This is a genomic window from Mesorhizobium sangaii, assembly GCF_014207355.1.
Lineage (GTDB): Bacteria > Pseudomonadota > Alphaproteobacteria > Rhizobiales > Rhizobiaceae > Mesorhizobium > Mesorhizobium sangaii.
Genome location: NZ_JACHEF010000001.1, coordinates 224,249 through 278,763 on the forward strand (window position 1 = coordinate 224,249; position 54,515 = coordinate 278,763).

Sequence of the window (54,515 nt, forward strand, 5' to 3'; positions counted from 1 at the left end):
CGGTGGTCTCGGTGATCCCCGGTGGCCAGCGGCCGAGCGAAGTCGAGAGCAACCGTTCGTTGCTCGATGCGAAACTGCCGGCGGCGCTCTGGGCCGATCTCAAGCAGGAAGGCCTGATGCTTGCCGAGGCCCCGACCGCATAGTTTGCTTCGGACGCACGCCACCGCTGTGTCTCGGGCACAAAAAAAGAAAGCCGGGCAAGCCCGGCTTTTCTGGTCGCGTGTACCGGCGTCGGGCACAAAAAATGAAAAGCCGGGCTAGCCCGGCTTTTCAGGTCTCTGAAAAGAAAAAAGTCGCTTAGTTGACCGCGTCCTTGAGGCCCTTGCCGGCCGAGAACTTCGGCACGGTACGCGCCGGGATCTGGACTTCGGCGCCTGTCTGCGGGTTGCGGCCCGTCGAAGCCGCACGCTTTGACACGGTGAAATTGCCAAAGCCGACAAGCCGGACATCGCCGCCCTTCTTCAGTTCGCCGGTGATCACGGAAAACACCGCGTCGACCGCCGACTGTGCGTCACCCTTCGAAATGCTCGCGGCGTCGGCGACAGCGGACACCAGTTCGTTCTTGTTCATAAAAATTCCCTTCCATGAGAACACCGGAACTTACGACTCATCCGGCAGGAAACGGACTTTAGAAAGAAGCGCTCCCGCAACCAAGTCGAAATGCCCAAGAAAAAGCGGAAAAAGCCCGGAATTCCGGGGTTTTTCACATGAAAAAGCCGGGCGCGAAGCCCGGCTCTCTGTTTGTGCACTGCAACCTTAGCGAAAACTTACGCACGGCCCCGAAAACCGTAGCCGGTTTTCGGGAAGGACCATGCGCAAGTCTTATGCGTCAGAGCGTCCTTTGCGCGTCCAGGTGGCCGCGCGCCGCTCCGCTCTAATGTGCAAGCGTCTTGCCGGCATCGTCCGCGGTGTCGGTCGTCGCCGGCGGATTGACAGGTTCGACCCACTCGATCGGCTCCGGCATCCGCACCAGCGCGTGGCGCAACACCTCACCGACCCGCGAGACCGGAATGATTTCCATGCCGTTCTTCACATTGTCCGGAATCTCCGCCAGGTCCTTGGCGTTGTCTTCCGGGATCAGCACCTTCTTGATGCCGCCGCGCAATGCGGCAAGCAGCTTCTCCTTGAGGCCACCGATCGGCAGCACCCTGCCGCGCAGCGTGATTTCGCCGGTCATCGCCACATCGGCCTTGATCGGAATGCCGGTCAAGACAGAGATGATCGCGGTCGCCATCGCCACGCCGGCCGACGGTCCATCCTTGGGCGTCGCACCTTCCGGCACGTGCACGTGGATGTCGCGCTTGTCGAACAGCGGCGGCTCGATGCCGAAATCGATGGCGCGCGAGCGGACATAGGAGGCCGCCGCTGAAATCGATTCCTTCATCACGTCGCGCAGGTTGCCGGTCACCGTCATGCGGCCCTTGCCGGGCATCATCACGCCTTCGACCGTCAGCAGCTCGCCGCCGACTTCCGTCCAGGCAAGCCCGGTAACGACACCGACCTGATCGTCAGCCTCGACCTGGCCGAAGCGGAAGCGCGGAACACCGAGGTAGTCGGCGAGGTTCGCCGCCGTGATGTTGACCGTCTTCTTCTTCGTCTTCAGGATCTCGGTCACCGCCTTGCGCCCGAGCTTCATCAGCTCGCGCTCCAGACTTCTGACGCCCGCTTCACGGGTGTAGGTCTGGATGATGGCGCGGATCGCGTCCTCGCCGACGGAGAACTCCTTCGGCTGCAGGGCATGGTCGCGCACCACCTTCGGCATCAGGTGCCGCTTGGCGATTTCGATCTTCTCGTCCTCGGTGTAGCCGGCGATACGGATGATCTCCATGCGGTCCATCAAGGGCGCAGGGATGTTCAGCGTGTTCGCCGTCGTCACGAACATCACGCTCGACAGGTCGTATTCGACCTCGAGGTAATGGTCCATGAACGTCGAGTTCTGTTCGGGATCGAGCACCTCGAGCAACGCCGACGACGGATCGCCACGGAAGTCCTGGCCCATCTTGTCGATCTCGTCGAGCAGGAAGAGCGGGTTGGACTTCTTCGCCTTCTTCATCGACTGGATGACCTTGCCGGGCATCGAGCCGATATAGGTGCGCCGATGGCCACGGATCTCGGCCTCGTCACGCACGCCGCCGAGCGCCATGCGGATGAATTCGCGACCGGTCGCCTTGGCGATCGACTTGCCGAGCGAGGTCTTGCCGACGCCGGGAGGGCCGACGAGGCACAGGATCGGCCCCTTCAGCTTCTTCTGGCGGCTTTGCACGGCAAGGTACTCGACGATGCGGTCCTTGACCTTGTCGAGGCCGAAATGATCGGTGTCGAGCACATTCTGCGCGAAAGCCAGGTCCTGCTTGACCTTGGAGTTCTTGCCCCACGGGATCGACAGGATCCAGTCGAGATAGTTGCGCACGACGGTCGATTCCGCCGACATCGGCGACATCGTCCGGAGCTTCTTCAACTCGGCTTCCGCCTTTTCGCGGGCCTCCTTGGAAAGCTTGGTCTTCTTGATGCGCGCCTCGATCTCGGCAGCCTCGTCGCGGCCGTCCTCGCCTTCGCCGAGCTCCTTCTGGATCGCCTTCATCTGCTCGTTGAGGTAGTATTCGCGCTGTGTCTTCTCCATCTGGCGCTTGACGCGCGAACGGATGCGCTTCTCCACCTGCAGGACGGAGATTTCGGCTTCCATGAAGCCCATCGCCTTTTCCAGCCGCTCCTTGACCGAGAGCGTGGCCAGCATTTCCTGCTTTTCAGGAATCTTGATGGCCAGATGCGAAGCGACCGTGTCGGCGAGCTTGGAATAGTCGTCGATCTGGCTGGCGGCACCCACCACTTCTGGCGAGATCTTCTTGTTCAGCTTGACGTAGTTCTCGAAGTCGGTGACCACCGAGCGAGCCAGCGCCTCAACCTCGACCTCTTCCTCTTCCGGCTCGACCAGCGCCGTGGCGCGGGCCTCGTGGAAGTCGGGGCGGTCGGTGAACGAGACGATTTTCGCGCGCGAGGCGCCTTCGACCAGAACCTTGACGGTGCCGTCGGGCAGCTTCAGCAATTGCAGCACATTGGCGAGCGTGCCGATGTCGAAGATGGCATCGGGCTCGGGATCGTCGTCGGCGGCATTCATCTGGGTGGCAAGCAGGATCTGCTTCTCCTGACCCATCACCTCTTCCAGCGCCTTGATCGACTTTTCACGCCCGACGAAGAGCGGAACGATCATGTGCGGGAACACCACGATGTCGCGCAGTGGGAGGACTGCGAAGACGCCGTCGCTGGGAGCCTTGGATATTTTGGCCATTGTCCAACCTTTCATGTCGCGGCCGCCAATCAGCCAACCGCGAATCTCATATTAACGACCGGGGATCGTTCCGCCTACCACCGTTTATGACGGGAGTTTTACAGCACAGAAATCGGGCACCTCGGCCTTCTCCAGTTAGTTGGATGCACGATCCACAAAGATCAAGGGGCCCGCACAAATCCGCTCCTCCAACTTGCCCGCAAGTGACAGATTTGCGACGGCAACACCGGGCGCAGCCGCAAAAACCTGCGTGACAGCAAAACGGCGCCTTGCGGCGCCGTTTCAAAATTCTGCTGTGGGCTCATGTCAGGCGCTGACATTGCCCTTCTTTTCCTTCTGCTCGGAGTAGATATAGAGCGGCCGGGCACTGCCGGTAACCACCTCTTCCGAAATAACTACTTCACGTACGCCTTCGAGCGCGGGAAGTTCGAACATCGTGTCGAGCAGGATCGCTTCCATGATCGAGCGCAGGCCGCGCGCCCCGGTCTTGCGCTCGATGGCGCGCTTGGCGATCGCCGACAGGGCGTTCTCGTGGAAGGTCAGGTCGACATTCTCCATCTCGAACAGCCGCTGATACTGCTTGACCAGCGCGTTCTTCGGCTCGGTCAGGATCTGGATCAGCGCCGGCTCGTCGAGGTCCTCCAAGGTCGCCAGGACCGGCAGACGGCCGACAAATTCGGGGATAAGACCGAATTTCAAGAGATCCTCGGGCTCGACCAGGCGGAAGACATCGCCAGTGCGGCGATCCTCGGGCGAAGCGACGATGGCGCCGAAGCCGATCGAAGTCTTTCTGCCGCGATCCGAGATGATCTTGTCCAGCCCTGCGAAGGCGCCGCCGCAGATGAACAGGATGTTGGCGGTGTCGACCTGCAGGAATTCCTGCTGCGGGTGCTTCCTGCCGCCCTGCGGCGGCACGGAGGCGACGGTGCCTTCCATGATCTTCAGCAGCGCCTGCTGCACGCCCTCGCCCGACACGTCGCGGGTGATGGAGGGATTGTCGGACTTGCGCGAAATCTTGTCGATCTCGTCGATGTAGACGATGCCGCGCTGTGCCCTCTCGACATTGTAGTCGGCCGACTGCAGCAGCTTGAGGATGATGTTTTCGACATCCTCGCCGACATAACCGGCCTCGGTCAGCGTCGTGGCATCAGCCATGGTGAAGGGCACGTCGATGATGCGGGCCAGCGTCTGGGCCAGCAGCGTCTTGCCGCAACCGGTCGGGCCGATCAGCAGGATGTTCGACTTGGCCAGCTCGACATCGTTGTTCTTGCCGGCATGCGCGAGGCGCTTGTAGTGGTTGTGGACCGCCACCGACAGCACGCGCTTGGCGTAGGGCTGGCCGATGACATAGTCGTCGAGAACCTTGAGGATCTCCTGCGGTGTCGGCACGCCCTCGCGCGACTTCACCATCGAGGTCTTGTTCTCCTCGCGGATGATGTCCATGCAGAGCTCGACGCACTCGTCGCAGATGAAGACCGTCGGACCGGCGATCAGCTTGCGCACTTCGTGCTGGCTTTTGCCGCAAAACGAGCAGTAGAGCGTATTCTTGGAATCGCCGCTGTTGTTGCCGACCTTGCTCATTTTCATGTCCTTTCATGGCCGCCCGCCGATGGTCTGGCTGAAAGGGCGCATACTCTCATCTATCGCGGGAATCCGCCGCCGCCAGTGTCCGGCTCTTGCAACGCATTCCGTACGAAACACAAATCAGAAAACGTGGCAATGATTCGCGACAGCCCCGCATAAAGCTAAGCCGCCGAAACTCAACATAGCCTTAACGTAGGCAATCCTGGCCCCCGAGGGAACAGCCAATTGTGGCCGAAATGCCGCAAGATGCGCCAAAAGCGCGTTATGCCGTCATCCAACTGCCAACTAGCCCTTATGCCACAGCGCCTTCGACCGGCTCACGCGACGAAATGACCTTGTCGATGAGGCCGAAATCCCTGGCTTCGTCGGCGGTCATGAAATGGTCGCGGTCGAGCGTCTTTTCGATCTCTTCGTAGCTCTTGCCGGTGTGCTTGACGTAAACCTCATTGAGGCGGCGCTTCAGCTTGATGATGTCCTGGGCATGACGCTCGATGTCGGACGCCTGGCCCTGGAAGCCGCCGGACGGCTGGTGAACCATGATGCGGGCGTTCGGCGTGGCGAAGCGCATGTCCTTGTGGCCGGCGGTCAAAAGCAGCGAACCCATCGAGGCCGCCTGGCCAATGCAGAGCGTCGATACGGCCGGCTTGATGAACTGCATGGTGTCGTAGATCGCCATGCCCGAGGTGACGACGCCGCCCGGCGAATTGATATAGAGGTTGATTTCCTTCTTCGGATTCTCGGCTTCGAGGAACAGGAGCTGCGCGCAGACCAGCGTCGCCATGCCGTCCTCGACCGGACCGGTGATGAAAATGATGCGCTCCTTGAGGAGGCGCGAGAAAATGTCGTAGGCCCGCTCGCCGCGATTGGTCTGTTCGACCACCATCGGAACGAGGTTCATGTAGGTTTCGACGGGGTTCTTCATTCGTTATCTCTTATCTCGCGGTGGGATTCCGGCGCCGGGAAGGCAGGCAGATCGGGCAGAATCGGTTCTGGATCGTCATTCCGTAAATAGGATGCCGGCTCATCCTTGTGCAAGGCCGACCCGTCCTAGCCATCTGGGTAAGTCGAATCAAGGTTATTCACGGGATTCATCGACCCGTGTCGTCATCGTTCGGCGATGTCATCACCATTCGTAGCAATTTCTTAACCGCATTGCTTAACGAAATACGGCAAATCCCCTTTTACCCGACGCCGCTTCCCCTACAATCCAACGTTGAACCGTCATTGTGCGTTCAACAGGGGGAGTGTCATGTTCAGGAAAACCGCATGCTTCGCCATTGCCGGGCTGACCGTGCTCGGCACGATTTCGCAAACGGCGGCCGGCGGCCGAGCCGTCGAATGCTATGAGCCGGTCCGCACGCCTGATGTCTACGACACCGTCTACGAAGACGTGCTGGTCAGCCCGCCCGGCCAGCAGGTCGACTATGTTCCGGCCATCTATGGCACCCGCGAACGCGTGGTAATGACGGTTCCGGCACAAGTGACCTACGAGGTCGTGCCCGCCGTCACCCGCACCGTCTACCATACGGTCCAGGTCGATGATGGCGGCTATTCCTGGGAATGGCGCGTCATCCATGGCCGCAAGGTGCTGTGCAAGGTCTGGCACAAGGCGCGCTACGGGCGTGTCGCCGAGACCGTGGTGATCCAGCCCGAACGCACACGGCGTGTCGTCACCCCGGCGCAGTACGACAGCATCGCCGAGGAGGTGCTGGTGCAGCCGGAGCAAAGGCGCATCATGAATGTTCCCGCCTCCTACCGGACCGTCGCTCGGCGCGTGCTGGTGCGCGAAGGGTCATCCGGCTGGCGACGCGTGCATATTCCCAGGCACTGCCAGGATTAAGGTCAGCCCGGGCTGAGCGCTCAGGCCACCTCCGCCCGCAGCCATGCCTTCAAGCCGGCGATATCGCCATCACCAATGGCGGCGGCAACGCGCCGGCCGACCGCAGCCCCGAATTTGTAGCCATGGCCGGAGCAGGCCGAGACGATCAGGCATCTGCCCTTCTCGTACGCCATGAATTTCTCGTCGGCGGTGAAGGTGTAGGCGCAGGTTACGACCTCAGTCACCTCATACTCATCGATGCGGGCGATCGGCGGCGAAAACAGGTTGCGGATCGCCTCGCCCTCACCCGGCACCGGGTCGCGGTTCCAGTCGGCGTCGCTGGTCGGCACCCTGTGCAGTCCGGAACCGAATTTCATGCCGGCACCACCGGAGGGCGGGATCACGTAGCCGTCGACCGTGCCGCCAATATCGAGGACGACCGGTGCTGCCTGCCAGGCGGCCTTGAGGTCGGCCGGCGGTTCGACATAGGCAAGCGCCGTTCGATAGGTCTTCAACTCGCCGTCCAGTTCCGGAAACAGTTTCAACACCCAGGCGCCGGCGGCGACGACGATGCGATCGGCCTGCATCGTTTCGCCGCTTTCGAGCACGATGTGGCCGGTTTCCTCGTCGATTTCGACGACTTTGCTGTTTTCGTAGACATTGGCGCCATTGGTCCGCAGCCATTTCGCCAGGCCGGAGGCGATCTTGCGGCAGTGCAGCGCGCCGCCTTCGGTCGAAAAATAAGCATAGCGGAACGAGCCAGCCTCAAGAAACGGCCAGCGTTGCGCGGCCGCCTCCGGCTCCAGCAAGTCGAACGGGAAATTCCCCTCCTCCAGGCCCTCGCGGTATTCCTCGGCCTCGTCGCCCGGCTCGCGCGAAATGCAGACAAAGCCGCGCGCATCGAGGTGGCTTTCGCCGAGATCGGCCCACATCTCGTCCCAGGCCTGATAGGCTTCGGTGATCAGCCGGCCATAGCCGGTACCGGCCCGATAGGCGCGGCGGATGATGCGGTGATGGTCGCCTGATGCCGCCAGCGGGTTGGGAATCGGTCCCTGCTCGACGATCGAAACGCTGTGGCCCGCCTTGACCAGCGACCACGCGGTGGAAAGACCCGCAATGCCCGCGCCGACAACGATCACATTCATCAGTTCAGTCTTTCCGCAGCCGTATCGGCTGGCTCAACGCATTGGGCTATCGGGCGCAACATACGGTCTGGAACCGGGCTGGCAAGCCGCGCTATTGGTCTGGCATGACCAAATTGACACCACCGTATCTGGCCTTTGATCCAGCCACTCGCCACCTGCGGCTCGACCCGCACGAGCCGGCTTTTTTTCAAAATCCTTACGAGGCCTATGCCTTTCTGCACGGCGCATCGAATGCATTCTTCTGGGAAGAGTTCGGCTTCTGGTGCTTTGGCGGCTTCGACGACGTCAACCGGCTGTTGCGCGATCGTCGCTTCGGCCGGCAGAACCCGGCCGGCATTCCAGACAGGCGCGGTGTCGGCCAGGACCGCAGCCATCTCAGGGCATTCGACGGCATCGAAGCCAATTCGATGCTGGAGTTGGAGCCACCGGTGCACACGCGGCTGAGAACACTGGTCAACCGGGCCTTCGTCTCGCGCCAGGTCGAACGGCTGCGGCCGCGTGTCGAAGCGCTCGCCAACGAGTTGATCGACCGTTTCGAACCCGACGGAACTGTCGACCTCTTGCCCGCCTTCGCGGCACCGCTGCCGATCACCATCATTGCCGAAATGCTCGGCGTGCCGGTCGAGATGGGGCCACAACTGCTCGACTGGTCGCACCAGATGGTCGCCATGTACATGCATAGCCGCACGCGCGAAACCGAGGAGACGGCCAACCGCGCCGCAGCCGATTTTGCCGATTTCCTGCGCAGCCATGTCACCGAGCGGCGCAAGAACCCCGGTGACGACCTGTTGTCGCTCTTAATCTCGGCGCAGGAGGACGGCCAGAAACTGTCGGAGGACGAGATGGTTTCCTCGGCAATCCTGCTGCTCAATGCCGGCCATGAAGCGACCGTGCATCAGACCGGCAATGCCGTGCGCTCGATCCTGGCGCAAGGCGGCGATCCTCGTCGCTTCTTCGGCTCACCAGAAGCGACCGCGGCGACGGTCGAGGAATGCCTGCGCTTCGACGCGCCACTGCACATGTTCGCGCGCTACGCCTATCAGGAGCTCGAAGTCGCGCCAGGCATCGTCGTACAGCCGGGCCAGACGATCGGGCTGCTGCTTGGCATGGCCAATCATGACCCGCGCGCCTTCGCCGAACCGCCGGCCTTCAGGCCGGATCGTGCGGACCAGAAGAACGTGTCCTTCGGCGCCGGCATCCATTTCTGCATCGGTGCGCCGCTTGCCCGGCTTGAATTGCAGGTGTCGCTGAAAACCTTGTTCGACCGACAGCCAAAGCTGCATCTTGCCGAACAGCCGCGCTTCCGCGACACTTACCATTTCCATGGGCTGGAAAAGCTCGCCGTCGGCTTCTGACGATCGCGGGCCTGGGGCTGCGACATGAGGGTGTTTTCAAGACCGGCGACAGCGTTCGCAATGGCAATGCTGTCTTGCCTCGGTGTGGCGCACGCTCAGCAACAGCCGGAAAACATCCCTTGGGAAAACAGCGTGGCGATCGCCCAGAAAATGGCGGCCGGTCTGCTGGAGCGGCAGACCGGAGCGAAGGATTTTCCGACGCCATCGTTTGCGGTCGAGGTCGATCTCAACCTCGACGGCTTTCCCGAGATCTTCGCCTATCGCTATGCGCCGGACTGCGACGGCACCCATTGCGGCAACTTCCTGTTCGTCCTCGAGGGCGACAGCTATCAGGAGGTCCTCGGCGACATTCCCGGTGCAAGGCTGGTGCCACAGGACAAGATCGGGCTCAGCGCCTTCAAACGAAACGGTTTTCTCGACATGCAGTCCGACCAGATGATGATCGGCTGGGACGGAAAACGCTATGTCGACGCCTCTACGTTTCCTGCCTCGTCGCTCGATGGCGCCGCCTTCATGGCGGCCTGCCAGAAAAGCAGATCCAACGAGCAACCGGCGGGGGGCGAAGCGGAACGCGTGAGCGCCGAATGCCAATGCCGGTTCAGCCGGTTTCAGGTAACCGGATTCACGCAGCCCGATCTCGACAGGTACACCGCATCGCTGGGCGAGAATTTCGAATATCCGACCGGCGCGAAAGAGATTGCCTGGCAGGCGCTTCTGAAAAATGCGGAGGACGTCGGCACCGGCTGCGATGTCGCCAGCGGCAAGAGCCAATGGCCGCCGGCCTATTTCAATCATGGCGACCAGCCGCAGCAGAAGCTCAATTTCGACAGCTTTCTCGATGCCTGTCCGGCACAGGACTTCATCCTCACCAACCACAAGATTGGCTCACCGGACCGAGCGCTCAGCCTTTGCGGCTGCCTTGCGCGCGAAATGCCGACCCAGGGCATCAGCCAGGAGGGCCTCGATCTCGTGGCGCAGTACTATCGCAACGAGATTTCCGACGCCGATATCGAGGCAGAGGATGCCGACGCCCTGACCTTCCACGACAAGGCATCGGAGGCCTGCCTCAGCCAGTTCCCGGCGAAATAGGATGGCGACGGTTTGCCCCAACATATGACCGAGTTGAAATTCGCCTTCCTGGAAGAGCCGCCATTCTGCTTTACCGGTGCATCGGGCGAGGTCTCAGGCTGTGACGTCGAGCTTGCACGCAGGCTCGCTGAATTGCTCGGATTTGCGGGCTTCAGGCCGATCGAGGCCGAATTCGCTGAATTGCTGTCAGGGCTGGTCGAGGGTCACTGGACGATGACGACCGGCTTGTTTGTCTCCGAAGAGCGCCAGCAGCTCGTCGACTTCACACGGCCGATCTGGGCGTTGCAGGATGGGTTGCTGGTCGCGAAAGACAATCCGCGCGGCTTTCGCGGCTACCAATCCATTGCCAGGGACCGGACGGCGTTGCTTGGCGTCATAACCGATCAGGTCCAGCATCTCACGGCGCTGCACAACGGGATTGCGCCCGAGCAGATCAGGATGTTCGCAACCCAGGCCGATGTGGCGGATGCAGTCGCCAACGGCGTGGTGCACGCCTATGCCAGCGTTGCGATGGCGCATCGAGGCTATCTGACGCGCCGACCCGAAATGCCGCTTGGCCTGGTCGAGGTTCCCGCCAGCGAAAAACAGCCATCGGCCGGTGCCTTCGCGATCGCCAAGGGCAACGGCGCCCTGCTCAGGGACATCGATGCTTGCCTCGATGGGTTGCTTGGAAGCCAATGGCATCGAGAAATGATGGCCCGATACGGGTTTTCGGACAGCGACATCGATCGCGTCATCTGACCCCGGCCTGGATGCCTTTTTTATGCATGTCGTGCTCCCAAAACCGGGGCCACTTTTGGGCGACATGCATTAGAGCTTGATCACATACTCCTTGCGGGTCGTTTCAAGCACTTCCCAGTTGCCCTTGAAGCCGGGCCTGAGCACAAAGCTGTCGCCGGCCTTGACGGTGCGCGCCGCACCGCCTTCTTCGGTGATCACCGAAACACCGGACAGGATGTGGCAGAATTCCCATTCGTCATAGACGATGCGCCATTTGCCCGGGGTCGATTCCCAGATGCCGGCATAAAGGCCGCTATCCCGCTCCTCGATATTCCAGGTGCGGAATTTCGGATCGCCCGAGATCAGCCGGTCCGGCGCCGGCGCGCCAGATTCGGGTTCAACGGTTTTGATGTCGACGGAAAGAAACGCGGTCATGATCGATCAGACCTTGGCAAGCGCCTGTTCGAGGTCGGCGACGATGTCGTTGACGTCCTCGATGCCGATGGAAAGCCGCACTGTATCCGGACCGGCGCCGGCCTTGACCTTCTGCTCGTCGGAAAGCTGGCGGTGCGTGGTCGATGCCGGGTGGATGACCAGCGACTTGGTGTCGCCGACATTGGCCAGGTGCGAGAACAGTTCGAGCGCCTCGACGAACTTGACGCCGGCGTCATAGCCGCCTTTGAGGCCGAAGGTGAACACGGCGCCGGCGCCTAGCGGCGAGTATTTCTTCTGCAGCGCGTGGTTCTTGTCTGAGGGCAGGCCGGGATAGTTCACCGAGGCGACCTTGGGGTGGTTGGACAGCCAGGCGGCGACGGTCACGGCATTGTCGCAGTGGCGCTGCATGCGCAGCGGCAAGGTTTCCAGACCGGTCAGAATCAGGAAGGCGTTGAACGGCGAGATCGCCGGGCCGAGGTCGCGCAGGCCAAGCACGCGGGCGGCAATGGCGAAAGCGAAATTGCCGAAGGTTTCATGCAGGATAAGGCCGCCATATTCCGGGCGCGGTTCCGACAGCATCGGGTATTTGCCCGACTTCGACCAGTCGAAGGTGCCGCCGTCGACGATGGCGCCGCCGATCGAATTGCCGTGACCGCCGATGAACTTGGTGAGCGAATGGACAACGATGTCGGCGCCGTGCTCGATCGGTCGGATCAGGTAAGGTGAGGCCAGCGTGTTGTCGACGATGAGCGGCAGGCCGTGCTTGCGCGCGATGTCGCCGATCTTCTCGATGTCGACGAAGGTGCCGCCCGGATTGGCGAGGCTCTCGATGAAGATCGCCTTGGTCCTGTCGTCGATCTGGCTCTCGAAGGTCGAGATGTCATTGGTGTCGGCCCAGCGCACCTCCCAGCCATAATTCTTGAAGGCATGGCCGAACTGGTTGATCGAACCGCCATAAAGCTTGTTGGCGGCGACGAAATTGTCGCCCGGTTGCATCAGATTGTGGAACACAAGCACTTGCGCGGCATGGCCGGAGGCGACCGCAAGCGCCGCCGTGCCGCCTTCGAGGGCCGCGATGCGTTCTTCCAGCACCGCCTGCGTCGGGTTCATGATGCGGGTGTAGATATTGCCGAAGGCCTTCAGCCCGAACAGCGAGGCGGCGTGGTCGGCATCGTCGAAAACGAAGGAGGTCGTCTGATAGATCGGCGTGGCCCGGGCGCCGGTCGCGGGATCAGGCTTTGCGCCGGCATGGACGGCGAGCGTGTTGAAACCGGGCGTGCGGGTCATCGAAACCTCTCTTTTTGAAACTCTTGAAATGGCCGGGCATTCTTGGCGAAGCCCGGGCGCGAATGCAAAGAAGAAAATGCCCTTCGGCAGGTGATTTACACGTGAGGCGGGAGAAAATGCAGAGCGCGCCGGAATAATTTTCCTCCTACTTCTGGCGCACACCAAAACTCTGGAATCCAGGGCGCATCAGCGGCTTCTTCGACGACAGCACGCCGGAATTGACGCCGGTCCAGCCGATCTCGCCGGACAGCTTGCCATATTCGATCTTGGGGCAGCGGTTCATAACCACCTTGATGCCGGCGGCCTCGGCGCGCGCGGCTGCCTCGTCATGGCGTACGCCAAGCTGCATCCAGAGGACTTTCGGCAAGGGATCGAGCCGCAACACTTCGTCGAGAATGCCCGGCACCGCTGTCGCCGCGCGAAAGATGTCGACCATGTCGATCGGTTCGGGAATATCGGCCAGCCTGGCATAGGTCATCCGGCCGAGGATTTGCTTGCCGGCCTGGCCAGGGTTGATCGGAAACACCGAAAACCCCTTGGCCAGTAGATATTTCAGCACGAAATAGCTTGGCCGCACGTCATTGGCTGACGCGCCGACCATGGCAATGGTCTTTACCGAATTGAGGATGCCGGCGATGTAGATGTTGTCGTAACTATCGTGGTTCATGCGGCTTCCTGCGGTAGTGATAGCGGTAAAGTTCACAGCTGAATCCGAGCGAGGCATAGAGCGCCCGGCCTGGCGCATTGTCGGCCACCACTTGCAGGCATGCCGCGTCAGCACCCGCCCGTCGTGCCCAGCCGATCAGGCCGCCGACCGTCTTGCGCCCCAGGCCTTGCTGCCTGAAGCGGCCGTCGGTTTCAACCGATTCCACCAGAAGCAGGCCGTCCCGGATGACGCCATAGGCCAGCGCGACAATTTCGCTGTCGCGTTCGCAGGATACGAACGCCCGGTCGCCGGCGATCAGCCCCGTCATCTCGCGAAAGACACGGCGATCGGCATCATCATAGGTGCCCATGCGAAACCGCGCCGCTAGCCAGTCTTCGCCTGGCATGGGCGAAACTGCGACCTGCCCGTCGCGGATCTCCGCCAGGTCATCGATCCCGGCATAAAGATGGATGGTTCCGCCTTCGAGCTGGTAACCGCGATGGTCGAGTGCGGCTTCGAGCTCATCGGCGATATCAGGTACCCGGAACAGCGGCGTCTGGTCATAGCCGACATAGAAGGCCTCGGTGGCGGCGATGACCTTGTCGGGCGCTCCGCGCTTGCCACGCAAGGGATTGACCGAGTTGGCGCGCCGGATCCGGCCGCCGGAGCGCCTGAGAAGCCAGCCGTCGACGACGGTTTCGACCGCCGACGGCCAGGCTTCGCGGCACGCCTGTTCGCTGCGCCAGTTGCGATCGTCATCCGTCACGCATCATCCTCCCTCAGCTTGCTCCATAAAGGCCTGCCTCCATTAAGGCCTGCGGACCGGTGCAGATCGGCGTGGTGAATTCGAGTTCGAAATCGCGGTCGCGAAACAGCGGCAGGTTCCAGTCAAGCAGGATGTGCTTGAGATAGGGTGCCTTGAGCCGCGTCAGCTGCGTGCGACAGGCCATCAGCCAGGCAGGGAAATGGTGCCGTCCTCCGCGATCGGAAAGGCCGGATTGTGCGCCACTTCCCAGACATGCCCGTCGGCATCGGCGAAATAACCGTACCAGCCGCCCCAGAAGGCGCGGCCGGCCGGCTTAACGATACGGCCGCCGGCTTTTTCGGCCATGGCGAGCACCTCGTCGACTTCAGCATCGGAGCGTGTGTTGTAAGCGAGGTAGACCGCGGACGGCGCCCCAGTGAAGGCGACGCCCGAATCCTCCTCGGCGCTGTCGCGCGGGAACAGGCCGAGAATGGCGCCACCCATCTGGAAGAAGGCAACGCCGTCGGTGATGCCGGCATGACGGCTCAGGCCCATCGCCTCATAGAAGCGCACGGCGCGATCGAGATCGTCGGTCGCGATGGTGATGATGGAGATGCGCGGTTCCATGACTACTCGTCCGACCATTGCGGCTTGCGCTTGCCTATGAAGGCGCCAATGCCCTCCGCTGCGTCACGCGCCAGCATGTTCTCGACCATGATCGCGCCGGTATGGGCATAGGCGTCGGCCAGCCCCATCTCGGCCTGCGCATAAAAGGCTTCCTTGCCGGTCTTGACCACCAAAGATGATTTGGAAGCAATGGTTTGCGCGTATTTGGTGACAATCTGATTCAGATATTCGCGCGGCACGACGCGGTTGACTAGGCCGAATTCCTTGGCGGTTGGCGCATCGATCGTCTCGCCGGTCAGCAGCATCTCCATCGCATGCTTGCGCGAGACGTTGCGCGACAGCGCCACCATCGGCGTCGAGCAGAACAGGCCGATGTTGACGCCCGGCGTGCAGAAGGTCGCCTCATGCGAGGCAATCGCCAGATCGCAGCTGGCGACCAGTTGCAGCCCGGCGGCGGTGGCAAGTCCGTCGACTTCGGCGATAACCGGCAAGGGATGACGCACGATCGCCTGCATCAGCGTGGCACAGGCAGCAAAGGTCTCCGCGAAGAAGGCCTTGCCGTGATCGGCGTCGGCACGGCGCGCCGTCATTTCCTTGAGATCATGGCCAGCGCAGAACACCTTGCCGGCTGCCGAGAGAACGATGACGCGAACCGCCTTGTCGGTCCTAGCGCGCTCGAGTTCCGCCGTCAGCGCCGCCATCACCGCCAGCGACAGGGCGTTGGCGGGCGGATTGGCGAGCGTGAGGCGCAGCACGCCCTTGTCCAGTTGTGCGACAACCGGACCTTCAACGGCGGCAGGCTTGATGGCAAGGATTTCAGCCATGGTCGTTTCTCCGCGATTCAGGATCGTGGTTGGATGCTTCAATCTAGTACGCCATCACGCCTCGTCCAACACCCTCAAACAGATTGCTGGCACAAGCGACAAGGCTGCGCTGCATTTGTTCCGTTGGCTTAGGATTGTCATCAGTGACAGCGCAAACGGTGTTGCCAGAAAGCCCCGCCGCGTTCAAACAGGCGCATACGAGGGAGACCGCCATGCCCGCCCAGAGCAATCTCAAGCCGGTGCTGACCGCGGCGGAAGTCAATGCGCTGATGGGAACCGTCTATCCCCAGCTCAACGACCAATTCAAACATTACGAGGCGATCGACGTATTTCCGGGCGGTTGCCTCGTGCGGCTCAATGCCGACGAGCGGCACCTGCGCCCTGGCGGCACGGTGTCGGGTCCGTCGCTGTTCACGCTGGCCGATATCGGCGGCTATGTCTGCGTGCTCAGCCATGCCGGGCCGGACGCGCTTTCCGTTACCGTCAACCTCGACATCAACTTCGTCCGCAAGGCCGAGGCCGGACCGATCGATGGCCATTGCCGCATCCTGAAGCTGGGAAAGAGCCTGATGGTGTTCGACATCGACATCGTCGCCGGCCCGGACGGACACACGGTCGCGCACGCCACCGGCACCTATTCGATCCCGCCGAAGCGGAATGCCGATGTGGTAAAATAATACCTTTTACCCAAGGCATTGTTTCTGCTATACTTTTCCTACTATAAGCCCTTTCGATGGCCTTGACGCGACAACTGCCCTCGCCTATAAGCCCTCACGAAGCAGCGGCCCGCAAAGGCCGCCGTTTTGTTATTGGCGGAGGGCAAGCGTCTCACCGCCAATCCAAGCAACAAGAAACGCCTTCTCTTATGAAGGTCCGAACCGAAAGCAGAAAACACATGACAACCTTTTCGCAGAAGCCTGCGGATGTGGTGAAGAAGTGGATCCTGATCGACGCCGAGGGTCTCGTCGTCGGCCGTCTTGCCACTGTCATCGCCAATCATCTTCGCGGCAAGCACAAGCCGACCTTCACCCCGCATGTCGACGACGGCGACAACGTCATCGTCATCAATGCCGACAAGGTGGTGTTCACCGGCAAGAAGTTCACCGACAAGGTCTATTACTGGCACACCGGCCACCCCGGCGGCATCAAGGAGCGCACCGCGCGCCAGCTGCTCGAGGGTCGTTTCCCCGAGCGTGTCGTCGAGAAGGCCGTTGAGCGCATGGTCCCGCGTGGCCCGCTCGGCCGTCGCCAGATGAAGAACCTGCGCGTCTATGCAGGCGCAGAGCATCCGCATGTCGCCCAGCAGCCCGAAGTTCTCGACGTGGCCAAGCTGAATTCCAAGAACAAGAAGGTCGCATAAGATGGCTGAGCTTTCCTCGCTCGCAGAACTGGGCGCCGCCACCGGCAACACCAACACGCAGGCCGCGGCACCCGTCCATGTCCAGAAGCTCGACAAGTCGGGCCGCGCCTATGCCACCGGCAAGCGCAAGAACGCCATCGCGCGCGTCTGGGTGAAGCCGGGTTCCGGCAAGATCACCGTAAACGACAAGGAATTCGCGACCTATTTCGCGCGTCCGGTCCTGCAGATGATCCTCAACCAGCCGATCATCGCATCCAACCGTTCGGGCCAGTACGACATCGTCGCCACCGTCATCGGCGGCGGCCTCTCGGGCCAGGCCGGCGCTGTGCGCCACGGCATCTCCAAGGCGCTGACCTACTACGAGCCGGCGCTGCGCGCCGTGCTCAAGAAGGGCGGCTTCCTGACCCGCGACAGCCGCGTCGTCGAGCGCAAGAAGTACGGCAAGGCGAAAGCCCGCCGCAGCTTCCAGTTCTCGAAGCGCTAAGCGCTCCGCAGCTTCACCAATCGAAAAGGCCGCCCCCGGGCGGCCTTTTTGTTTTACGGCTCGGCAGTCACCCCACCCGGCGCTACGCGCCGACCTCCCCATCAAGGGGAGGTAGGGCGCCGCACTCTTCTACCTCCCCTCGATGGCGAGGTCGCGCCGAAGGCGCGGGTGGGGTGATGGCGCCGGCCCCACCCCCTCGTATGATTTCAGGCGTGAACCGTCGATTGCTTGATATAGTCGATGAACGCCCGCAGCGGGGCCGGCACGAGGCGGCGGCCGGGATAATAGAGGAACGGCCCGGAGAAGCTCTGCCACCAGGGTTCTAGAATGGGTTCAAGCGCGCCGCTTTCGAAGTGAGGGCGAAGCCAGCCCTCGAACAAGCCGATGATGCCGGTGCCGGCGATGGCCGCATCGACGGCCAGATCAGTCGCCCCGCCGATCCGCACGATCAGCGGCCCTGTCGGATCGATGCGCACCACCTCGCCGTCGCGTTCGAATTCCCACGGCAGCATCGCGCCGCTGGCAAAGCGGCCGCGCACACAGGCGTGGCCGAGCAGGTCGCCCGGATGTTGCGGCCGCCCATGGCGATCGAGATAGGCAGGGCTGGCGGCGGTGGCGAAACGCTGCACGCGCGGTCCGATCGGCACCGCGATCATGTCCTGTTCCAGCCGCTCGTCGTAACGGATACCGGCGTCGCAGCCAGCCGCCAGCACGTCGACAAAGTTCTCGTCGGCGACCACCTCCAGCCGGATGCCGGGAAAGGCGGCGAGGAAACCCGGGACGATGTCAGGCAATATCAGCCGCGCGGCGCTGACCGGCACGTTGAGACGCAACGAGCCCGCCGGCCTGTCGCGAAAGCCATTGACCACGTCGAGGGCGGCCTCCACCTCCGACAGCGCCGGACCGAGCCGCTCCAGCAGGCTGAGGCCGGCTTCGGTCGGGACAACGCTGCGCGTCGTGCGATTGAACAGCCTGACACCAAGTTGCGCTTCCAGGCGACGCACCGCTTCGCTCAAGCCCGAGGCGCTGCCGCCGCTGGCGCGCGCACCATCGCGAAAGCCCCCGGCGCGCGCCACCGCCACGAAGGCGTTCAGATCACTGAGATCCATCATTGTTCGCAATTCCGCACAGCCTGTGTGGATTGTACCTGATTATCACAAGATTGAGCAGCGCCTATCTTCGCCTCCTCAAAGGAGATCAATCATGTCCAATATCCAACAGGCCGGCACCTTCGCTCTTGGCAGCCACACCGTGAAACGGCTTGGCTACGGTGCCATGCAGCTCGCCGGGCCCGGTGTGTTCGGGCCGCCCAAGGACCATGACGCGGCAGTGGCCGTGCTGCGGGAGGCCGTTGCACAAGGCGTCGACCACATCGACACCAGCGACTTCTACGGCCCGCACGTCACCAACCGGCTGATCCGCGAGGCGCTGGCACCCTATCCCAAGGATCTGGTCATCGTCACCAAGATCGGCGCCCGGCGCGGCGCGGATCGCTCGTGGCTGCCGGCCTTCTCCGCCGAAGCGCTGACCCAGGCGGTGCACGACAATCTGCGCAATCTCGGCCTCGAGGTGATCGACGTGGTCAATTTGCGCATCATGTTCGACACGCACGGTCCCGCCGAAGGGTCGATCGAAGCGCCGCTCACCGTGCTCGCCGAATTGCAGCGCCAAGGCCTGGTCCGGCATATCGGACTGAGCAACGTGACATCGACCCAGATCAAAGAAGGACGCCGGATTGCCGAAATCGTCTGTGTGCAGAACCAGTACAATCTGGCGCATCGCGGCGACGACGCGCTGATAGACGAGCTCGCCCGTGACGGCATTGCGTACGTGCCGTTCTTCCCGCTCGGCGGCTTCAACCCGCTGCAGTCTTCGACGCTGTCCGACGTGGCGCAGCGCCTCGGCGCCACGCCGATGCAGGTCGCACTCGCCTGGCTGCTTCGGCGCGCGCCCAACATCCTGCTGATCCCCGGCACATCATCGGTTGCGCATCTGCGGGAGAACCTCACCGCTGCCGAACTCAAGCTTTCGGACGATGTGCTCAGGGAATTGGATGGTATGGCGACGGCCGCTTGACGATGCAGGCACTGCGCGCAGTTGCATAAGCAAAAGGCCGTCCTTCGGCCGCCTGTTGGGGCCTCGGCAGTCACCCCACCCGGCGCTGCGCGCCGACCTCCCCATCAAGGGGAGGTAGGGCGCCCAGGTTTGCCATCGCTCCGCAAACATTCCGACGACCAACTGGCGACAAACCTTTGCCGTGCAGCCACTCGGCGCGCGCGGTTTAGCCGCGACCCCTACCTCCCCTTGTTGGGGAGGTCGGCGCGTAGCGCCGGGTGGGGTGACGGCGCTGGCATTCCCAGGCGGGGTGCGGCGCCAACGTTCCTAGTTGATGCTCGCCGTACTCGCGGGCTCAGCCGGCCGCACCTCGTCGCTGTAAGGCACGCGGTAGCCGTTCGCCGCCAGCCAGTCGATCGCCGCCTTCGGTTCGTCGGTCTGGATGATTGTGGCGCCGCGATCGGCCCAGAAGCCATATGTCTCGCGAGGCAGGCTGGCCTGCACCGCCAGCTCGTCGCCGCGGCCGCCGGCAAGGAAGCCGCCAGGCTTGTTGACGATGGCGTAGGTATCGGCCCAGATGTGCCAGTTGCCACGCACCGCGGCCGCGCGCATGCGCGTGCTGAACAGCGGGCCGCCCGTCTCGGTCAGCGTCCCGGCGCCCGCCCGCCAGTTGATCAGCTCGGTCGCGCGCGGCGAGAAGGCGTGGTCGACCGTCTCGGCGAAAGCGGCTTCATGCACCGCGTCGTCAGCAATGATCGGCATGAACTGGAAGCCGCCGCCGATGGCATCCATGGCGGCCTTGACCGTGGCAATCCGGGTGGCGTTCCACAGGTTCTCCTTGACGATGACCTGTTCGGCCATGCCGAGATCGCGCGCCACCGCGATCATGCCGGAGAGATCGCCGACCTCGAGCTTGTTGTCGAGGTTGATGAGGATCCTGTCCCTGGTCGCCAGCAGCATCTCGCGCAGCGTCGAAACTGTCTCATTGGTGATGGCGCCGGTACCCTCAACCACCAATCGGCAGGTTCTCAGTTCGGCCAGCGTGTACTTCACCACCTCGCCCTTGCAGGTCGTCGTGCGGTCGAGCCAGCTGTCATGCATGACGACGAACTCACCGTCCTTCGAGCGCCTGATGTCGACCTCGACGATTTCGGCGCCCATGGCGATCGAGCCTTGCACGGCTGCGATCGAATTTTCCGCGTAGAGCGTCTTGCCGGCCTGCATGCTGCCAGCGCGATGCGCGGCGATCATGACGTGGTCGCGCCACTGGTTGGCATGTTCGAAGCGGTCGAGTATCAGCCTGGCGCGGGTTTCTCCTGCCAATGATTGGCCAGAGGCGGCCGCAAGCGTCGCGCAAAGCAGAAGGCTCAGCCAGATGGTCCGCATCGAGAATCGCTCCTTGCCGGATCGAGACCCGGATAGGCGATGCCCGTGACAGCCCGGTGAACGAAGCCGGCTAGCGGATGTCTTGCTTGAGCACGATCCTTTCCGAAAACCGGCTTCCACTTTTCGGGATCATGCTCGCGTCAGATGCGTTTCGACAGCCGGCGGAACCAGGCCACGGCCGGCATCTCGACGAAACGCCAGGTGATCCAGGAGGCGGCGATGGTGGCGACAAGCATGGCGATGATCGCCACGGCCCCTGTCCAGCCGGCGCCGAAGCCGGTCGCCGGCTGGCCGCGCAGCATGATGTCGTCGATCAGGCCCAGGCCAAGCTTGCGCTCGACGAGCCCGGCGATATTGATCATGCGTGCCTGGACGAAGATGTGCACCATGTAGATCGAATAGGACAGTGCGCCGAGCGTCAGCATGAACGGCGTCCTCAGCATGGCGCTGATCCAGCCGCCTTCATGAGCGAAGAGAAACAGCGCCAACGCGAACACCAGGGGCGCCGCGATGCCGAAATCATTGTCGCCCGACAGCGAGACAAAAACCACGATGACGGCGACCATGACGATCTCTGCAAGGGTCCAGGCCATGCGCGGGCCGCCCTTGGCCAGGGCCTGTCGCGCCCCTGCAATGGAATCATGCTGAAACCAGGCAAGCAAGGCGCCAAGCGAGAAGCCGTAGAGGCAGCGGATGAAGCCGAAATCGAAGGACACATCCATATGATGGGTCGAGAAGCCAAGCAGGAACAGCGGTGCGGTGACGGCAGCGCCGACGAACCATATCCAGGCGAGCTCGCCGGCGACGAAGACCACGCCCGCAAACAGGAGATAGGCGAAGAACTCCGCCGAAATGCTCCAGCTTGGCGCATTCCAGGTAAGGTGATCCTCGAAGCCGACGCCTTGCAGCAGGAGAAGATTGGCAAGCAGGCTCCTGAGGTCAAATCCTCCGGTGAAGGGCGCTGCCCCGGTGCCGTGCAGTTGCGGCAGCACCAGCCGCAGCAGCTCGAAGCCGACAAAAGCGGCCAGCATGAGCAGATGCAGCGGGTAGATGCGGCCAAAGCGGACCAGGGCGAAGCGAGCCACCTCTTCCGGTTGGCTCAGCCGGTTCCCGTAGCTGCTGGCGATGACGAAACCGGAAAGTACGAAGAAGAAGTCGACGAAGAGGTAGGACGAACCGATGAAGGCGCTTTGCGAAATCGTCGAACCGGTGGGGAAGTGAAACAGCGCCACCATCAGCGCGCAGATGCCGCGCCACGAATCGAGAACCAGGAAGCGTTCGCCGGCGATCGTGCCGCTGTGGGTCGACACCATGGCGCGGGGAGGATTAAGAAACGCGGTCTGCGTCATGATGATACAAATCCTGTTTTGCCATGGCACTTGAGGGGCGCCAATTCGTCTCCCCAAGCTGTGACTGGCATCTTCCGTGCCGGTTCTGTAGTTGTTGCACCCCGATGAAAAACAAGGACCCGTAATGGCGACCAACAACATCGACCATGCCTTCACCGCCCGCTCAAAAACGGGCGCTGCCCTCGAGCCGACCTATTCCGGCGCGCTGTCGTTCATGCGGCGCAAATACACGAAGGAGGTGAAGGGCGCGGACGCGGTGATATGGGGCATTCCGTTCGACGCCGCCGTCACCAACCGGCCCGGCGCCCGCTTTGGGCCGCAAGCGATCCGCCGCGCCTCGGCGATCCTCGACAACGACCCGCAATACCCGTTTTCACGCGATCTGTTCGAGCATCTCGCGGTGGTCGACTATGGCGATTGCCTGCTCGATTCGGGCAATCACCAGAAGACGCCAGGCACGATCGAGCGCGAAGCGGCGAAGATCCTCAAATCCGGCGCCTTCCTGTTGTCGCTCGGCGGCGACCATTTCGTCACCTGGCCGCTGCTCAAGGCGCATGCCGCCATTCACGGCCCGCTCGCCCTGGTGCAGTTCGATGCCCATCAGGACACCTGGCCGGACGACGGCAAGCGCATCGACCATGGCTCTTTCGTCGGCCGTGCCGTCAATGAAGGTATCATCGATCCGGACCGCTCGATCCAGATCGGCATCCGCACCCACGCGCCCGACACGTTCGGCATCAAGATCCTCTACGGCCACGAAATCGAGGAAATGCGGGCGTCCGATATCGCCTATGCCATCGTCGACCGCACCGGCGGCAAGAAGACCTATCTCACCTTCGACATCGACTGCCTGGACCCGGCCTATGCGCCCGGCACTGGCACGCCGGTTGCCGGCGGGCCGTCCTCGGCAAAGATCCTGTCGACGCTGCGCCAGCTCAACCAGATCGACATTGTCGGCGCCGATGTCGTCGAGGTTGCGCCGGCCTATGATCACGCCGATATAACGGCGATTGCCGGCTCGATGGTGGCCATGCAGTATCTCGGCCTGCTGGCCGAACGAAAGGCCCGGCTTGAAGAGCTGAACAATGGCAACCATAACGGTGCGGCCGTGAATCAGGGTCAGGGCATATAGTCTTGAAATATCAGGGAATTTGATCAGGCAAATGAAACCGAAAATCTTCATCGATGGCGAGCACGGCACCACTGGCCTGCAGATCCGGGCGCTGCTTGCCGAGCGCGCCGACCTGGAGATCATCTCCGTTCCAGCCGAGCGCCGCAAGGAAACGGCGGCGCGCGCCGAGTTCCTCAATGCCGCCGATGTCGCGATCTTGTGCCTGCCCGATGACGCGGCGAAGGAAAGCGTTTCGCTGATCGCCAACGACACCACCAAGGTCATCGATGCCTCGACCGCGCATCGCGTTGCCGAAGGCTGGGCGTACGGCTTCGCCGAGATGGACAAGGGACAGGCGAAGACGATCGCCTCGGCAAAACGTGTCGCCAACCCCGGCTGCTGGCCGCAAGGACCGATCGCGACACTGCGGCCGCTGGTCACCGCCGGCCTGCTGCCGGCGGACTTCCCGATCACGGTCAACGGTATTTCCGGCTATTCGGGCGGCGGACGGCCGATGATCGAGGACTATGTCGCCAAGGGTGAGGACGCCTCGGAGTTCCTGCCCTATGGCCTCACCTTGCAGCACAAGCACGTGCCTGAACTCAGGGCCTATGCCAGGCTGTCGCATGATCCGATCATGCAGCCGGCGGTCGGCAATTTCGCACAGGGCATGATCACGGTGGTGCCGCTGCAGCTCGGCGGTCTCGACCATGTGCCGACGGGTGCCGAACTTCATGCGGCGATTGCCGACCATTTCGCCGCCATCGAGGGCGGTGTGGTCGAGGTCGCACCCTATGCGCATCTGGAGCGCATGCCGGAGATCGATCCGGAGATCTACAACGGCACCAACCGGATGAAGGTCTACGTCTTCGCCAATGACAAGCGGGCGCAGGCTTTGCTGCTGGCGGTCTATGACAATCTCGGCAAGGGGGCCTCGGGTGCCGCCGTGCAGAACATGGACCTGATGCTCGGCCTCTGATGGATGCGCCTGTCTTTCCGACGCGCTGGAAGGTCAGCGCGCCCGAACTTCATTGCCGAGACCTTTTCGAGCCGCATCTGGAAGGTGCGGCGCGAGGATGGGTCGCCGGCGATCGTCAAGGCGCTCAAGCCTTTCGATGACGTCGCAGACGAATTGCGTGGCGAGCATTATCTCGCCTGGCGGCGCGGCGACGGCGCTGTCCGCCTGCTTGGCCGCGACGGTCACAGCATGCTGCTCGAATATGCCGGTGAAACCCTGCTGCAGCAGGTTCTCGGCGAACAGGGCGACAACGCCGCGACCGCAATCGCGGCGGATGTGATGGCAAAACTGTTTTCGCCTGGGAAAGACCCCTTCCCGGCCGAGCTGCACCCGCTCCGGGAGCGATTTGCCAGCCTGTTCAGGAAAGCCGCGAGCGACCGCGACGGCGGCCATGACAGTCTCTATGTCGAGGCCGCACAAATCGCCGATCGGTTGCTAGCCGATCCCCACGATATCATGCCTCTGCATGGCGACCTGCATCACGACAACATCCTGCACGGGCCGCGCGGCCGGCTGGCGATCGATCCGAAGGGCGTGCTTGGCGATCCCGGCTTCGACGCCGCGAACATGTTCTACAATCCGCTCGACCGGGACGATCTTTGCCTCGATCCGGAGCGGATCGCGGATATGGCCGAGGTCTTTGCCAAAACGCTGGGTCAGGCTCCGAGCGCCATCCTGGATCACGGAATCGCCTATGGTTGCCTGTCGGCCTCCTGGCATCACGAGGACGACAACGCGCTCGAAGAGAACCGCGAATTGTCGATCGCCGCGGCTGTCCGCGCGGTGCGGTCAAACTTCTGATCCAGCCAGTCAACCGGCGACGGTAAGGGCTTGTTCACCATGATGGGTTACGCACTTTGCGTGGCTCCATCAGGGAATTGTCATGGTCAGCGCGATTTCGGGTTCCTCGCAGGCAACCCAGTATTCCTCGTCCAGTTCATCGAGCAATGCCGCCCAGGAGGCCGCGCTCGAAAAGCAGATCCAGGATCTGGAAGACCAGGCCAAGGCGATCAAGGACCAGATCCAGGCCGCCCAGGTGCGGCAGGATATCGCTGTCGCACAGGCCAAGCTTGATGCGCTCAGGGCCGCTGAGAGCCAGTCAACGCCATCCGCCGCCTTGCGCCAGGCGGAATTCGACGGCGAGAGGACGACAGCGTCAAACGAATTCTGGATGTGACCGGCCGATCGGCTCGGGATCAGGTCCTGAGTGCGATTTCATGGGGCAAGGGATAGGCACCCTTGGTGCCGCGCCAATGCGCGGCGGCAAAGCCCAGTACGATGAGCGCAAACCCCTGATGGGTCAGTGCCATATGCAGCGGCACCTGCATCAGCAGCGTGCCGATGCCGATCGAAGCCTGCACCAAAACCAGCACGAACAGCAGCGTCGCGCGACGGGCGTGCGTTGTTCCGGGCAGGCGCCGACGCGTGGCGATCATGTGCCACAAGGCCACGACGAACACCGTATAGGCGCCGAGCCGATGGACGAACTGCACCGTCTTCGGGCTTTCGAAGAAATTGCGCCACGCCGGCTCCAGGATCAGCAAATCACCAGGGATCAGCTTGCCGTCCATCAGCGGCCAGGTGTTGTAACTTAGGCCGGCGTCGAGCCCGGCGACCAGGCCGCCGAGATAGATCTGGATCAACGCCAAAAGCACGATGAAACCGGCCAGCCTCTGCGTCGAGCGATCGGCGGCGGGTTCGGAATGTGGCGCAAGCCCACGCGCGACGACCATGGTCGCGGTGAAGATCAGCGCCGCCAGCGTCAGATGGGTTGCCAGCCGGTACTGGCTGACCGAGACCCGGTCGACCAGACCGGAGGCCACCATCCACCAGCCGATGGCGCCCTGCAGGCCGCCGAGCAAAAGGATGCCCACCAATTTCGGCCCTAGGCCGCGCTCGATGCGGCGCGTCGCCCAGAAGAACACCAGCGGCAAGGCAAACACCAAGCCGACGCTGCGCGCCAGGATGCGGTGCACCCATTCCCACCAGAAAATCGACTTGAACGCCTCTATGCTCATGCCCTTGTTGAGCTCGGCATATTGCGGGATCTGCTGATAGAGCTGGAATTCCTCTTGCCACTCGGCGTCGTTGAGCGGCGGTATCACGCCGTGGATCGGCTTCCACTCCGTGATCGACAGGCCGGCGCCGGTGAGCCTGGTGGCGCCGCCGACCAGCACCAGCGCAAACAGCACCAGCACCACGACATAGAGCCAGCCGCGCAGCAGTGCCCGATTGTGCAGGTCGCGGTCGCGGGCCACGAAGGGCGCGGCAGCTGATATGGCAGCCATTGTCTTGTCCCGGCAGGTTAGTTTGGCGGATTGGTGGACCATCGCACCCTTGCTGGCAAGACCAGACAGCGCGGCACGCCGTCGCGCCGCGTCTCACCGGTTGCACAGGGTCGCGTCAAGGCCTATGCGAAGCCAAGAGCTTGCCGGACCTCAGAGGTTCCGGCAGCCTAGACCAGGAGGCCAACCATGCCCGTGCGCCTGAAAAAGCTGATCGGAGCGTTCCTTCTGGTGGCGCTGGTCATCATCTACGCGCTGGTCGCATCGGTCTTCGCGGTCGCCCGGCTGTCGGAGTCGGGGCCGTGGGTGCATTTCCTGTTCTTCCTGCTCAGCGGCCTGCTGTGGGTGCTGCCGGCGATGGGCATCATCAAATGGCTGATGCTGGAGCCGAAGGCGAAGCGCTGAACTGAAAGACGGCCCCGGCGTCAGATCGTCACGACCATCTTGCCGGCGTTGGCGAGCGGCGTGGTGACGCCCGACAGCATGGTGCGGATGTGGGCGAGGCTCTGGTAGCGGCCGTTGACCGAAATGCGCGGCAAGGCATGCAGGAAGCCGGCATGTTCGGCGCGCAACACGCCATGGCGCGTGGTCACGGCGGAGGCATAGCCGGCGTCGCGGGCAAAGCCTACCTCGCGGCAGCCCACCGCCCTGGCATAGCCATAGGGATAGGCGAAATGGCTGGGCCGTTCGCCCAGTTCGGCCTGCAGCATGTCACCCACCGCGCCAATCTCGTGCCGCGCGTCGGTTTCGGAAAGCCGCTTCAGATTGCTGTGGTTGATCGTGTGGGCGCCAATCGCCACCAGCGGATGCGCGGCGATGCTGCGGATTTCGTCCCAGTTCATCAGTGTCCGCAGGCGCGGGCCGTCGGCGTCGACGCCATTCGAGCGAGCCAGGTCACGCAGCACGGCTTGCAAGTCCTCCTCGCGGACTTCGGAGGTGAGATAGACATGCAGGCGTATATTGGCCTGTAACTTCTTCGCAGGGGTCGAGCAGTCGATCACCAGCGGGCCATTCGGCCGCGCCAGGGTGAGGCTGTCGCGCACGTTGACGATGTCCTCGACCACATCCCACCACAAATCGGCGGTGCCGTTGATCAGCCCCGGCGCGACATAGATGGTCATCGGCGCGCCGTGCTTCTCCAGCACCGGCAGCGCCTCCGTCATGTTGTCGCGATAGGCGTCGTCGGCGGTGATGGTTGCGAACTCGCCACCCTTGCCGCCTGCCTTGATGCGCTCGATCGCTTCGTCCATGGAAACAAAGGCATAGCCGCTCGCCTTCATGTCTGCGATCACGGCATCTAGGAAGCCAGGCGCGATGTTCAGATGGCGGTTGACGCTGTCGGGCTTTTCGGGCGTCGCGGTCACGCGGTGCAGCATCAGTATGGCGCCAATGCCGCCGATGAACGGCTTGGCCAGCGGTGCAAGACCGGAATAACGGGCGACGTTCAGCGCCAGTTTCCGGATTGCCTCGCCCCCGTCGATCATTCATTCACCTTTTGCGCCTAGGCTTAACCAAGCACGGAATGCGCCTATGCGGCTCCCCAAATCGCCATCAGTACGCCCTAAGGATTGAGGTATGGTTGACGCAACAGCGTCATTTGACGGCAATCGGCTCGCTGCGACCGAGGCGTCGCCGCGAACCTTGCCGGGAGACCAGGCCGGCCTGTCGATTTCAGTGATGTCCGCGGAAGGGCTCGCGGCCTATGCCGGGTTCTGCCGCTCGGCCCTGTTTGCGCCGGCGCAGAGTGCCGGCTGGATCCTGAACTGGGCCGAGCAGGTCGGACCGGATCTGCTCGTTGCGACGCTGAGCGCCGAAGGCAGGCCGGTTCTTTCGCTGGCCCTGGAGGTCACCGCGAAAGGCTCGTTCCGCGTCGCCCGCTTCATGGGCGACCGCCACGCCAACGGCAACTTCGTCGCCGCCGATCCGCAATGGCTGGCCAGGGCGGATATCCCGGCCATCCGATCCCTGTTGGCGGCCATCGCCAAGGCACGCCCGGACATCGATCTCGTCACGCTCGAGCGGCTGCTGCCCGATCTCGACGGTGTCCCCAATCCACTCGCCTTGCTTGACCATTTCGCCAGCCCCAATTTGTCGCTGGCGGTCGATCTCGGTGGTGGCTTCGATGCGCTGCTGTTGCGCGCCAGCGGCAAGCGCAAGCGCAAGAAGCATCGCTCGCAGATGCGCAAGTTCGAGGCCATCGGCGCCCACCGGCGCATCGAGGCGCGCACGGCGGACGAGGTGGACAGGCTGCTCGATGCCTTTTTCGAGATGAAGGAATTCCGCTTCCGCAAGATGGGCATCTCCAACGTCTTTGGCGACGAACAGGTGCGCGCCTTCTTCCGCGCGCTGTTCACGCAGGCGCTTGCCGAGGACAAGCCATCGTTCGTGCTGCACGGGCTCGAGGTTGCCGGCAAGCTCCGCGCCGTCACCGGGTCAAGCCGCTCCAGCAAGCGCCTGATCTGCGAATTCGGAGCCATCGCCGAGGACGATCTCGGCAACACCAGTCCCGGCGACTTCCTGTTCTTCGACAACATCCAGGAAGCCTGCGAGACCGGCTTTGCCGTCTACGACTTCTCCGTCGGCGACGAGCCCTACAAGCGGCTATGGTGCGATATCGAAACCCAGCATTTCGAGGTGCTGGTCCCCTTGACGCTGAAGGGCCGCGCGCTGGCGGTGACGCTCCGGCAAGGCGCAAGGTTCAAAGCCTTCATCAAGAACAGCCCGGCGGTCTGGAAGCTAACCAAGATGCTGCGCCGCAAGGCTGCCGGACAGGCAGCGGCCAGGACCGGCGAGAATGAGAGCTAGCTTCAGAAATTAAGGGCTTCCCGGAGCGCCGGGCCGGCTCTGACACGCAGATCGAGATCGGCCTCTATATGGTCGATGTGGTGTAGCATCAGCCGGCTCGCCAGCGCGCTATCGCCGTTCTCCAACGCGCCGACAATCTCCGTGTGCTCGCTATGGCCGCAGGCTGATACGCCAGAACGCCCGTAAAGGGCGATGACAAGAGACGAGCGCGCCACCAGTTCCTCCATGAAACGCTGCAGGATGGCATTGCCGGCCACGGAGGCGAGCAGCAGGTGGAAATCGCCCGACGCCTTGATTTCGGCACGCCGCGCATTGGGACCGCGCTCGGCGATGAAGCGGCCTTCCTCGTCGAGCTGCGCCCGAAAAGCGGCGATGTCAGCGGCGGTGACGCGACCGCATGCGGCAATGGCTATGCCCGGCTCGATCAGCCGGCGCGAGGCGAACACCTGGCGCGCTTCCTCGGGCGAAGGATTGGCAACGAAGGCGCCACGGTTGCGCTCCGTGCGCACCAGGCCCTCGAAGGACAGCATCTGCAGCGCCGCGCGCGCCACGGTGCGGGAGACATCAAACAGCGTGCCGACCTCGCCTTCCGACAGCTTGGTGCCGGGCGCCAGCCGGCGGTCGACTATGGCGTCGCGCAGCTGGTCGTGGATCGCCTGGGCACGATCCTGCGTTGCACTGTCGGTGGCGGAGTAGATTTGGTCGGCAATGTTCATGGCGGAAAAGTTCCTGTCTCCTTCTAACGCGACTCGTCATCCGTGCACGAGAGGCAAATTGGACACGAAGGCAAAAAATATTGCATACGATTTTTGTGCAAATCGCTCACAATCGCCCATAATTTGTGCAAAGCACCAATCAGCCCGTTTCGTGGGCGGCAGACAAAAATCCCGGTTTTCTTAACAATTCAAATGCTTGGCCGGTCAACCCGAGATTGGCACGCATGATGCATTGGTTATGCGACCAAAACGGGGAAGCCTGAATGTCCAAAGCCGCCGAAATCGACATCGTGTCCGTTTCGAAAGTCTATGGAATGACAACCGCCGTCGAGGACATCAGCCTGAAGATTCCCGCTGGCACCTATTGTTGCCTGCTGGGCCCCTCCGGCTGCGGCAAGACTTCGACGCTGCGCATGATCGCCGGCCACGAGAGCATTTCGTCAGGTGACGTACGCCTGGGCAACATCGTCGTCACCGACCTGCCTCCGGCCAAGCGTGGCACGGCGATGATGTTCCAGTCCTACGCGCTGTTCCCGCATCTGGACCTCATCGACAATGTCGCTTTCAGCTTGAAGATGAAGGGCATCGACAAGGAACAGCGCCGCGCCAAGGCGCTGGATATGCTCAAGCTGATGCAGATGGAGGCTTACGCCACACGCCGCCCCGCACAGCTTTCCGGCGGCCAGCAGCAGCGCGTGGCGCTGGCGCGGGCACTCATCACCGACCCGGAGGCGCTGCTGCTCGACGAGCCGCTGTCGGCACTCGATCCGTTCCTGAAGATCCGCATGCGCGCCGAACTGAAGAAGCTGCAGATTTCGCTTGGCATCACCTTCGTCCACGTCACCCACAGCCAGGAGGAGGCGATGGCGCTTGCCGACCTGATCGTGGTGATGAACGACGGCCGCATCGAACAGGCGGCACCGCCACGCGACGTGTTCGAGCGGCCGGCCACGGCCTTCGTCGCGCGCTTCATGGGCGACCACAACGTCATCTCCGGCCGCGTCACCGGCCAACGTGATGGCATGGTGGTGTTCGATGTCAACGGCGGCGCGTCGGTCGCTGCCAGCGGCCGATCGCGGGATGTAGGAGCACCAATCGACATCGCCATCCGCACCGACCATGTGCGCATCGGCACCGCACCCTCGCCCGGCCTCGGCTTCACCGGCATCGTCTCCAACATCGAATATCGCGGCGCCACGGTGAAGCTGTCCGTCACCGGCGCCGGCATCGACGATTTCACCGTCATCGTCGACGATTCCGACTTCTTCGCCAAACCCGTCGCCATCGGCGACGCCGTACCGCTCGCCTGGGATTCCGAGGATGCCATCGTCCTCGGCCGCCTTCATTCATGACGTCAACTAAGCAAAACAAGACAGGGGAATAGGCATGACAAACACCACGCAAACCAAGACCGGGATTTCGCGCCGCGCGCTGCTCAAGACAGGTGCGGCCGCCGTCGGCCTTGCCGCCGGCTCCGGCGCCATATCAGGCTTCCCGACCATCTGGGCGCAATCCAACATCACGCTGCGCCAGTTCGGAACCGGCGTGTCGAACCTCAATGCCATCGCCGACAAGTGCAAGGCCGACCTCGGCATCACGCTGGAAATGACGGCGACCGATTCCGATGCGGCGGCCCAGCGCGCCGTGACCCAGCCCGACAGCTACGACATCGCAGACATCGAATACTGGATCTGCAAGAAGGTGTTCCCCACCGGCGTGCTGCAGCCGATGGATGTCAGCAAGCTGAAATACTACGACGAGCTGGTGCCGCTGTTCAAAACCGGCAAGCTGACGCCCGACAGCGTGATTGCCCAGGGGACAGCGCCGCACACGGTCGGCTTCGTCGAGGCGCAGGGCTCAAAGACCTTCGCCAAGGCGCCGACCAACTGGTTCACCATGGTGCCGACCATCTACAACGCCGATACGCTGGGCATCCGCCCCGACCTCGTCGGCCGCGACATCACCACATGGGCTGACATCATGGACCCGGCCTTCAAGGGCAAGACCGCGATCCTCAACATTCCCTCCATCGGCATCATGGATGCGGCGATGATCATGGAAGCCATGGGCAACATCAAATATGCCGACAAGGGCAACATGACCAAGGAGGAGATCGACAAGACCATCGACTTCCTGATCAAGGCCAAGCAGGGCGGCCAGTTCCGCGCTTTCTGGAAATCCTTCGACGAGAGCGTCAACCTGATGGCGTCGGGCGAAGTCGTCATCCAGTCAATGTGGTCGCCGGCCGTGGCGGCCGTGCGCTCCAAGGGCATTGCCTGCCGCTTCCAGCCGCTCAAGGAAGGCTACCGCTCATGGGGCGGCGGCCTCGGCCTTGCCGCCCATCTCAAGGGCGCCGAACTCGACGCGGCCTATGAATACATCAACTGGTACACGTCGGGCTGGGTCGGCGGCTATCTCAACCGCCAGGGCTACTACTCGGCCAACATGGTCTCGGCCAAGAAGTTCATGAGCGAGGACGAGTGGGGCTACTGGATCGAGGGCAAGCCGGCCAAGGGCGAGATCAAGGCGCCCGACGGCACCGTCATGGAAAAGGCAGGTGCATTGCGCGACGGCGGCTCCTTCGAGGAGCGCATGGGCAAGGTCGCCTGCTGGAACTCGGTCATGGACGAGGACCGTTACATGGTGAAGCGCTGGAACGAGTTCATCGCGGCGTAAGGGAAGGCAGCGCCCCTCCTCCTTCCCTTCTCCCCTTGTGGGAGAAGGTGGCCTCGCGAAGCGAGGTCGGATGAGGGGTGTTCCAGCTTGGCGATACGTAACCACCAAGACGATGCGGAGTTATCAAAGCCTCATGCCTTCCAACACCCCTCATCCGTCTTGGCACTTCGCGCCAATCCACCTTCTCCCACAACGGGAGAAGGCAAGGTCGCTCTGCCGCATCGTGAACCTGCACCGGGAACATTGATGACAGTCGCGCTCGAACGCCCCGCCATAGCCGCAGCCAAGCCGGCCAGACGCCGCCGGCTCTCGCTCAGCGCCATCACGCCCTACCTCCAATCGGCGCCGCTGGCGCTGATCCTCGGCGCGTTCCTGCTTTTGCCCATTATCATGATCGTCGTCGTCTCCTTCTGGGACTACGACTTCGCGGCCATGTATCCGGATTTCCTGACCACCAACTATTTTGACGTGCTGGGCTCCTGGGTCACCTGGAAGACCTATCTCAACACCATCAAACTTGCTGTCATCGTCTGGGCGCTGACCTTGTTCATCGGCTTCTGGGTCGCCTATTTCCTCGCCTTCCACATCCGCACCACCGCCATGCAGATGGTGCTGTTCCTGATCTGCACCGTGCCGTTCCTGACCTCCAACATCATCCGCATGATCTCGTGGATTCCCGTGCTCGGCCGCAACGGCCTGATCAACTCGACGCTGGTGCAGTTGGGCCTGGTACCCAAGCCCATCGAATGGCTGCTCTATTCCGAATTCGCGGTCGTCCTGGCCATGGTCCATCTCTACACGCTGTTCATGGTGACGCCGATCTTCAACACGCTGATGCGCATCGACAAGTCGCTGGTCGAGGCCGCGCGCGATGCCGGCGCGTCCCGCTGGCAGGTGCTGTGGAACGTCATCATTCCACTCGCCAAGCCCGGCATGGCGATCGGCACCATCTTCGTCGTCACCCTGGTGATGGCCGACTTCTCGACAGTCCAAGTGATGTCGGGCGGGCAGAGCGCCTCGGTGGCACTGATGATGAAGAACCAGATGTCGCTGCTGCAATATCCGGCCGCCGCCGCCAATGCGGTCGTGCTTCTGGTGCTGGTGCTCCTGATGGTTGCCGGCATCCTGCGCATCGTCGATATCAGGAAAGAACTGTGACGTGAGCCACGAGAAACGCACCCTGGAATTCTACGTGCTGGCGGCCTTCTTCACGCTGTTCGTGCTGTTCCTCTACGGTCCGCTGTCGGCGATCCTGATCCTGTCCTTCCAGGGCGAAACCGGCGGCCTCACCTTCCCGCTCAACGGCGTGTCGCTGCACTGGTTCGCCAACCTGTTCGAGCGCCAGGCGGTTGGCGATTTCGGCGGCAGCTTCAAGCGCTCGCTGGTGCTGGGTGTGATGGTGATGATCGTCACCGTCGCGGTGTCGCTGCTCGCCGGCCTCGCCTTCCGCCGTAAGTTCCGCGGTGCCACCGCGCTGTTCTACCTGGCGGTCGCCAGCCTGGTCGTGCCCTCGATCATCATTTCGCTGGGCATCGGCGTCGTCTTCCAGCAGATCGGCTTTCGCCCGGCCTGGTACACGTCGGCTTTCGGTGCGCATCTGACGTGGACCCTGCCCTTCGGCGTGCTCATCATGTTCGCCGTCTTCAACCGTTTCTCGCCGGCCTATGAGGAAGCCGCGCGCGATCTTGGCGCCTCGTCCTGGCAGACCTTCGCCCATGTCGTGCTGCCGATGATCGCGCCGAGCCTGATCGGCGTCGGGCTGTTCGGCTTCACGCTGTCCTACGACGAGTTCGCCCGCACGCTGATGACCTCCGGCACCTTCAACACGCTGCCGCTCGAAATCTACGGCATGACAACCAACGTCACGACGCCCGTTCTCTACGCGCTGGGCACGGTGACCACGGTGTTCTCCTTCCTGGTGATCCTGGCGACGCTTGCCGCCATCCTCTATGTCGGCCGCCGGCGGGCGCGTGCCTGAACATGCAGATCCTTGTGGTGAATCCCAACACGACGGCCAGCATGACCGAAACCATCGGTGCGGCGGCGCGCGCCGTTGCCGGCGCCTGGACGGAGGTTGTCGCCGTCACCTCCTCTACGGGGCCGGCTTCGATCGAAGGCTATTATGACGAGGCGCTCGCCGTGCCCGGCCTGTTGATGGAGATCGCCGCCGGTGAGCGTGCCGGTGCGCAGGCTGCAATCATCGCCTGTTTCGACGATACGGGCCTGGATGCCGCACGTGCCATGGCCAACATCCCCATCATCGGCATTTGCGAGGCGGCGCTCAGTATGGCGTCCTTCATCGCCCAGCGCTTCACCGTCGTGACCACCACCGAACGCTCCCGCGTGCCGGTCGAGGCACTGGTGCAGCGCTACGGCATGGCGCGACGGGCGCGTGTACGGGCCGCGGACATTCCCGTGCTTGCACTTGAAGATCCGGCTTCGGGCGCGATTGGAAAGCTGCGCGACGAAATCGCCCGGGCCGTCGAAGAGGACAGGGCCGAAGCCATCGTGCTTGGCTGCGCCGGCATGGCGGATCTTGCCTACCGGCTGCAGGCCGAATTCGGCGTGCCTGTCATCGACGGTGTGGGCGCGGCGCTGAAACAGGCCGAGGCGCTGGTAGCGCTCGGTCTTTCAACATCGAAGCGCGGCGCCTATGCGAGCCCGCTGGCCAAGCCCTACCGTGGCATGCTGAAATCCTTCTCACCCGGAGCTGTCGCCGCGGAGTGAGCACAATGAAGCCGACCATCCGCACGCTGTCATTGCATGAATTGGAAGTTCTCATCGACTGGGCGGCGGCGGAAGGCTGGAACCCTGGTCTTGAAGACGCGGCGATGTTCCAGGCTGCGGATCCCGCGGGCTTTATCGGCGCCTTTGTCGGCAACGAAATGGTCGCGGCAATCTCGGCAGTGGCCTATGGAGGCGAATTCGGTTTCGTCGGCCTCTACATCTGCCGGCCGGACAAGCGCGGCAAAGGCTACGGCAAGGCGGTGTGGGACGCCGGCATCGGCAGGCTTGCAGGCAGGACCATCGGCCTCGACGGCGTCGCCGAGCAGCAGGCCAATTACAGGCGCAAGGGCTTCAAACCCGCCTACGAAACCATCCGCTATAGCGGCCGAGCGGCAGGCCCGGCAGTCAGGGCCGATGGGTTGCGCCCGGTTACGACCCAGCTCGTGCCCGACATCATCGCTTATGATGCATATTGTTTTCCGGCACCCCGGCGAGCCTTCCTGCAGCGATGGCTGCAGCCGCCGCATCATGGGCTGGCGGCGATCAGCTCGCGCGGCACCACCGGCTATGCCGTGGCTCGGCCGTGCCGATCAGGCTTCAAGATCGGCCCGCTGTTCGCCGAGAGCAACGACACGGCGCTGCAGCTGCTGCACGGACTGGCGGGTGCCTGCGAGGGCGGCGACCTGCACATCGACGTTCCCGCCGCGAACACCGGTTTCGTTGAGGCTCTCGAGGCGGCCGGCTTTGCGCCGACCTTCAAGACCACCCGCATGTACAAGGGCCCGGCCCCGGAGCTCGGCCTGCAGCGGCTGTTCAGCGTGACGACCCTGGAATTGGGATAAATCAGGCGGACCCTGAGAGGCTTTCCGCCATGGATTTGCGGCTCTTTCAGGCCGCCGAGCGCCGTCCCGGCACCGGATTGCCGGGCGGCTCGTGGCCGAGCGGCGTCACCAGCGTCAGGTCGGGATAGCCGCTTTCGATCAGCTTGACCGCGGCCTGCGTCACTTCATCGTCCGGCTCCAGCATGGACAGGAACACCTCGGTGGCATCGCCGGCCAGGCGACTGATGCCTTGCGCATCGGCCGGTCCGCATTCGACCACGACCAGATCATAGGCTGTGGTCAGCGACTGCATGATGATCGGCAACCGGTCGGCGGCGCGCATGGCGCGGACCGGATCGGCGGTGCCGACGGGAATGACGTGACAGTCCGAATAGAGATCGGCATGGATGACGTCACTGAACTGCGCTTCCGAAGCGAGCAGGTTGGTGATGCCGGGGAAAAGGCCGCTGTCCAGCATCGGCCGCGAGGCGGCTCCCGAAGCGGTAAGGTCCAGCAACAGGACGCGCAGGCCGGCGTCGGCGACCTCGCGTGCCACCAGGACCGCCGATGCGGCAGCCTCGTCGCCCTCCGGCGAGACGAATATGGCGCGCGCCGCACCGCTGGCGATCAGCTTTTCGGCGGCCTTCTCAATGTCGATCTCGCCCAGGGTGGAATGCACCGGTTCGACCTTGGCAGCCGTCTCCGGCGCTGTCGCCGCTTCAGTCATAGCGACCATATCAGGCGCTTCGGCCGCATGCGCATAAGGCGCTTCAGTCTCGGGCATCGCGGTGGCATAGGGCATCGTGGCCGTGCAGGGCTCTCCCCTATCGTCAGCCGGACCTTCTCCCGTCTCCGGGCGAAGGATCGGATCCCTGAGGATGGCAGGCTCCTGGTGGACAGCCGGCATCGCGATCCTGTCAGGCGCCTGAGCCAAATGGGGCATCGCGACCTCATCGATGCGTTCGAAGCGGGAACCGGTCGCCGGCCGCATGGCGCGGCCAGAAAACAGCTCCCGCAGGAGCGTCACAATGGCCATGACCAGCAGCGACGCGACGAAGGCGGCACTGACGATCGGCAAGACCTTCGGGAAATAGGGTTCGGACGGCACCTGCGCCAGGGAAACCACCCTTGCATCGACGGGCAGATAGTTGCGGTCCTTGCGCGACGCCGCGCTGAGGTAGTTGGCCTGATACGATTCGAGCTGCTGGCGCTTGGCGGCCGCATCACGCTGCAAGGCATCAAGCTCGACCTGCTGTTCGCCGGCACGGGCCGATGCGGCCTTGAGTGTGTTGACGTCAGCGACGAGCTGGTTCTCACGGGCCTGCGCGGTCTGCGCCTGGGTCATCAGACCCTTCATGAGCTTTTGCGCCTCGTTGCGGATCTGGCCGTCGAGATCGACAAGCTGAGACTTCAACGCCCGGATGCGCGGATGATTGTCGAGCAAGGTGGTCGAGAGATCGGCGATGTTGGCCCTGAGCTCGACCTGCCGCTCGCGCAGGCGCTGGATCAGATCGGACGACAAGACCTCCGGCACGGCATCGAGCGAGCCGCCGCCCTGCAACGCCTTGCGCACACTGTCGGCGGTCGCTTCCGCAGAGGCGCGGTTGGCGCGCACACGCATCAGTTCACTCGACAGTTCGGAAAGCTGCTGCGTGGCAAGCACCGAATTGTTGCCGCCCATCAAAAGGTCGGATTGCGCACGGTAGGTGGCAACCTTGGCCTCGGCATCCCTAACCTTCTGCTGCAGGTCGGCGATCTCCGGCGCCAGAAAGTCAGCGGCGGCGTTGTTCGATTCGAGCTTCGCGGCCCCTTGCCCCGCGATGTAGGCGGCGGCAATAGCGTCTGGTACGGCGGCCGCGAGCTTGGGATCTTCCGATGAGAACTCAATGGCAATGATCCGGGTCTTCTCGACGCCATAGACGTTGAGCTTCTCATGCATTTTCTTGAGGACGCGCTCTTCCGTCGGTATTTCCATCGGGTCGCTCTTCAGGCCGACGAGGACCAGAGCTCGGCTCAACGGCGACATGTCGAGCGCTTCGTCGAACTCGGGCAGCTTCTCCAGACCAAGCCTTTGCGCGACCTGCTTGAGGATTTCGTTGGAGGAAATGATCTGGACCTGGGTGGCGACGCCCTGCTCATCGAGAATCGGCTTGTCGGCGTCGTTGTTGCTGGCCGGACGCGTGTAAACGGATTCACGCGGCGCAATCTCTACCTGGGTCTGCGCCTTGTAGTGGCGCGTGGCAAGCGAGGCGAGCGCGAAAGCCGCGCCGGTCACCACCAGTGCGACGACGATTATGCGCAGCCAGTTCCTCGCCAGGCTGGCGAAGAGCTGCCTGAGATCGACGTCGACATCTGCGGCCGCGGACTGAACGGACATGCATCCCTACTCCGATACTGGGTCAGGACACACCGTAAACAACTATGGTAACTCAGCCGTTAAGATGGCCGTAAGTTTGCGTTAGGGTTTACTGGCGGACGCCAAACAAAACCGCCAAAAAATCGCAAAACTCTCGCCGGCGCGCGCCGTGTCCGCCGCTCCCTTTACCGGCCATTAACCCTAACAGGATGATAACGGACCTCGATCCCTAGAGTTGCTGCGAGGCTGCAGCGACCAGTCGAAGGTACCTGTCCGGTCATGAAAAGCACTGCTTCCCTGTTTCGCGCGCTGCTTGCCGTATCGATGCTTGCCGGCTGTTCCAGCTACCGGCCGACACCGGCAGCCTTCCACGAGGTGCTCGACCAGCCCTATCGTCTAGGCGCCGGCGACCGCGTCCGCGTCACCGTGTTCGAGCAGGATGGGCTGACCAACACCTACAGCGTCGACCAATCCGGCTACCTCTCCTTCCCGCTTGTCGGCGCCGTACCGGCGCGCGGCCACACAGCGCAGCAGATGGAAAAGGAAATCGCCGACAAATTGCGGCAAGGCTATCTGCGCGATCCCGACGTTTCGGTCGAAATCGACCGCTACCGGCCGATCTTCGTCATGGGCGAAGTGGGTGCCGCCGGCCAATACTCCTACGTCCCCGGCCTGACGGTGCAGAAGGCAATCGCCATAGCCGGCGGCTTCACGCCGCGCGCCAACCAGGAAAGCGTCGACATCACCCGCGACATCAACGGCAAGGTGATGACCGGCCGCGTGGTCACGTCCGACCCGCTGCTGCCGGGCGATACAGTGTACGTCCGCGAACGCCTGTTCTGACGACCCACGTGGTGGACAACCTCAGGATCGTCCATTGCTTTCGCTCACCCGTCGGAGGAATTTTCCGGCATGTGCGCGACCTGACCGAGGCTCAGGTCACTGCGGGACATTCCGTCGGCATCGTCTGCGACTCGACGACGGGCGGCGAGTTCGAGGAACGGCTGTTCGAGCAGATGAAGGATATGCTGGCGCTCGGCATCCATCGCACGCCGATGCAGCGCCATGTCGGCCCGGGCGACCTTGCGTCGGCCCGGCGCACTTACAGGATCATCAAGGAATTGCGGCCGGACGTGTTGCACGGGCACGGCGCCAAGGGTGGCGCCTATACCCGTCTGTTCGGCTCATTGTTGCGGGTATCAAGGTCTCGCGTAGCCCGCCTTTATTCGCCGCATGGTGGCTCTCTCCACTATGACGAGAACACGACCACCGGAAAGCTGTTCTTCGCGCTCGAACGCTTCATGGCGCGCTTCACCGACCACCTGCTGTTTGTCTCCGACTACGAAAGGCGAACCTATCGCCGCAAGGTCGGGGAGCCGCAGATCCCCAACACCCTAGTCTACAATGGATTGCGCGCCGCCGAATTCGAGCCGGCGATCAGCAGCCCCGACGCGGCCGATCTGCTCTATATCGGCATGATGCGCGACCTGAAGGGGCCTGACATCTTCATCGATGCGCTGGCCCTCGCCGGCCCCCGGCTCGGCCGCGCGCTGACTGCGGTGATGGTCGGCGCCGGCGACGACCTGCCCCGCTACCATGCCAGGGTGAAACGGCTCGGGCTTGAGGGCTACGTCCGCTTCCTGCCGCCGATGCCGGCCAGGGAGGCTTTCGCTCTGGCGGCACTCGTCATCGTTCCCTCGCGCGCCGAAGCCATGCCCTATATTGTCCTGGAGACGCTTGCCGCGGGAAAGCCGATGATCGCCACGTCGGTCGGCGGCATACCGGAGATCTTCGGCTCCGGCTCCCCTGCCCTGATCCGGCCCGACCCGGTCGAGCTTGCCGACAAGGTGAGACAGGCGCTGGGCGACCTCGCCGCCTATCGCAAGCTGATGCCCGATGGCGCCAGCCTCAAGGCACGCTTCGGAGCCGATGTGATGGCGGCCGACATCGAGAAGGCCTACTTCGCCGCGCTCAACAAATAGGCTCTTGAGGGGGTCCGTTTCAAAGCCATCTGTTGTTTCAAGGGTTTCTTAGCTCTCTTTTGCTATTCACCGTAGGGAAGCTTGCGGAAAGCCCCATGAACGAGATCGACCCCGCGCGCCGCTTTTCACCAGAGGCGGTGCGTAAATTCGACGGCCCGGCCGAAGGCGACACGCCCGGCGGCATGAACGATGTCGCCCACCAGGTCGCGTCGCAGTACAGGCGCGATACCATGTCGCCGATCATGGTCAGCGGCGTGCTGCGCATGGTCGAATTCGGCTTGCTGTTGCTGTCCGGGCTCGGCGTCTATTTCTACTATGTCGGGTTCTTCAACTATCTCGCCTGGCAATACCCGCTGACGATCGCCGCCTCGTCGTTCCTTGCCGTGGTGCTGCTCGACGTCACCGACTGTTACCAGATCGTGGCCCTGATGCGGCCCATTGCCAATTTCGGCCGCGTGCTTTTGGTCTGGGCCGGCACTTTCGCCCTCATGGCGCTGACGGCGTTCGTCATGAAGATGTCGGAAGATTATTCGCGCCTTTTGTTCGGCACCTGGTTCGTCATCGGCTTCGTTCTCCTCTTCGGCCTCAGGCTTGTGATGTCGAAGCTGATCCGGCGCTGGGCGCGCGATGGCCGCATGGAGCGGCGCGCTGTCATCGTCGGCGGTGGCAAGGCGGCTGAAATGCTGATCCGCTCGGTCGAAAAGCAGCCCTACAACGACATCCGCATCTGCGGCATCTTCGACGATCGCGGCGACAAGCGCTCACCGCCCATCGTCGCCGGCTATCCCAAGCTCGGCACCATTTCGGAGCTGATCGAGTTCGCCCGCATCGCCCGCATCGACATGCTGATCGTATCGCTGCCGCTGACCGCCGAATCGCGCGTGCTGCAGCTGTTGAAGAAGCTGTGGGTGTTGCCGGTCGACATCCGGCTGTCGGCGCATTCCAACGCGCTGCAGTTTCGCCCGCGCGCCTATTCCTACATCGGCTCGGTGCCGATGCTCGATATCTTCGACAGGCCGATCAACGACTGGGATTCGGTCGCCAAGCGTGCCTTCGACATCGTCTTCAGCCTCATCGGCATCGTCGTGTTCTCGCCCGTGATGCTGGCGACCGCCATCGCCATCAAGCTCGACAGCAAGGGGCCGGTGCTGTTTCACCAGAAGCGGCATGGCTTCAACAATGAAATCATCGAGGTCTACAAGTTCCGCTCGATGTATACGGACAAGGCCGATCCATCCGCCAAGCAGACGGTGACCAAGAACGACCCGCGCGTCACCCGCGTCGGCCGCTTCATCCGCAAGACCTCGATCGACGAGCTGCCGCAGTTCTTCAACTCGCTGCTGGGTTCATTGTCGCTGGTCGGCCCGCGTCCGCACGCCATCGCCGCGCAGTCGCACAACCTTCTCTACAACGAAGTGGTCGACGGCTATTTCGCGCGTCACAAGGTCAAGCCCGGCGTCACAGGCTGGGCACAGATCAATGGCTGGCGCGGCGAGATGGACACCAACGAGAAGATCCGCATGCGGACGGAGTACGACCTCTATTACATCGAGAACTGGTCGCTGCTGTTCGACTTGCGGATCCTGTTCCTGACGCCGGCCCGGTTGCTGAACACGGAAAACGCCTATTGAGCGCGATTTCCCACGAGCTGCCGCAGGCCGCGGTCAACGCCAAGCTGATCGCGCTGATTTCCTCGGCCGCGGTGTTCGTCGGCATATTCCTGTCCGGCTTCGTCATCAGCGAACCGGCGCCCTATGAACTCTACATGGCCGGGCTGATCGCCATCTGGGGTCTCTTCGGCCTCAGGCTGTCGCGCGCGGCAATGCCGCTGCTGGTGCTGCTGGTGACGATGAACATCGGTGGCATGATGGCGATGACGCAGATGGCGGACCTCGCCAACACGCCGCTCTATCTCTCCGTCTCGCTGTTTCTCGCCTTCACCGCGGTGTTCTTCGCCTCGGTCACCGCGGTGCAACCCGGTCTCTACCGGCTGATCTTCTTCGCCTATGTCGTGTCGGCGGTGATAACCTCACTGCTTGGCATAGCGGGCTATTTCCACGCCTTTCCGGGCGCCGAGATGTTCACCAAATACGACCGTGCCGCCGGCGCCTTCCAGGACCCGAATGTGTTCGGCCCGTTCCTGGTTCTGCCCGGCATCTATCTGCTCTATCTGCTTTTGACCGGCCCGGTCACGCGCATGCCGCTGCTGGCGGTGCCGCTGCTGATCATCACCGCCGGCATCTTCTTTTCCTTCTCGCGCGGCGCCTGGGGCATGTTCGCCGTCTCGGCTGTCCTGCTCACGGGTTGCCTGTTCCTGCAGAGCGCCAGCGGCATGTTCCGGCTGCGCGTGGTGGTGATGACGATCGCCGCGCTGTCGCTGCTGGTCGTCGCCATGATCGTCATCTTGCAGCTGCCCGGCGTGTCGGAGATGTTTTCCAACCGCGCCCATCTCGAACAGAGTTATGACACCGCCCGCCTCGGCCGCTTCGCCCGCTACGCAATCGGCTTCCAGATGGCGCTCGAGCATCCGTTCGGCATCGGGCCGCTGGTCTTCGGCACGATCTTTGGCGAAGACACCCACGACATCTGGCTGAAGATGCTGATGGACTATGGCTGGCTCGGCTTCGTGTCGTTCCTGACGCTCGTCGCCTGGACGATAGCAGCCGGATTCCGCATCGTGCTGCGCGACCGGCCGTGGCAGCCCTATTTGTTGTGCGCCTATGTCGCCTTCATCGGCAATATCGGGCTCGGCACCTTCATCGACATCGACCACTGGCGCCACGTCTACCTGTTGCTCGGCCTGATCTGGGGTGCCATCGCGCTGGAATACAGGCACCAGCGGCTGTTGCGGCCGGACCCGGTTCAAGCCCAAGGTGGAAGGCGAGTTGTGGAACGCGGTGCGAGCGTCAAGGATTTTGAGCGCTCGTAAGCTCCTGTATTTTCTCCAGGAGGTTCTTGACCAGTAGCTGATAGACCTGCGTAAGTTCCCCTGCGGATAATTCGACTCTGATGTCGTACTGCCCGGAATAATTCACCTGCAGATTTACTGTCCCGAACAGCGTCGTAGCGCCATCGCGAATGTCGGTTGCCACGATCATGTTTTGCAATGACTGGTCGAGCAGAATGACGCCGGGTTCTCCGGGGTGATTGTGTCTTGTCGTCCTGATCTTCACGTCGAGTTCCTTTTCAGACCTTTCAAGAAAAGCGCAGAGCCAGCCGAGATTACCGCAGTTCCCTGTTCGATGCTGTGCGCTTGGTATCCGGGATGGCAGATGAGGACTTCGATAATATCAATTGGCGGGTTTGGGCGGCTCTCTGTCGTCGTGGTTCAAAATTGAGGCGATCCGCCTAAGGTTGGACATCGCCTCATCGATCAGTCGCCAGGATGGCTGTCCTTGTGCAGCGTCTCTAGCGCTCGCCAGATCGCCTCTTACGATCTGCATTATCGCCTGGGCGGCTTCTTTCTTGTCCATGCGGCCATCCCTGCGGGACAATGAAGGCAGTCTTGACTGCGATCATGCCACGGCGGCACGCTGGTCGGCAACGCAACGACGTGGCTGCCGCCGGTCGCTCCCGCTGCGGGCACAATAGAAAGGATCCGCATTTCGGGTTTTTTGGTGGTTGAGCAGGCCGGATACGGAAATCGATTGAGCGCCTTTCCTTCCGAAAACGGGAAAAGGCGCGTCGATAAGAACCAGGGATTTCAAGGAAAAAATGGTCGGAGTGGCCGGATTCGAACCGACGACCCCTTGACCCCCAGTTTCAAATACTAGGTTTTATAGCCATTCCCTGGCCGACCCGTATCTGACGCTGGCAGCCGCATATGCTGGCAAGGCCGTTGGCGACGTCTTCTACCTAAAGCCGCGGCCGGGCGCTGCTACCCTACATCCCGATCGAGACATACGATAACAGGTAAAGGGTCGCTATGGTCGCCGTCACGAGCACGACCCATAAGCCTAAGTTGCTCATGCCTCCTCACTTCCCGCGGCGCGCCGTTGGGCTGGGTGTTGGGATGTAACGGGACGCCGGCCCAGGCGGAAAATGTCCACAAGCACAAGCTAATATAATAGAGACGCAGACGCCTATGGTGTGATCGCGGAACCTCCCGGGCTTAGGCGCTCGCGTCTGTCGCCGGCTTGATTCCCTGGCTTGCTTGCCAAATTATGGTGGCGGGCTTTTTTTGCAATTGAGCTGCAACTAATGTTTTCAAGCCACGTTTTCCACGTGGCCAGCTAAAGTCCCGACTGGCCATTTCCTAAGCCCGTCGCCTTTGACCCGAGGTTGCGGGCTTTCTGGTTGGTTTGTCAGGAACCTATCACTCATAATGGAGTTGTGATCCTGCTTGGTTTCCCTCAACCAGGCAGACAGAAGACAAAGGCCCGTCACGGCTTCCTCCGTGGCGGGTCTTTTGCGTTCATTGCGTCCATGCCAAGCCGCACTGGTCCTACGGTTGGGTAGCGTTGGGCTTCCAGTCCTTTGCAGCGACATCCAAAGCCATCCTGATATCGTCCGGGCTATCAATGCCGCCGCTGAAAAGAGCGATCAGGCGACGTGCCAAATGCTCCCTGGCTGGGTGTGTGCCTTCCATGCCAGCTTGCTCGCAATAGTCGTCTAGAATTCTGGTGAGTGTCGCCAACTGTATTTCGTCAGCCGTTCCGCGAATTACCATCGCTCGTCTCCCGAAAAGGGCGAAAGCGTGATGGACTCTTCCAAGCGCTCGTTGCCGTAAAAAGACCGAGCGACAAAAGAACTGTACGCTTCCAACATTCCATTAGCGAGTCATTATGGTGCGGTCGCGACTTCGTGATGTTGGGATATCGTCAATTCCCTGCTTTGCCGGGATGCTCAATCTCTGCCATCAGCCTGTTGAAGGCAGCGGCGTCTTCAGCCGTATCAAATGGTCGGGCCGTAGCTGTGCCGTCAACCGCCAGAATGACAGCCAGGAACGGAAACCCGAGCATTGGCGGCCTGTAGACGGCGTATGATGGGCGCTTTTTCATCGCCCTCTGATAGGCGGTGGGCTCGCATTTGCCAATGTGGGCGAAATGCCTAGACGTGCAATGAAACTTAGAAGTGTCTCACCCTGTAGCGCTGTACCGTCCCAGAACCCGGATTGACGGAACATTAGTGACCTCTAAATGTTTCTGCTGGCGGCGCGCGATGCTCACCCCATCCCCTGCCGTAGATCGGGATATTGCACCAACCCTGATCGGCCCGCGTCTCCGCCACGAGACGCGGGCTTTCAGTGGGGAAGAGATGACCGACAAGCCGGAAACGACTTACATCGTCAGCGTGTTTGAGAAGCCGCATTGGCGCACCGTGCTAACCACCAGGGCAAGGAAAAGGCGCTCGCGCTCGCTAAGGAGATTGGCGACAGGTGCGTGCGGGTTGAAGAGAAGCCGTTCGTCCGAATTCTATCAGTATCCGAGCGGAGATCTGCGTAAGCAGCCGTTTGCCGAGAGGGAATGACCACAGGTACGCCCAACTCTCTTGCGGCTTCTAGGGCGTCCGTCAATTGCATTGCCAATCTGACAACCTTCAACGCCGCTTCTTTTTTTGTTGCGCTTCAACGAGAGGCGCGCTCCGCTCAACTGCTTTGGCATCATTCAAGATGCGCAGCTCGATGAGTTGCTCTTGAGTTGGGAGAGTCATTTGGCGTTTCCCCCGGACCAAGACCTGAAAGCTTTGCGCCGGTTGAGAGCAAGCGCAAGCCGGCTCCCCGAAAGGAGTAGCGCTTGACGATTCCAGCAAGGTAGCGGGGAATTGCGGCATCCTACGCGGGATGATCCTGCTACAATCCCGTATGGCCGTCCGAATAGTTGTTATCCTGGCGCTTCTTTCCGCCTTCGCCTACGGATTCGCAAAACTTGTGGAACACTATGGCGGCGTTGGCGATAGGCCCTCTCCGTGTGAGCAATCGTCTGATTGCCCCGACCCCAACGCGCCGCCTCCTGAACCTGAGCCTAAGCCTTCCTAAGCCTCACTCCCGGCCCGCCGTCGACCGTATCGCCATCGGCGAGGAAGATCACGCCTGCGGATTCGAAAACGGCGTGTATAGCCTCGAGTGTGCGCGGCTGCGCTCATTGCCGCCTGACCGCATCGTGTGGTGGCAGACCATCGAAAAAACCCGCTGCCGGGGGGTTGGCAGCGGGTTCAATTTCAAGCTCTTACCACGGCCAGGGAGGATGGGGGGCGTGGCTAGCTTGGCATCGGCCACGCCATGGGGGAGGAGTAGATGGCCGACGGCTAGAAAACTACCCCACGGCTAGGCCACCCCACAATTGCACAAGGGTATCGCCGCCCTACACCAAGGTGGCATACAAACCCCGCCTCGCGCGGGCTTTTGTTGCTGGCTACAATGTGGCTAGAAATTTTATAGCCACCTCTGGGGGATGCGGCTAAACTTTTGTTTTGTTTGGTCGGAGTGGCCGGATTCGAACCGACGACCCCTTGACCCCCAGTCAAAAATCTTGGCCTAACTCGGCACAACAAATCATAACGTCGGTCTTCCTCCAATGCCTTGCGTTACAAGGCGTTCAATGCTAGTGTTATGCCCTGTTAGCAACACGGGGTAACGAGGCATGACACGCCATTTCCGTTACCCCTCGTTACCCAGAGGGGCATTTGACCATGGCAAGTGTGCTCACCGCGAAAGCCGTCGAAGCGGCAAAGCCGGACGGCTCGAAACGCATCGAAAAGCCGGACGCGGCTCTGCCTGGCCTCTATCTGGTTATCCAGCCATCCGGCGCCCGATCTTGGGCGTTGCGCTTTCGCAGGAACGGCAAGTCGGCCAAGCTGACGATCGGTCCGGTTCTTGATCGTCGTGATGATGATCCGCCGGAATCATTGCCGCTAGGACAGGCGCACACGCTCACAGAGGCCCGCGCGGCGGCTCGGCAGGCGCTTCAGGCATTGGCCGAAGGCAAAGACCCTGCCGGGGACAGGAAGGCGAAGCTGGCGGCGGCAAAGGCAGATCCCGATCGCGACATGATCAAGAAGCTCGGCGCCACGTTCATCGATCGATACTGCAAACCGCGCAACCGGCGTTGGCAGGAAGTCGAGCGGCAATTCACCGCTGAGATCAATCCGAAATGGGGCGCCAAACGGGCGCAGGATATCAAGAAACGCGACGTGCTCGACCTCCTCGACGGCATTGTTGATCGAGGCTCGCCGGTCACGGCCAATCGTGTCTTTGCCACGCTGCGCAAGTTTTTCGGATGGCTTGTCGAACGCGACGTGCTCGAAACTTCCCCCTGCATCGGCGTCAAAAAACCTACTGCGGAACAGTCGCGTGACCGGATATTGACCGACGCCGAGATCAAGCTGTTCTGGAAGGCGTCGTCGTCGTTCGAATATCCCTTTGGCCCAATGTGGCAGCTGCTGTTGCTCACCGGCCAGAGGCGCGAGGAAGTCGCCGGAATGACGCGCAAGGAACTGTCGTTAGACGACGACAAGCCGGCATGGACTATTCCGGCACCAAGGACGAAGAACGGCATTCCGCATTCGGTCCCCCTGCCTCCGGCCGCAGTCGAAATCATCAAGGCTCTGCCGAAGATAAAAGGCAAGGACGGCTATTGCTTCACGACGACCGGCGAAACACACGTCACCGGCTACAGTCGCTCGAAGGCGCGCCTCGACGCCAAGATGTTGGAAATTCTCCGCGATGGTGCTGACGATCCAAACTCCATAAAGCTCCCCGGCTGGACGCTGCACGACCTCCGCCGAACGCTGGCGAGTGGGATGGCGCGGCTCGGCATCAATCTTCCTGTCATTGAAAAGGTGCTCAATCACACGTCCGGGAGTTTCGGCGGCATCGTATCTGTCTACCAGCACCACGACTTCGCCGACGAGAAGCGGCGCGCGCTCAACGCATGGGGTTCCTTTATTGCTTCGCTGGTCGCCGACAAGGCGCAGGACAACAACGTGGTGTCGATGGCGAGGGTGGTGCAATGAGCGACATCGACAGGATGTTGATGGCCAGCCTTGAGGAAATCAGGCGTAAGTTCGAAGCGAATGATGATGACTGGCGCTATAGCCTGCTCCGAACCGTTCGCGAATTCTTAGTAGCCAGGCAGATCGAGCGGCGGCTGTTCGATCCCGTTCAGAAGATGGTGATGGAAGAGGGGCATCGCATACTAGCAGCGCGGGCTCGGGAGGAAGCGCGCAACAACAGGAACAAAGGGCCTCGATCTGCGCTGTGGGAAATCGCGCCTATGGCATATGCCGCCGCTGCGGTGACCTATCTTCGAACGACGCATAAGCTCTCCCTGGCTGACGCTTTGTTGAAGGTCGCGCGCGCGTCGAAGATCAAAAAGGGCGAGATAGCAAAGTTCCGCGACAATTTAAGCAGGGGTGGCGACCGCGTCCCTCAGACCGCGCAGCTGCGGTATGACGAAGCCCTTAAGGAATTCCTGACCTATTCGTATAGCCAGGCTGAGGCTTTGGAATTTGTGACCGGCCTCGGCCATTATTTGTAGGTTCAGCCGTTCAACCTCACATGGGGTCCATGGCTTCTTCGCGTTGTTACTAGAAGCAACGTGAAGGATTTCACGACATGGAAATTACGGTTCAGGCACCGCAGGGTGCAGGCTTTCTGCCTGCCCGCCGCGTCTGGGAACGGTACGGCGTGACCAGCATGACGCTGCACCGCTGGCTAAATGACCAGCGCATCGCCTTCCCTAAACCCGTCTACATAGGACGTTTCCGTTACTTCAAGCTGGCCGAAATCGAGGCGTGGGAACGCACGAACGCCAGCAGCAAGGCGGTGGCGGCATGACGCGCGCGCTTCCGATCTGCGTCACGGCGGCGGCCTTCGCCGTGATCGTCATCCTAGCGCTCGGGTGGCTCGCATGAGCGCAGACCTGAACCCCGATGCCGCAGTCCAGGCCGCCGCCGAGTTCATCATCAAGCCACGGCCGCCCACGGGCCAGTCGACGATCGCCGATATCAAATGCCGATTCGGTTTGACGACGGCCGAATCGATCGAGGCAATTCGCTTGGCGAACAAACTTCGGGAGGCTGCATATGCAAAAACCTCCTGAAACACGATCGCCCACCGCTGGGCAGGCGGCAGGCGCATCGGGAGATATCGAAGCAGGCAGTGTTCACAAACATAACGGCAATTCCGTCAATTTTCAAGAAAAAGGTGAACAGTCGCTTGCCCTCGATCTCATCAAGATCGATCCCGATCTCCAGATGCGAGAGGGCGGTCTCGATGTCGGCGTCGTCGCCGATTACGCAGAGGCAATGGAAGGCGGGGCAAGTTTCCCTCCGATAATCATATTCTTCGACGGTGACGTCTATTGGCCTGCAGACGGCTTCCACCGCATTGCTGCAGCCAGGAAAGTCGGCCTCGACACCATCGCTGCCGACGTCCGGCAAGGCAACAGGCGCGATGCTATTCTGTTTGCCGTTGGCGTAAACTCCAACCACGGTCTTCGCCGCACACAGGCCGACAAAAGGCGATCAGTCGAAACGCTGTTGAAAGATCCGGAATGGTCGAGGCTTTCGGACCGAGCCATTGCCGAGAAGGCGAAGGTCAGTCACCCGACTGTTGCAAGGGTGCGGGCCGAACTGACTGGTAAGATTTCCACTCCGCCAGCGGCAAAGGTCGCTACCGCCGACACTGGTAAATTTTCCACTGCGGTTGAAACGTCCGGTCAGGGGTCCATGGTCGAGCGCATGCTTGCCAAGGCATCCGACGAGGCTCTGATCGCCGAATGCCGTCGCCGATATCTGGAGGTCAGTCATGCGGATTGATTACCAGGGCATCAAGCAACTCGCCGATGAGATCGGCTGCCGCGTCACAGACCTGATCGCGCTCAGCCCTGGCAATGATCCGTTCTATGCCGGCGTGTCCGGTCGCAGGGAAGCCGCAGAATGGTTTGCATCTCTGTGGGTGTCATGTGGATGGCTCGTCGGGAGCCATCCGCGCCGCCTGCACTACAACGCCATTTCTCAAGACCCGCCGATCCTGAAGCCGAACGGCGAGCCCTACCAGAACACTGAAAACGACTGGAAATTCTTTTCGGTCGCATCGCTCGGCGCCCGTTATCTCCGGCTCATTCCTGACGGCGCTCTTGCCGATCACCGCAATGATCCGCCTATCATCAATGCCGTCAACAACGGCACGGTATTGCCATCGTGCGACGTCGGCTTCCGGTTCGGCGCGGGGCTGGAATACTCTATCCCAGATCGTGAGGTGTACGCGCCTTATCTGACGGTCGAGCCGGGTTCCTTGGCCCAGCCCTTTCTCGTCGAGCTTTGGGTCGAAAAATCGACGCAGAACGACATCCTGATTCCGCTTGCCGGGAAGTTCGAGTTCAACCTCGTTGCCGGCACGGGAGAGACGTCAGAGGTTCTTGCCAGGCAGGCCGTCGAGCGTGCTGTCGATGACAGGCGCCCTATGCGGATCCTGTACGTCAGTGACTTTGACCCTGGCGGCCGCTCGATGCCCGTGGCGCTGGCACGGAAGATCGAGTTCTGGATCAGGGAGGCGGACCTCGACCTTGACGTCACCCTCAATCCGATCGTCCTGACGCCAGAACAGTGCGAGCAATACCGTCTCCCTCGTACGCCGTTGAAAGAGACGGAGCGCCGGGCTGCAAAGTTTGAGGAGCGGTTCGGAGCAGGCGCAACGGAGCTTGATGCACTAGAAGCACTTCACCCCGGAGAGTTGGCCAACGTGGTCACGGCTGAGGTGAGCAGATACTTCGATCCGACTCTCGCATCTCGCGAGCGAGCCGCGCGTGCAGCTTTCGAGCGCATCGCCAGGAACGCGCAGGCCTCTGTCCATGAGAACTTCGACATCTCGGATATTCAGCGCCGTTATGCCGATCTCGTTGAGAACTTCAAGGCATCCGTCAACGAGATCGAGGCCGACACAGAGGATCTATTCCCGCAGATCGCAGATGAGTTGGACGCGATAACGCCGACATTTGACCCCGCAGCATGGCCCGAGCCTAGGCCTGCAACTCCGCCTGCATCGCCCCTCTTTGACAGCCGCCGGGACTATCTCGACCAGATCGACCATTACCGCCGCTGGCAGGGCAAAGGTGGTGCCGATGGCCAATCCTGAGCGCAAGCGGCCCTGGCAGAAGACGCTGGCCGAGATGTCGAAATACGACTGGATGACGGCTGTCTTTCACAACCAAAGGCATAGGAGGAGGACCCGCGATCTGAGCATCGCCTTTGCCCTGATGCAGTTCGCCGACGCGGACACCTGCCTAGCGTGGCCGACACAAGAATCCCTTGCTGAACTGAGTGGTCTTGCCGACGAGCGTCAGGTGCGATCGGCTTTGGCCTCCCTCGCTGGGACGGGTGCCATTGAGAAAAAAAAGGTGTCCGAACTTTCAGAGGAAAGCGCAGGGAAACTCGACGTCAAACGCAAGGGCAGAGGCGTCGCCTATAAGTTGAAACTCTTTTGGGCTTACGAGATCCTTGAACTGTCGATGGCAACGCAGCGCGCCGAACCAGCCCGATTGGCTTCCAGCGACAAGACGGGAAACCGGACTACCACAGACCGGTCGCCGTCGAAGCCAAACCGGACTACCGCAGACCGCCAAAAGCGGACTACCACGGACCGGTCTCAACCGGACTACCACAGACCGCCTAATACTACAGGGGAAACTAAGGACACTGAAAGAGGCTCCGAGGGAACGGTAAGCTTGGCGTCTACACCTGCGCGCGAGACATCAGCCAGCAACGGCTACGCTGCCGCATCGCGGGGCGGCTGAGGATGGACTCGCCACCCGAGTCATCATCGACCTTTCGTCGTCGAGGTCGACCGCCAGTCGGCACGTTCGAAGAGCGCGCGGAGCGTCGGCGCCTGCTTGGTCAACAGCGCGGTGCGCGGCGCAAAGAGCGTGAGGCTAGAGGCGGGATCGTTCTTCCGCTCGAAATAGATCACGTGCTCGTCGGCCTAATGCTTGAGGCCGGCGCAGTCGATGAGCCCGGCAGCCGCAATCGCAAGCGCCTTGCGAGCGCGATCATTCGAACTGCCATTAACGCGTTATCCGCAGCCGTTGCTTCTGGGCGTAAATTCTCAGTCGAACAGGAGGAACAACATGCTCGCGAGAACACCGAAGGCGGCTGACATGGACTTCGCCAACATTCTGAAGATACCGCCGAAGCCAGCCGCAATCGCCCAGGCGGAGCGAGTTTGGCGCGAGTCGGTCGGAGAGCTTGAGGCCGCTCGGGCTAAGCATCGCGAGATGCACCGCCAGTACTTTGGCCAGCAGCCGGGCATGCCGCCGACGATCACCGCCGCGGAAGTCGACCAAGCCGGCCAGGAGATCGCACCTTTCCAAGCGAGAGAGAGGGAAGCGCAGCAGTTGCTAGAAGCGCAACGCAAAGCCTTCGACGATGATTTGGCCGCGCTCAAGCCGAAGATCGAGAGTTATCGCGCTGCGATCGCCGCGAAGATTGACGAGCTCGAAGACCTTATCGGCATGGGCGCCCTCTTCTATGCGGCAAGCGTCGAGGCGCGCACAAAGCTTCCCAGCAAAATGCCCAGCCGCTGCGAGGCCCTTCTGGGCCCGCACTGCATCGGCATGCTGCGCAAGATCCTCAACGCCGTCGACTGAAGGAGAAGGCAAAATGTATCTGACCAGAGATATGAGCAGCATGGGAAGGATGCAGCGTCCCGCAGCCCCCAAGGCGGCGTCCTCGTCGCAGCCGGTGAAGCTCACCGCGCCGCTTAAGCCGGTGAACCTCACCAGCGTCCGGCCGCAACTGAAACCTGTTCGGGTGGTCCGGCTGTATGACCCGAAGAAGAAGGCGGACGATCTCTACTGGATCCGCAAGCTGGAACGCGCGGGCCTAACCGAGGGCAACTCCAAGGCCGTCAAGTTGATGAAGGACAACTTCCGCAAGCGCTACGGCGAGCGGGTGTGAATGGATGTCGTGAGCTTCATGGCCGATTTGGATCACCATATCGCAGGAGAACTTGCCGTGCTGCAGGCGCGCGGCGCCGGTCGCCACGCCATCGAGGTGCGGCACAAGGAACTATGCGACTGGGCGATGGGCCAATGTGCGCAGGCCGAGTTAGTTAGGCCGATCGATCTCTATCCTGTCGTGCTCACGGACGAAATGGTGACCGTGCGCGCCATGTGGGCGTATCTGCTCCCTGAAGTCACTACGGCCATCAAGTCTGGCCTGACCATCGAGTACATTGCGGTAGTGCGCTGCGAAGACGGCATGACAGTGCTTATGCATGTCGATTTCGCCGAACCGGAAGACCCAATGATCTGGGCCTCGTCAGACTTCTACAGGCATTTCGATCCCGAGATATGGGCCGAAGCATTGGAGAGCATCGCGGTCGACCACAACGCCGGCATCGAGGTCGCAGATTACTACCCACGGGCACTTGCCGATGCTCTCGAACCGCCAGGACCATGGAGGCGAATGTCTTGAGGCAGCCGTGCAATGCAACCACTCGGGCGGGGGGTATTCGGCATCTCGATGGCGTCAACCCTGCGACCGCTGCCCATCCCATCACGCGCAATTTCGTCCAGAATTTTAGTTGAGGTTTGAACGTTTTCCATGGGTGTAAGAGGCAGAAAATCCACCGCCGAAATGTCGATCTCATCCAAGGTCGATGGCAAGGTCATGCTGCCGCCAGAGGGCATGAGCCAGGCCGAGACCGACGTCTGGTTCGATGTCGTTCGGTGCCTTCCCCCTGATTTCATCGCCCGCGAGTCGTCGGAGATGCTGGCGGCCTATTGCCGCCACGCCGTCTCCACCCGAGACCTCTCGACATTGATAGCCCGATTCAATCCGAAGTGGCTGAAGGTAGATGGCGGGATTTCTCGCTTCGAAAAGC

The 54,515-nt window shown here is 62.0% G+C and carries 58 protein-coding genes and 1 pseudogene (2 of these 59 running past the window's edge); 36 read left to right on the forward strand and 23 right to left on the reverse strand.

The window, feature by feature from the left end:
• Positions 1-143 carry the final stretch of an aldo/keto reductase gene (locus tag HNQ71_RS01170; protein WP_184870799.1) on the forward strand. 880 nt of this gene lie to the left of the window's left edge, so the window shows 143 of its 1,023 coding nt (coding positions 881-1,023); its start codon lies off the left edge, out of view; its stop codon occupies positions 141-143.
• Between the two features lie 154 nt (positions 144-297).
• Here HNQ71_RS01170 and HNQ71_RS01175 read toward each other — a convergent pair whose 3' ends face one another.
• The 4 genes from HNQ71_RS01175 to clpP form a co-directional block, all read right to left on the reverse strand.
• On the reverse strand, positions 298-570 hold the full coding sequence (locus HNQ71_RS01175; RefSeq protein WP_023798342.1) for an HU family DNA-binding protein: 273 nt from the start codon (positions 568-570) through the stop codon (positions 298-300).
• Positions 571-874: 304 nt separating this feature from the next.
• Complete coding sequence (lon, locus tag HNQ71_RS01180) at positions 875-3,286, reverse strand: endopeptidase La (protein ID WP_184870800.1); 2,412 nt, start codon at positions 3,284-3,286, stop codon at positions 875-877.
• Between the two features lie 306 nt (positions 3,287-3,592).
• Positions 3,593-4,867 (reverse strand): ATP-dependent Clp protease ATP-binding subunit ClpX, encoded by a 1,275-nt coding sequence (gene clpX / locus HNQ71_RS01185; RefSeq protein WP_023759839.1) that lies wholly within the window; start codon positions 4,865-4,867, stop codon positions 3,593-3,595.
• A 295-nt stretch (positions 4,868-5,162) separates the two neighbouring features.
• Entirely contained in the window at positions 5,163-5,792 is a 630-nt protein-coding gene (gene clpP, locus HNQ71_RS01190) for an ATP-dependent Clp endopeptidase proteolytic subunit ClpP (protein ID WP_095081259.1), read from the reverse strand.
• A 327-nt stretch (positions 5,793-6,119) separates the two neighbouring features.
• On the opposite strand from clpP, the gene HNQ71_RS01195 reads away from it, so the two are divergent.
• On the forward strand, positions 6,120-6,710 hold the full coding sequence (locus HNQ71_RS01195; RefSeq protein ID WP_184870801.1) for a hypothetical protein: 591 nt from the start codon (positions 6,120-6,122) through the stop codon (positions 6,708-6,710).
• A gap of 20 nt (positions 6,711-6,730) precedes the next feature.
• Here the strand turns inward: HNQ71_RS01195 and HNQ71_RS01200 are convergent, their stop codons facing one another.
• The gene (locus HNQ71_RS01200; RefSeq protein WP_184870802.1) at positions 6,731-7,834 is read right to left on the reverse strand and encodes an NAD(P)/FAD-dependent oxidoreductase; all 1,104 of its coding nucleotides are present in this window, start codon (positions 7,832-7,834) and stop codon (positions 6,731-6,733) included.
• Between the two features lie 104 nt (positions 7,835-7,938).
• Here HNQ71_RS01200 and HNQ71_RS01205 point away from each other — a divergent pair, with 104 nt between their 5' ends.
• Genes HNQ71_RS01205 through HNQ71_RS01215 form a run of 3 tightly spaced genes read left to right on the forward strand, consistent with a single transcriptional unit; the run spans position 7,939 to position 11,019 of the window.
• Positions 7,939-9,189, forward strand: coding sequence for a cytochrome P450 (locus tag HNQ71_RS01205; protein WP_184870803.1), 1,251 nt, complete (start codon positions 7,939-7,941; stop codon positions 9,187-9,189).
• Positions 9,190-9,249: 60 nt separating this feature from the next.
• Complete coding sequence (locus HNQ71_RS01210) at positions 9,250-10,278, forward strand: hypothetical protein (protein WP_246461140.1); 1,029 nt, start codon at positions 9,250-9,252, stop codon at positions 10,276-10,278.
• Positions 10,279-10,302: 24 nt separating this feature from the next.
• On the forward strand, positions 10,303-11,019 hold the full coding sequence (locus HNQ71_RS01215) for a transporter substrate-binding domain-containing protein (RefSeq protein WP_184870804.1): 717 nt from the start codon (positions 10,303-10,305) through the stop codon (positions 11,017-11,019).
• A gap of 69 nt (positions 11,020-11,088) precedes the next feature.
• Here the strand turns inward: HNQ71_RS01215 and HNQ71_RS01220 are convergent, their stop codons facing one another.
• The 7 genes from HNQ71_RS01220 to HNQ71_RS01250 form a co-directional block, all read right to left on the reverse strand.
• A complete protein-coding gene (locus tag HNQ71_RS01220) occupies positions 11,089-11,433 on the reverse strand; it encodes a cupin domain-containing protein (RefSeq protein WP_184870805.1) in 345 nt (114 codons plus the stop codon).
• Between the two features lie 6 nt (positions 11,434-11,439).
• On the reverse strand, positions 11,440-12,720 hold the full coding sequence (locus tag HNQ71_RS01225; protein ID WP_184870806.1) for an O-acetylhomoserine aminocarboxypropyltransferase: 1,281 nt from the start codon (positions 12,718-12,720) through the stop codon (positions 11,440-11,442).
• Between the two features lie 145 nt (positions 12,721-12,865).
• Complete coding sequence (locus HNQ71_RS01230; RefSeq protein ID WP_184870807.1) at positions 12,866-13,387, reverse strand: CoA-binding protein; 522 nt, start codon at positions 13,385-13,387, stop codon at positions 12,866-12,868.
• Positions 13,374-14,132 carry a GNAT family N-acetyltransferase gene (locus tag HNQ71_RS35630; protein ID WP_184870808.1) on the reverse strand — a complete coding sequence of 253 codons (759 nt, stop codon included), beginning with the start codon at positions 14,130-14,132 and terminating at the stop codon, positions 13,374-13,376. Before HNQ71_RS35630 ends, HNQ71_RS01230 begins: the two co-directional genes overlap by 14 nt.
• Before the next feature lie 13 nt (positions 14,133-14,145).
• Positions 14,146-14,316 (reverse strand): hypothetical protein, encoded by a 171-nt coding sequence (locus HNQ71_RS01240; protein ID WP_246461142.1) that lies wholly within the window; start codon positions 14,314-14,316, stop codon positions 14,146-14,148.
• Positions 14,316-14,738, reverse strand: coding sequence for a VOC family protein (locus HNQ71_RS01245; protein ID WP_184870809.1), 423 nt, complete (start codon positions 14,736-14,738; stop codon positions 14,316-14,318). Before HNQ71_RS01245 ends, HNQ71_RS01240 begins: the two co-directional genes overlap by 1 nt.
• Positions 14,739-14,740: 2 nt before the next feature.
• Complete coding sequence (locus tag HNQ71_RS01250) at positions 14,741-15,562, reverse strand: enoyl-CoA hydratase (protein ID WP_184870810.1); 822 nt, start codon at positions 15,560-15,562, stop codon at positions 14,741-14,743.
• 212 nt (positions 15,563-15,774) lie between these two features.
• Here HNQ71_RS01250 and HNQ71_RS01255 point away from each other — a divergent pair, with 212 nt between their 5' ends.
• The 3 genes from HNQ71_RS01255 (at position 15,775) to rpsI (ending at position 17,406) form a co-directional block, all read left to right on the forward strand.
• A complete protein-coding gene (locus HNQ71_RS01255) occupies positions 15,775-16,239 on the forward strand; it encodes a PaaI family thioesterase (RefSeq protein ID WP_184870811.1) in 465 nt (154 codons plus the stop codon).
• 218 nt (positions 16,240-16,457) lie between these two features.
• Entirely contained in the window at positions 16,458-16,922 is a 465-nt protein-coding gene (gene rplM / locus HNQ71_RS01260) for a 50S ribosomal protein L13 (protein WP_010915638.1), read from the forward strand.
• Between the two features lies 1 nt (position 16,923).
• Positions 16,924-17,406: a 30S ribosomal protein S9 gene (gene rpsI, locus HNQ71_RS01265; RefSeq protein ID WP_184870812.1), complete on the forward strand. Its 483-nt coding sequence runs from the start codon at positions 16,924-16,926 to the stop codon at positions 17,404-17,406.
• Positions 17,407-17,612: 206 nt separating this feature from the next.
• Here rpsI and HNQ71_RS01270 read toward each other — a convergent pair whose 3' ends face one another.
• Positions 17,613-18,518: a LysR family transcriptional regulator gene (locus HNQ71_RS01270; protein WP_184870813.1), complete on the reverse strand. Its 906-nt coding sequence runs from the start codon at positions 18,516-18,518 to the stop codon at positions 17,613-17,615.
• Positions 18,519-18,609: 91 nt separating this feature from the next.
• Between HNQ71_RS01270 and HNQ71_RS01275 the strand changes: the two genes are divergently transcribed.
• Positions 18,610-19,482, forward strand: a complete 873-nt coding sequence (locus HNQ71_RS01275; protein WP_184870814.1) for an aldo/keto reductase family oxidoreductase — start codon at positions 18,610-18,612, stop codon at positions 19,480-19,482.
• A 306-nt stretch (positions 19,483-19,788) separates the two neighbouring features.
• On the opposite strand, the gene HNQ71_RS01280 is transcribed toward HNQ71_RS01275, so the two are convergent.
• Positions 19,789-20,847, reverse strand: coding sequence for a glycerophosphodiester phosphodiesterase family protein (locus HNQ71_RS01280; RefSeq protein WP_184870815.1), 1,059 nt, complete (start codon positions 20,845-20,847; stop codon positions 19,789-19,791).
• A gap of 140 nt (positions 20,848-20,987) precedes the next feature.
• Complete coding sequence (locus HNQ71_RS01285) at positions 20,988-22,196, reverse strand: acyltransferase family protein (protein ID WP_184870816.1); 1,209 nt, start codon at positions 22,194-22,196, stop codon at positions 20,988-20,990.
• Between the two features lie 124 nt (positions 22,197-22,320).
• On the opposite strand from HNQ71_RS01285, the gene speB reads away from it, so the two are divergent.
• The 4 genes and pseudogenes from speB (at position 22,321) to HNQ71_RS01305 (ending at position 25,502) form a co-directional block, all read left to right on the forward strand.
• Positions 22,321-23,328, forward strand: coding sequence for an agmatinase (gene speB, locus HNQ71_RS01290; RefSeq protein ID WP_184870817.1), 1,008 nt, complete (start codon positions 22,321-22,323; stop codon positions 23,326-23,328).
• A 31-nt stretch (positions 23,329-23,359) separates the two neighbouring features.
• Positions 23,360-24,286 (forward strand): N-acetyl-gamma-glutamyl-phosphate reductase, encoded by a 927-nt coding sequence (gene argC, locus HNQ71_RS01295; RefSeq protein WP_184870818.1) that lies wholly within the window; start codon positions 23,360-23,362, stop codon positions 24,284-24,286.
• A pseudogene (locus tag HNQ71_RS01300) lies at positions 24,283-25,126 on the forward strand (aminoglycoside phosphotransferase family protein). Before argC ends, HNQ71_RS01300 begins: the two are co-directional and overlap by 4 nt.
• Positions 25,127-25,208: 82 nt before the next feature.
• Positions 25,209-25,502, forward strand: coding sequence for a hypothetical protein (locus tag HNQ71_RS01305; RefSeq protein ID WP_184870820.1), 294 nt, complete (start codon positions 25,209-25,211; stop codon positions 25,500-25,502).
• Between the two features lie 19 nt (positions 25,503-25,521).
• On the opposite strand, the gene HNQ71_RS01310 is transcribed toward HNQ71_RS01305, so the two are convergent.
• The gene (locus tag HNQ71_RS01310; RefSeq protein ID WP_184870821.1) at positions 25,522-26,613 is read right to left on the reverse strand and encodes a COX15/CtaA family protein; all 1,092 of its coding nucleotides are present in this window, start codon (positions 26,611-26,613) and stop codon (positions 25,522-25,524) included.
• Between the two features lie 186 nt (positions 26,614-26,799).
• Between HNQ71_RS01310 and HNQ71_RS01315 the strand changes: the two genes are divergently transcribed.
• Positions 26,800-27,015, forward strand: a complete 216-nt coding sequence (locus tag HNQ71_RS01315; protein ID WP_184870822.1) for a DUF2842 domain-containing protein — start codon at positions 26,800-26,802, stop codon at positions 27,013-27,015.
• A 20-nt stretch (positions 27,016-27,035) separates the two neighbouring features.
• Here HNQ71_RS01315 and HNQ71_RS01320 read toward each other — a convergent pair whose 3' ends face one another.
• A complete protein-coding gene (locus tag HNQ71_RS01320) occupies positions 27,036-28,094 on the reverse strand; it encodes a polysaccharide deacetylase family protein (protein ID WP_184870823.1) in 1,059 nt (352 codons plus the stop codon).
• 91 nt (positions 28,095-28,185) lie between these two features.
• On the opposite strand from HNQ71_RS01320, the gene HNQ71_RS01325 reads away from it, so the two are divergent.
• A complete protein-coding gene (locus tag HNQ71_RS01325; RefSeq protein ID WP_184870824.1) occupies positions 28,186-29,415 on the forward strand; it encodes a GNAT family N-acetyltransferase in 1,230 nt (409 codons plus the stop codon).
• Positions 29,416-29,417: 2 nt separating this feature from the next.
• On the opposite strand, the gene HNQ71_RS01330 is transcribed toward HNQ71_RS01325, so the two are convergent.
• Positions 29,418-30,131, reverse strand: coding sequence for a GntR family transcriptional regulator (locus HNQ71_RS01330; RefSeq protein ID WP_184870825.1), 714 nt, complete (start codon positions 30,129-30,131; stop codon positions 29,418-29,420).
• A gap of 263 nt (positions 30,132-30,394) precedes the next feature.
• Here HNQ71_RS01330 and HNQ71_RS01335 point away from each other — a divergent pair, with 263 nt between their 5' ends.
• From HNQ71_RS01335 to HNQ71_RS01360, 6 genes are all read left to right on the forward strand, one after another.
• The gene (locus HNQ71_RS01335; protein WP_184870826.1) at positions 30,395-31,483 is read left to right on the forward strand and encodes an ABC transporter ATP-binding protein; all 1,089 of its coding nucleotides are present in this window, start codon (positions 30,395-30,397) and stop codon (positions 31,481-31,483) included.
• A 34-nt stretch (positions 31,484-31,517) separates the two neighbouring features.
• Positions 31,518-32,807, forward strand: coding sequence for an ABC transporter substrate-binding protein (locus HNQ71_RS01340; RefSeq protein ID WP_184870827.1), 1,290 nt, complete (start codon positions 31,518-31,520; stop codon positions 32,805-32,807).
• Between the two features lie 246 nt (positions 32,808-33,053).
• The gene (locus HNQ71_RS01345) at positions 33,054-33,965 is read left to right on the forward strand and encodes an ABC transporter permease (RefSeq protein WP_184870828.1); all 912 of its coding nucleotides are present in this window, start codon (positions 33,054-33,056) and stop codon (positions 33,963-33,965) included.
• A gap of 1 nt (position 33,966) precedes the next feature.
• A complete protein-coding gene (locus HNQ71_RS01350; protein WP_184870829.1) occupies positions 33,967-34,785 on the forward strand; it encodes an ABC transporter permease subunit in 819 nt (272 codons plus the stop codon).
• Positions 34,786-34,787: 2 nt separating this feature from the next.
• The gene (locus HNQ71_RS01355; protein ID WP_184870830.1) at positions 34,788-35,534 is read left to right on the forward strand and encodes an aspartate/glutamate racemase family protein; all 747 of its coding nucleotides are present in this window, start codon (positions 34,788-34,790) and stop codon (positions 35,532-35,534) included.
• Between the two features lie 5 nt (positions 35,535-35,539).
• Complete coding sequence (locus tag HNQ71_RS01360) at positions 35,540-36,376, forward strand: GNAT family N-acetyltransferase (RefSeq protein ID WP_184870831.1); 837 nt, start codon at positions 35,540-35,542, stop codon at positions 36,374-36,376.
• A 46-nt stretch (positions 36,377-36,422) separates the two neighbouring features.
• Here the strand turns inward: HNQ71_RS01360 and HNQ71_RS01365 are convergent, their stop codons facing one another.
• Positions 36,423-38,732, reverse strand: a complete 2,310-nt coding sequence (locus HNQ71_RS01365) for a GumC family protein (protein ID WP_184870832.1) — start codon at positions 38,730-38,732, stop codon at positions 36,423-36,425.
• Positions 38,733-38,990: 258 nt separating this feature from the next.
• Between HNQ71_RS01365 and HNQ71_RS01370 the strand changes: the two genes are divergently transcribed.
• From HNQ71_RS01370 to HNQ71_RS01385, 4 genes are all read left to right on the forward strand, one after another.
• Positions 38,991-39,554 (forward strand): polysaccharide biosynthesis/export family protein, encoded by a 564-nt coding sequence (locus HNQ71_RS01370; protein ID WP_023810258.1) that lies wholly within the window; start codon positions 38,991-38,993, stop codon positions 39,552-39,554.
• Positions 39,555-39,562: 8 nt separating this feature from the next.
• Positions 39,563-40,693: a glycosyltransferase gene (locus tag HNQ71_RS01375; RefSeq protein ID WP_184870833.1), complete on the forward strand. Its 1,131-nt coding sequence runs from the start codon at positions 39,563-39,565 to the stop codon at positions 40,691-40,693.
• A 95-nt stretch (positions 40,694-40,788) separates the two neighbouring features.
• A complete protein-coding gene (locus tag HNQ71_RS01380; RefSeq protein WP_184870834.1) occupies positions 40,789-42,324 on the forward strand; it encodes an undecaprenyl-phosphate glucose phosphotransferase in 1,536 nt (511 codons plus the stop codon).
• Positions 42,321-43,622: an O-antigen ligase family protein gene (locus tag HNQ71_RS01385; RefSeq protein ID WP_246461143.1), complete on the forward strand. Its 1,302-nt coding sequence runs from the start codon at positions 42,321-42,323 to the stop codon at positions 43,620-43,622. Before HNQ71_RS01380 ends, HNQ71_RS01385 begins: the two co-directional genes overlap by 4 nt.
• Here HNQ71_RS01385 and HNQ71_RS01390 read toward each other — a convergent pair.
• The 3 genes from HNQ71_RS01390 to HNQ71_RS01400 form a co-directional block, all read right to left on the reverse strand.
• Positions 43,600-43,866 carry a hypothetical protein gene (locus tag HNQ71_RS01390; RefSeq protein WP_184870835.1) on the reverse strand — a complete coding sequence of 89 codons (267 nt, stop codon included), beginning with the start codon at positions 43,864-43,866 and terminating at the stop codon, positions 43,600-43,602. The two genes, HNQ71_RS01385 and HNQ71_RS01390, sit on opposite strands and share 23 nt — an antisense overlap.
• Positions 43,867-43,983: 117 nt before the next feature.
• Positions 43,984-44,166: a hypothetical protein gene (locus HNQ71_RS01395; RefSeq protein WP_184870836.1), complete on the reverse strand. Its 183-nt coding sequence runs from the start codon at positions 44,164-44,166 to the stop codon at positions 43,984-43,986.
• Positions 44,167-45,137: 971 nt separating this feature from the next.
• A complete protein-coding gene (locus HNQ71_RS01400; RefSeq protein ID WP_184870837.1) occupies positions 45,138-45,362 on the reverse strand; it encodes a hypothetical protein in 225 nt (74 codons plus the stop codon).
• 1,961 nt (positions 45,363-47,323) lie between these two features.
• On the opposite strand from HNQ71_RS01400, the gene HNQ71_RS01405 reads away from it, so the two are divergent.
• From HNQ71_RS01405 to HNQ71_RS01435, 7 genes are all read left to right on the forward strand, one after another.
• Positions 47,324-48,646 carry a tyrosine-type recombinase/integrase gene (locus tag HNQ71_RS01405; protein WP_184870838.1) on the forward strand — a complete coding sequence of 441 codons (1,323 nt, stop codon included), beginning with the start codon at positions 47,324-47,326 and terminating at the stop codon, positions 48,644-48,646.
• Entirely contained in the window at positions 48,643-49,170 is a 528-nt protein-coding gene (locus HNQ71_RS01410; protein ID WP_184870839.1) for a hypothetical protein, read from the forward strand. The genes HNQ71_RS01405 and HNQ71_RS01410 overlap by 4 nt, the downstream gene beginning before the upstream one ends.
• Positions 49,171-49,247: 77 nt before the next feature.
• Entirely contained in the window at positions 49,248-49,469 is a 222-nt protein-coding gene (locus tag HNQ71_RS34595) for a helix-turn-helix transcriptional regulator (protein WP_210333723.1), read from the forward strand.
• A 73-nt stretch (positions 49,470-49,542) separates the two neighbouring features.
• On the forward strand, positions 49,543-49,734 hold the full coding sequence (locus tag HNQ71_RS01420) for a hypothetical protein (protein ID WP_184870840.1): 192 nt from the start codon (positions 49,543-49,545) through the stop codon (positions 49,732-49,734).
• Positions 49,718-50,452, forward strand: coding sequence for a hypothetical protein (locus tag HNQ71_RS01425; protein ID WP_184870841.1), 735 nt, complete (start codon positions 49,718-49,720; stop codon positions 50,450-50,452). Before HNQ71_RS01420 ends, HNQ71_RS01425 begins: the two co-directional genes overlap by 17 nt.
• Positions 50,442-51,770, forward strand: coding sequence for a hypothetical protein (locus tag HNQ71_RS01430; protein WP_184870842.1), 1,329 nt, complete (start codon positions 50,442-50,444; stop codon positions 51,768-51,770). Before HNQ71_RS01425 ends, HNQ71_RS01430 begins: the two co-directional genes overlap by 11 nt.
• Positions 51,757-52,428, forward strand: a complete 672-nt coding sequence (locus HNQ71_RS01435) for a helix-turn-helix domain-containing protein (protein WP_184870843.1) — start codon at positions 51,757-51,759, stop codon at positions 52,426-52,428. Before HNQ71_RS01430 ends, HNQ71_RS01435 begins: the two co-directional genes overlap by 14 nt.
• A 23-nt stretch (positions 52,429-52,451) precedes the next feature.
• On the opposite strand, the gene HNQ71_RS01440 is transcribed toward HNQ71_RS01435, so the two are convergent.
• A complete protein-coding gene (locus HNQ71_RS01440) occupies positions 52,452-52,601 on the reverse strand; it encodes a hypothetical protein (protein WP_184870844.1) in 150 nt (49 codons plus the stop codon).
• 187 nt (positions 52,602-52,788) lie between these two features.
• Between HNQ71_RS01440 and HNQ71_RS01445 the strand changes: the two genes are divergently transcribed.
• The 4 genes from HNQ71_RS01445 to HNQ71_RS01460 all read left to right on the forward strand — a co-directional run.
• Positions 52,789-53,277, forward strand: coding sequence for a hypothetical protein (locus tag HNQ71_RS01445; RefSeq protein ID WP_184870845.1), 489 nt, complete (start codon positions 52,789-52,791; stop codon positions 53,275-53,277).
• Between the two features lie 13 nt (positions 53,278-53,290).
• Complete coding sequence (locus tag HNQ71_RS01450) at positions 53,291-53,587, forward strand: hypothetical protein (protein WP_184870846.1); 297 nt, start codon at positions 53,291-53,293, stop codon at positions 53,585-53,587.
• A gap of 18 nt (positions 53,588-53,605) precedes the next feature.
• Complete coding sequence (locus HNQ71_RS01455; RefSeq protein ID WP_184870847.1) at positions 53,606-54,106, forward strand: hypothetical protein; 501 nt, start codon at positions 53,606-53,608, stop codon at positions 54,104-54,106.
• A 162-nt stretch (positions 54,107-54,268) separates the two neighbouring features.
• Positions 54,269-54,515: the 5' portion of a hypothetical protein gene (locus HNQ71_RS01460; protein WP_184870848.1), read on the forward strand. The gene runs 170 nt beyond the window's last position; the window shows 247 of its 417 coding nt (coding positions 1-247); it begins with the start codon at positions 54,269-54,271; its stop codon lies beyond the right edge, outside the window.

Excerpts from the sequence above, each read along its gene's own strand:
- HNQ71_RS01455 (WP_184870847.1), top strand. The coding sequence starts at position 53,606 with ATGGCCGATTTGGATCACCATATCGCAGGAGAACTTGCCGTGCTGCAG.
- rpsI (WP_184870812.1), top strand. The coding sequence starts at position 16,924 with ATGGCTGAGCTTTCCTCGCTCGCAGAACTGGGCGCCGCCACCGGCAAC.
- HNQ71_RS01200 (WP_184870802.1), bottom strand. The coding sequence starts at position 7,834 with ATGAATGTGATCGTTGTCGGCGCGGGCATTGCGGGTCTTTCCACCGCG.
- HNQ71_RS01425 (WP_184870841.1), top strand. The coding sequence starts at position 49,718 with ATGCAAAAACCTCCTGAAACACGATCGCCCACCGCTGGGCAGGCGGCA.
- HNQ71_RS01275 (WP_184870814.1), top strand. The coding sequence starts at position 18,610 with ATGTCCAATATCCAACAGGCCGGCACCTTCGCTCTTGGCAGCCACACC.
- HNQ71_RS01320 (WP_184870823.1), bottom strand. The coding sequence starts at position 28,094 with ATGATCGACGGGGGCGAGGCAATCCGGAAACTGGCGCTGAACGTCGCC.
- HNQ71_RS01240 (WP_246461142.1), bottom strand. The coding sequence starts at position 14,316 with ATGGCCTGTCGCACGCAGCTGACGCGGCTCAAGGCACCCTATCTCAAG.
- HNQ71_RS34595 (WP_210333723.1), top strand. The coding sequence starts at position 49,248 with ATGGAAATTACGGTTCAGGCACCGCAGGGTGCAGGCTTTCTGCCTGCC.
- clpP (WP_095081259.1), bottom strand. The coding sequence starts at position 5,792 with ATGAAGAACCCCGTCGAAACCTACATGAACCTCGTTCCGATGGTGGTC.
- HNQ71_RS01395 (WP_184870836.1), bottom strand. The coding sequence starts at position 44,166 with ATGGACAAGAAAGAAGCCGCCCAGGCGATAATGCAGATCGTAAGAGGC.
- HNQ71_RS01220 (WP_184870805.1), bottom strand. The coding sequence starts at position 11,433 with ATGACCGCGTTTCTTTCCGTCGACATCAAAACCGTTGAACCCGAATCT.
- HNQ71_RS01210 (WP_246461140.1), top strand. The coding sequence starts at position 9,250 with ATGGCAATGCTGTCTTGCCTCGGTGTGGCGCACGCTCAGCAACAGCCG.
- HNQ71_RS01225 (WP_184870806.1), bottom strand. The coding sequence starts at position 12,720 with ATGACCCGCACGCCCGGTTTCAACACGCTCGCCGTCCATGCCGGCGCA.
- HNQ71_RS01445 (WP_184870845.1), top strand. The coding sequence starts at position 52,789 with ATGGACTTCGCCAACATTCTGAAGATACCGCCGAAGCCAGCCGCAATC.
- HNQ71_RS01370 (WP_023810258.1), top strand. The coding sequence starts at position 38,991 with ATGAAAAGCACTGCTTCCCTGTTTCGCGCGCTGCTTGCCGTATCGATG.
- HNQ71_RS01430 (WP_184870842.1), top strand. The coding sequence starts at position 50,442 with ATGCGGATTGATTACCAGGGCATCAAGCAACTCGCCGATGAGATCGGC.
- HNQ71_RS01330 (WP_184870825.1), bottom strand. The coding sequence starts at position 30,131 with ATGAACATTGCCGACCAAATCTACTCCGCCACCGACAGTGCAACGCAG.
- HNQ71_RS01435 (WP_184870843.1), top strand. The coding sequence starts at position 51,757 with ATGGCCAATCCTGAGCGCAAGCGGCCCTGGCAGAAGACGCTGGCCGAG.
- HNQ71_RS01250 (WP_184870810.1), bottom strand. The coding sequence starts at position 15,562 with ATGGCTGAAATCCTTGCCATCAAGCCTGCCGCCGTTGAAGGTCCGGTT.
- HNQ71_RS01420 (WP_184870840.1), top strand. The coding sequence starts at position 49,543 with ATGAGCGCAGACCTGAACCCCGATGCCGCAGTCCAGGCCGCCGCCGAG.
- HNQ71_RS01245 (WP_184870809.1), bottom strand. The coding sequence starts at position 14,738 with ATGGAACCGCGCATCTCCATCATCACCATCGCGACCGACGATCTCGAT.
- HNQ71_RS01270 (WP_184870813.1), bottom strand. The coding sequence starts at position 18,518 with ATGATGGATCTCAGTGATCTGAACGCCTTCGTGGCGGTGGCGCGCGCC.
- rplM (WP_010915638.1), top strand. The coding sequence starts at position 16,458 with ATGACAACCTTTTCGCAGAAGCCTGCGGATGTGGTGAAGAAGTGGATC.
- lon (WP_184870800.1), bottom strand. The coding sequence starts at position 3,286 with ATGGCCAAAATATCCAAGGCTCCCAGCGACGGCGTCTTCGCAGTCCTC.
- argC (WP_184870818.1), top strand. The coding sequence starts at position 23,360 with ATGAAACCGAAAATCTTCATCGATGGCGAGCACGGCACCACTGGCCTG.
- HNQ71_RS01310 (WP_184870821.1), bottom strand. The coding sequence starts at position 26,613 with ATGGCTGCCATATCAGCTGCCGCGCCCTTCGTGGCCCGCGACCGCGAC.
- HNQ71_RS01280 (WP_184870815.1), bottom strand. The coding sequence starts at position 20,847 with ATGCGGACCATCTGGCTGAGCCTTCTGCTTTGCGCGACGCTTGCGGCC.
- HNQ71_RS01215 (WP_184870804.1), top strand. The coding sequence starts at position 10,303 with ATGACCGAGTTGAAATTCGCCTTCCTGGAAGAGCCGCCATTCTGCTTT.
- HNQ71_RS01345 (WP_184870828.1), top strand. The coding sequence starts at position 33,054 with ATGACAGTCGCGCTCGAACGCCCCGCCATAGCCGCAGCCAAGCCGGCC.
- HNQ71_RS01335 (WP_184870826.1), top strand. The coding sequence starts at position 30,395 with ATGTCCAAAGCCGCCGAAATCGACATCGTGTCCGTTTCGAAAGTCTAT.
- HNQ71_RS01325 (WP_184870824.1), top strand. The coding sequence starts at position 28,186 with ATGGTTGACGCAACAGCGTCATTTGACGGCAATCGGCTCGCTGCGACC.
- HNQ71_RS01365 (WP_184870832.1), bottom strand. The coding sequence starts at position 38,732 with ATGTCCGTTCAGTCCGCGGCCGCAGATGTCGACGTCGATCTCAGGCAG.
- HNQ71_RS01400 (WP_184870837.1), bottom strand. The coding sequence starts at position 45,362 with ATGGTAATTCGCGGAACGGCTGACGAAATACAGTTGGCGACACTCACC.
- HNQ71_RS01195 (WP_184870801.1), top strand. The coding sequence starts at position 6,120 with ATGTTCAGGAAAACCGCATGCTTCGCCATTGCCGGGCTGACCGTGCTC.
- HNQ71_RS01380 (WP_184870834.1), top strand. The coding sequence starts at position 40,789 with ATGAACGAGATCGACCCCGCGCGCCGCTTTTCACCAGAGGCGGTGCGT.
- HNQ71_RS01285 (WP_184870816.1), bottom strand. The coding sequence starts at position 22,196 with ATGACGCAGACCGCGTTTCTTAATCCTCCCCGCGCCATGGTGTCGACC.
- HNQ71_RS01205 (WP_184870803.1), top strand. The coding sequence starts at position 7,939 with ATGACCAAATTGACACCACCGTATCTGGCCTTTGATCCAGCCACTCGC.
- HNQ71_RS01255 (WP_184870811.1), top strand. The coding sequence starts at position 15,775 with ATGCCCGCCCAGAGCAATCTCAAGCCGGTGCTGACCGCGGCGGAAGTC.
- HNQ71_RS01305 (WP_184870820.1), top strand. The coding sequence starts at position 25,209 with ATGGTCAGCGCGATTTCGGGTTCCTCGCAGGCAACCCAGTATTCCTCG.
- HNQ71_RS01405 (WP_184870838.1), top strand. The coding sequence starts at position 47,324 with ATGGCAAGTGTGCTCACCGCGAAAGCCGTCGAAGCGGCAAAGCCGGAC.
- HNQ71_RS01355 (WP_184870830.1), top strand. The coding sequence starts at position 34,788 with ATGCAGATCCTTGTGGTGAATCCCAACACGACGGCCAGCATGACCGAA.
- HNQ71_RS01230 (WP_184870807.1), bottom strand. The coding sequence starts at position 13,387 with ATGAACCACGATAGTTACGACAACATCTACATCGCCGGCATCCTCAAT.
- HNQ71_RS01450 (WP_184870846.1), top strand. The coding sequence starts at position 53,291 with ATGTATCTGACCAGAGATATGAGCAGCATGGGAAGGATGCAGCGTCCC.
- HNQ71_RS01360 (WP_184870831.1), top strand. The coding sequence starts at position 35,540 with ATGAAGCCGACCATCCGCACGCTGTCATTGCATGAATTGGAAGTTCTC.
- HNQ71_RS01175 (WP_023798342.1), bottom strand. The coding sequence starts at position 570 with ATGAACAAGAACGAACTGGTGTCCGCTGTCGCCGACGCCGCGAGCATT.
- speB (WP_184870817.1), top strand. The coding sequence starts at position 22,321 with ATGGCGACCAACAACATCGACCATGCCTTCACCGCCCGCTCAAAAACG.
- HNQ71_RS01340 (WP_184870827.1), top strand. The coding sequence starts at position 31,518 with ATGACAAACACCACGCAAACCAAGACCGGGATTTCGCGCCGCGCGCTG.
- HNQ71_RS01315 (WP_184870822.1), top strand. The coding sequence starts at position 26,800 with ATGCCCGTGCGCCTGAAAAAGCTGATCGGAGCGTTCCTTCTGGTGGCG.
- HNQ71_RS01410 (WP_184870839.1), top strand. The coding sequence starts at position 48,643 with ATGAGCGACATCGACAGGATGTTGATGGCCAGCCTTGAGGAAATCAGG.
- clpX (WP_023759839.1), bottom strand. The coding sequence starts at position 4,867 with ATGAGCAAGGTCGGCAACAACAGCGGCGATTCCAAGAATACGCTCTAC.